We start from the raw sequence: 51,032 nt of genomic DNA, 5'->3' as shown, positions 1-51,032 counted from the left end.
CCCCGGTGGAGAGCCTCGGCTCTCCACCGGGGCGGCGGTCGTCCGGGCCCCGCTGCGGAGGTGGTGGGCCGCGCGGTTCCTCCCGACCGACGCGGACGTGGCGTACTCGATGTACTTTCCTGTCGGTGGCAAGCCCAAGGCACGTCCCGATGGAGGTACCGACATGACGGCCGTGCACTACGCCAGCTACACCGAGGCCCGCTCGCATCTCAAGGCGCTCCTGGACGCGGCGGAGAGGGGGCGTGTCGCCACGATACGCCGTGGGTCGGCGAGCCTCGCCCTTGTGGACGTCGGAAGATTGCGCCATCTCCTCGCGACGGTCGCTCCGTCGCGTGCGCAGGTGGTCCCCGAGGCCGAAGGGTGGTCCGTCTTCATTCCGGGCCTGCCCGTCGCCGCGGACGGAGCCTCGTTCGGGGAGGCCCTCACCGAAATGGTCGCCGCTCTGCGGGAGTACGCGGAGGACTGGCAGGACCACCTGCTGGACGCTCCCGACCACCGCGAGAACTGGGGGCTGGTCCAGTTGATCAGCCTGAGCGACGACGACCAACTGCGTGACTGGCTGGTGGGGAAGACGCGGTGACCCGGCCACGACCGGCACGGGGTGGTGTGTCGGGGGAGTGGGAATACCGAAAACCGGGAATGGCGTTACCACCGCTGGTAGCATCACCGAGGTGAAGGCCGATTTCATGGATACGGAAGCTGAACGCAGCATAGTGCGGGCGTACGAGCGGCTGTCCGCAAGAGTTTCGGGTTCACTGGGCTCGGGCAAGTCATATACGCTCGCCACGGCGCTCGTCCGCGCAGCCGAGCTATCCGCAGCTGCTTCCGAGCAGGGAGACGAAGCCTCTACCGAGCCTCGCGATGAGGAGCGTCCCGCCGCACGTGCCCGCAAGGTCAGTGTCTCCATGCCGGAGGACCTCACCGCCGCCGTGCAGGAGCGCGTGGGGCGCGGCGAGTTCAGCCGCTACGTCACCGAGGCCGTCGCGCGCCGCCTCGAACTCGACCTGCTCGCCGACCTGGCCGCCCTGCTCGAAGCCGAGCACGGACCGGTCTCCGAGGCGGCCCTAGCGGAGGCGGACGCGGCGTGGCCGGACGGCGACTGACCCCCGGCGGCGCCCTGGTCCTCGACAGTGAAGGGCTCGCCAAGCTCGCTGCGGGCGACGACCGCGCCCGCGCCCACCTGACCAGCGCCCTGCGCCGTGGCGCCCGGGTCGTCGTCAGTGCCGTGACCCTGACCGAGGTCCTGCGGGGCGGACCCCGCGACGCCGCCGTCCACCGCGTGCTCGCGCGGATCACCGTGGTGCCGGTCGACGCCGCCATCGCGCGTCGGGCGGGCGAACTCCTCGGCGCCACTGGGCTGACCGGGCACCGGTACGCGGTCGACGCCGTCGTCGCGGCCACCGCGCTCGCCCAGGCCCGCCCCTGCCTGGTGCTGACCAGCGACCCGGACGACCTGCACCGGCTCGTCGAGGAGCCGGAGCGGCCGAAGGCCGAGCGCTTGGTCGTCGTGCACGTCTGACTGGTTGCCGTGGGCGGCCGTGGTCGGCCATGTGGCGGCGGAATCCGTTGTGACATGGCCTGATATGGGAGGATGCGACCCACCCCCGACCACGTTCGCGGAACCCGTCGCGCCTCCGTCGCGTCGTATCCGCAGTTCCGCGATCAGCAAGGAGTCGATACCTATGTCCTTCGCGCAGACGGTGCGCGGGGCCGCCGATGCGATCGCCCAGGGCGGCGATCCACGGGATGCGGTCTCCAACGCGTTCGGCGAGGCGGCGGAGGGGGTCGGCCTGGATCCGGGCGACTTCCTGGCGGCCCGTGACCAGGGCGCCTCGGTGGGAACCCGCATCGAGCAGCAGACCACCTCCCTGAACAACGCCGGCGAGGCCCTGAACAGCAGCTCGTTCGACCGCGGCGCCGGCGGCAGCGTGCACGTCATCTGCCCGATGGTGATCCCCCGCGGCCGCACCTTCACCGCCATGCTCCCGGTGATCGTCCTCGCGATCGTCGGCGTCGTCGGCCAGTTCCTCACCTTCCCGGTCACCCTCGCCACCGGCATCCTGCTCAACCCGTTCTTCGGCCTCCACTACTGGATCGTGCTGATCGCGTTCGGCGCCTTCATGTGGTGGCGGCAGGGCATGGTGATGGTGCCCGACGGCTGCGCCGCGCTGATCACCAAGTTCGGCAAGCTGGAGCAGATCGTCGGCCCGGGCCGGGTCACCCTGTTCAACCCGTGGAAGCGGGTCTCCTACATCGTCAACACGCAGCGCGAGTACCCGTTCAACGCGCCCATCCGCGAGGCGCCGACCAAGAGCGGCGTGAAGGCGTCCATCGACCTGTTCGTGCAGTTCAAGATCGAGGACCCCGAGCAGTTCATCTTCGTCCTCGGCGCCGTCCAGGGCTTCCAGGAGAAGCTGAACAACGCGATCAGCGAGACCACGCGCAGCCTCATCTACGACCAGCAGGCGTCGGACATCTACGACATGGTGGGCGAGAACACCGCGCGGCTGCTGGAGCAGCTCAACCAGCAGTTCCTCCCGGCGGTGCGGCTGACCAACGCCAACATCACGCACGCCGAGCCGTCGAGCCAGGAGTACCGCATGGACCTGGCGGCGCCCGAGATGGTGCGCGTCGCCAAGGAGGCGTACACCTACGAGTACGAGCTCCAGCTCCGCAAGGAGCAGAACGAGGGCGACCTGAACAAGGAGCTCGCCTCCCTCAACGAGACCCTGTCGGCGATCCAGGCCGACATCGCCCAGTACCAGGCGCAGATGGACACCGCCCTGGAGCGCGAGACCAACCGGGCGCGGGCGCTGGCCCGGCAGCGGTTCGTCGAGGCCGAGAGCACCGCCAACGCCAACGCGGCGCTGCTGGAGGCCCAGGCCCTCGACATCCGCGCGGTGAGCGCGGCCGAGTCCCCGGAGATCCTCGACTACCGCTTCCAGCAGGACGTGCTGGACAAGCTGGAGTCGGTGGCCGACAGCCTGCCGCAGGTGCTGCACATCGGCGACGGCGACGCCGCGAGCGTCGACTTCCTGCGCATCGCGCAGGGCATCATCGGCGAGGCCGACAACACCCTGTTCTCCGACGAGGACATGGGCGAGATCCGCGGCCGCCTGCACGCGATCTCCGCCCGCATCGCCGAGCGCGAGGCCGAGATCCGGGAGCTGCTCGACACCGACGACGCGACGGTCGAGGCCCCCCGGCCCGGCGCGGGCGACGACGTCCCCGGCGCCGACCGGGTCGAGGAGATCCGCCAGTCCGTCGCCGACGAGGCCATCGAGGACCGCATCGCCGCCGCGCCCCCGGCGCCCGGCGCCCCGGCCGCCGGCGGCCCCGGCGAGCCGACGGACCCGACCGACCCGTACCAGGGAGGCCACCGATGAGCGCACCGGAACGGGGCCGCGGCGCCTCCAGCATCAAGGAGTCGCTCGCCTCCTGGAACGACATCGCCCGGCTGCTGCGCGGCGGCGACCAGGGCGTGCTCGTCCCCGTCGTGATCCCGCGCGACAGCCGCGGGCTGAAGTGGACCGGGCTCGTCTGGTTCGCGGTGTACGCGCTGGCCACCTCGCTCGTGCTCGGCCTGGTCGGCGACGCCGCCCTCCTCGGGTGGGCGATGCTCCCGGTCCTGCTGCTCTCCCTGGTCGCCCTCTTCGGCGGCCTGCTGTGGTGGTGGCGCTCCTCGATCGTGGAGATCGAGCAGGGCACCGTGGGCGTGCTGACCAAGTACGGCGCGGTCGTCGGCCAGCTCGACCCGGGCCGGCACTACCTGTGGCACCCGTGGTCGCGGGTCGACTTCGTGGTCGACATCTCCACCGAGATCCCCTACACCGCGCCGGTCCTGGCCTGCCCCACGCACGAGAACGTCCCGCTGAAGTCGATCGAGTTCTTCCTGAAGTTCCGCATCATCGACGCCGTCGCGTTCGTCCGCACCATCGGGGCGAGCAACTTCGACCTGGTGCTGTCCAACGCGGTGCAGGACGCCATCCGGCAGCGCAGCCGCCGGGTCCGCACCGAGAGCGCCTACGACCTGCGCGGCTCCGACGTGGCCGACATGCAGGACCTGCTCAACCGGCAGCTCAGCCGGTACGGCGTGCGGATCATGGGGTGCAACATCCCCGACGTCCAGCTGCCCAACCAGTACCAGCAGCACCTGGCCACCCGCGAGCGGGTCGCCAAGGAGCTGGTCGCCTACGAACAGGAGTGGGAGCTCACCCGCAAGCGGCGCATCGACACCCTGCTCATGGACATCGAGCGGTCCAAGAAGACCCGCGACGCCAAGATCGTCGAGGTCAACGCGGCGCTGAACAAGGCCCGCAAGGACGTCGCCCAGATGCTGGAGGAGCAGGAGACCGAGGCGCAGCGGGTCCGCTACGAGATCGAGACCCGCGGCCGCTCCGACCTGGTCGCCGCGCAGAACGAGGCGAAGGCGCAGCAGCGCCTCGCCACGTCCTACCGCGACAACCGGGCCGTGCTCCGCTACGAGCTGGCGCGCCGCCGGCTCGACGTGGGCGCCACGCTCGCCGAGCGCGCCCCGCAGCCGGTCGTGGTGCGCACCGACGGCGGCGGCGACTCCTCCGCGCTGTCGACGCTGCTGCTCGCCCAGCTCCTGCCCGGCCTGGGCAACGGGCGCGGCGGGGCGCAGCTGCCCGCCCGCGCGGAGCGGGCGGTCGAGGCCGCGGCCGGCGCCTTCCAGGAGGCGCAGGGCGCGGTCGCCTCGGCGGCCGGCCACCAGCAGCAGATGGCCGAGCGGTTCGCCCAGGAGCAGCAGGAGGCCCTGCGCGAGCAGGCGCCGAAGGGCGGGGGGCGCGGCCGGCGCCGCCGCTGACCCCGGCCGGGCCGTGCGCCCGCTCCGGTCCCCACGGGCCGTCCGCGCTCCGGCGCGGGCGGCCCGCCGCCGTTCCCGGGCCCGCGCGCGCACCCGCCGTCAGGCGGCGGGCCCCCGTGCGCGGCGCCCGGACCCGCCGACGCGCGGGGCCGCCGACGGGAACCCCGCCGGCGGCCCCGGAACGCGGAGGCGGACGCGCCGGATCAGTACTCGCTCCAGGAGTACCAGGGGCCGGAGATGTGCTCGAAGACCACGCCGCCCTGCCCCTCCAGGAACTCGTCGGTGGGCAGCGGGTCGGGGCTGTAGGCCAGCCCGGAGCCGTCGAGCAGGCCCGCCCCCCGCACCGTGTAGCGGGTGATCCCCTCGCTGACCGTGACGGACTCCAGCGGGTACAGGCCGGCCCACGTGCCGTCGAGCGGCACCGTGCCGAAGCTGTCGGCGGTGGCGCGGACGCCGAGCAGGGCGTCGGCGGAGGTGTCGACGCGCGTCTGCAGCGGGATGTCGGCGACCGACAACCCGATGGCGAGCAGCGCGATGATCGGCGCCGACACCCAGCGCAGCCAGTAGTAGCGGATCATCGGGCGGGCGATCGACAGCGCGATGCCGAGGCGCAGCGCCCCCATGGCGGCGAGGACGGCGCCGCCGCCCACCCCCAGGAGCAGGCTCGGCAGGTGGCCGCCGGGGACGCTGTCCTCGTACAGCAGGACGAGGCCGATCACCGTGCACGCCGGCAGGTAGAGGCGCCCCGGGGGCCGCGACGCCCAGGAGATCAGCCGCTGGCCGAACGTCGGGCGGTGCGCGATCGCGATGAGCTGCGCGACCGAATCGGACTCGGCGGCGGACATGCCGGCTTCTCCCCACTTCTCTGCGGTGCGGCGCCGGCGGGCAGCTCGGCGCGCACCAGGTTCGCGAAGGCCGGCGGAAGCGCGGCCCGCCCCTCAGGATAGGGGAGCCGCGGCGCCGCCTCAGGCCGTCCGGGCGTACCGCGCGGGGTTTCCGGTCCGTTTCGGTCACAGGTGGCGGGGGTCGGAGCCGCCGCCGGTCCGGCGGCGGGACCGGGCGACCCGCCGGGGCCGACCCGGCCCCGCGGCGGCCGCCCCGGCGCGCGGGTCGGCGGCGCCCGCCCCGCGGCGGCGCCGGGCGCCGGGCCGCCGCGCGGCGCCTCGCCGCCCGGCCGCCGCCGGTCCGGCCCGCGCACCGCCGCGCGGCGGCGGCCGGAAACCGCGATCCGGACGTCCGCATCCCGGCGCCGACGCCCGACCGGGGCCGCCCCCGGGCGGCCGACGCCCTAAGCTGGGGACGTGCCCGTCTCCTCCACCGTCCCCCTGCCGGGGTACACGATCGAACGCGAGCTGTCCGCGGGCGGCGCCGCCCTGGTCGCGGGCGTCGACGAGGTCGGCCGGGGCGCCTGGGCCGGACCCGTCGTCGTCTGCGCCGCCGTCACCGACGGCTCCCCGCCGCCCGAGGGCCTCACCGACTCCAAGCGGCTCACCCCCGCCCGGCGGACCGCCATGGAGGCCCTGCTCCGCCCCTGGGTGCGCGACCACGCCTTCGGCCGCGCCGAGCCGGCCGAGATCGACGAGGCCGGCATGACCGAGGCGCTGCGCCGCGCCGCCGACCGAGCGCTCGCCGGCCTGCGGCTCCGCCCCGACGCCGTCATCCTCGACGGCCGCCACGACTACCTCGGCCCGCCCTGGCGGGTGCGCACCCAGGTCAAGGCCGACCTCACCTGCGTTTCGGTCGCCGCCGCGTCCGTTCTGGCCAAGGTGCACCGCGACACCTACATGGCCGGGCTCGACCCCGACCACCCCGGCTACGGGTTCGCCACGGCCGTCGGCTACCCGTCGCCGGTGCACCGCGCCGCGCTCGCCGAGCACGGCCCCACCCCGCACCACCGCATGAGCTGGGCCTACTGGGACGACCTGCCGAAATGGCGGCACCTGCGCCGGCCCCGGCCCGGCACCGCCGAGCAGCCGACGCTGCTGTGACCCCCGCTCCGGCGGCGACACGCCGGATCGGGGCCCACCGGGCGCTTCTGCGCGGCGGTGGTCGGCGGCAGTATGGGAGCCACCGCGCCCCGACCCGCGCGGTGGCGGGTACAACAGGAACGGCGGGCGACCGCGCCGCGCCGCCGGCGGATCCGTCAGACACGGGACGACAGGAGGGGCGGGAATGCCGCGCGACGACCGGTCCCGGACCACGGACAGACCCGAGGGCCCCTCGGCCCTCGCGCGGCTGCGCACCGCCTACCGCGCCACCCCGCCGCGCACCCGGCTGATCGGCGGGGCCGCCGCGGTCACCGTCGCCGCCGCGGGCGCCTGGATCGCCGGGGTGCCGGTGCTCACCGCCATCGCGGTGACCGTCGCCGTGCTCGCCCTCGGCGCGGCGCTCATGCGCGGCTCCGACGCCGTCGCCACCACCCTCGTCGCCATCGGCTGGACCGTCCTGGCGTACCTGCTGTTCCACATCCCGCTGGAGACCGCCGACGCCTCGGTGCTGCTGCTCCTGCCGCTGCTGCCCCTGCTGGTGTCGCTGGCCGCCACCCGCATCACCGAGTTCCCGGTCTGGCACACCACGCTGCTCGCCCTGCTCTGCGGCCTCATCCTCGGCCTGGGCGTGGCCCTGGCGGGCATGCTGGTCGGATCGGCGCCGTCGGCCCTCGGCCTGCTCTGCGCGGCGGCCGGCGCCGCGGCGGCCCTGGCCTGGCGGTTCGCGGCCGCCTACCGGCTGCGGCGCAGCCTCCAGGAGATCGGCGCGCCCCCGCCCGACCGGCGCGGCCGCCCGCGCACCGAGCCCGCGGCGCGCCAGCGCGCCGCCGACGGCCGCACCCCCGCGGCGCCCGAGGGCGGCGGCGACGCGGTGCCGCCGGTGCCGGTCGACGAGGCGCTGGCCGAACTGGAGGCCATGATCGGCCTCGACCCGGTCAAGCAGCAGGTCCGCGCGATCGCCGCGTCCATCGAGGCCGCCCGGCTGCGCGCCGACGCCGGGTACGCGGTCGACAAGCCGCTGCGCCACCTGGTGTTCTCGGGCCCGCCCGGCACCGGAAAGACGTCGGTGGCGCGCACCCTGGCGACCATCTTCCACTCCTTCGGGCTGCTGCCCACCCCGCACGTGGTCGAGGCGCAGCGGGCCGACCTGGTGGGGGAGTACCTCGGCGCCACGGCCATCAAGACCAACGAGCTGGTCGACCGCGCGCTGGGCGGCGTGCTGTTCATCGACGAGGCGTACTCGCTGGTCAACGACGGCGACGGCCAGCCCGACCGGTTCGGCAACGAGGCCGTGCAGACCCTGCTCAAGCGGGCCGAGGACGACCGCGACCGGGTCGTGGTCATCCTGGCCGGCTACGACGCCGAGATGGACCGGTTCCTCGCGTCCAACCCCGGCCTGGCGTCCCGGTTCGCCACCCGGGTCACGTTCCCCAGCTACTCCGCCGGCGAACTCCAGGCCATCGCCGAGTCGCTGTTCGCGCAGCGGGGCGACCTGGTCGACGCCGCCGCGCGCCCGGCGCTGCGCCGCCGCTTCGAGCAGACCGTGCAGCGGGGCGTCATCGACGACCTCGGCAACGGGCGCTTCGTCCGCTCCCTGGTCGAGAAGGCCGCCGAGGCCCGCGACGTCCGCGTCGTCACCACCGGGGGCGCCGACCGCCCGCCGACCGCCGAGGACCTGGTCACGGTGCGCGAGTGCGACGTCGCCGGCGCCTACGACGCCCTGACCGCCCGGCTGCCCGGGTTCGGCGAGACCCCCGACATCGCCGAGGCGCTGGCCGAACTGGACGCCCTGATCGGCCTCGAACCCGTGAAGCGGCAGGTGCGGTCGATCGTCGCCCAGCTCCAGGCCGCCAAGCTCCGCGAGGAGCAGGGGCTGCGCAACCAGCCGCCGATGCGGCACTTCGTGTTCTCCGGCCCGCCCGGCACCGGCAAGACGTCGGTCGCGCGCATCCTCGGCCGGGTGTTCGCCGCCCTGGGGCTGCTCACCCGGGCCGAGGTGGTCGAGGCGCAGCGCTCCGATCTGGTGGGCGAGCACCTGGGCGCCACCGCCATCAAGACCGGCAAGCTGGTCGACCGGGCCCTGGGCGGGGTGCTGTTCGTCGACGAGGCCTACGCCCTGGCCAACCCCGGCTACAGCGGGGGCGACGCGTTCGGCGCCGAGGCCATCCAGACCCTGCTCAAGCGCGCCGAGGACGACCGGTCGCGGCTGGTCGTGGTGCTCGCCGGCTACCCCGCCGAGATGGACCGGTTCCTGGCCAGCAACGCGGGCCTGTCGTCGCGGTTCAACATCCGGGTCCGGTTCCCCAGCTACTCGCCCGCGGAGCTGACCGAGATCGCCGAGGTCCTCGCGGCCCGCACCGGCGACGCCTTCGACCCCACCGCCCGCGACGACCTCACCCGCATCTTCGGCTACGTGTGCGACGCCGGGTGGATCGACGAGCTCGGCAACGGCCGGTTCGCGCGCTCGCTGTTCGAGAAGTCCTGCTCCTACCGCGACCTGCGCGTCACCGAGGAGCTGGGCGACGCCGCCACGGCCGCCGAGCTGACCGTGGTCACCAGCGAGGACGTGCGCGCCGCCTACGCCGAGGTCACCCAGCGCTGAGGCGGCGCCCGGCGGCCCGGGGAACGGGCGCGGACCGGCGGGCGAAAAGCCCGCGAACCGCCCCGATCCCGGCACGCCCGCCCTGCTAGGGTCCGCTGCATGAGTGGAACCACCGCGCCCATCAGCCAGGCCGTGATCCTGGCCGGCGGCCAGGCGACCCGCCTGCGCCCCTACACCGACACCCGCCCCAAGGCCATGGTCGAGGTCGCCGGCCGGCCCATCGTCGACTACCAGCTCGAATGGCTCGCCGCGCACGGGGTCGAGCACGTGGTGGTCTCCTGCGGGTACAAGGCGGAGGTGCTGCGCGAGCACCTCGGGTCCCGCACCGAGGGCCCCGAGACCACCCTGCTGGTCGAGGACGAGCCCCTGGGCCGGGGCGGTGCGCTGCGCTACGCGGCGACGGGCCTGCGCGTCTCCGACCAGCCCTACTTCGCCCTCAACGGCGACATCCTCACCTGGTTCCCCCTGGACGAGTTCACCGCCTACCACCGCGCCAAGGGCGGCCTCGTCACGCTGGCCCTCGCCCGCTACCAGACCACCTGGGGCATCGTCGACGTCACCGACGACGGCGCCATCGAGGGCTTCACGCAGAGCCCGGTGCTCCCGTTCTGGATCAACGCCGGCGTCTACGTCTTCGAGCGGGCGGCCACCCCGATGCTGCCGGTCAAGGGCGACCACGAGTCGAGCACCTTCCCCGACCTCGCGGCCCAGGGCCGGCTCTTCGGCTACCGCATCGACGGCTTCTGGCGCGGGGTCGACACCGCCAAGGACGTCAAGGAGGCGGGCGAGCAGATCCCCGCGGTCCGCGGCGGCGCCCCCGCCCGCTGACCGCCCCGTACGGCGGGGGCGGCCCGGGGGCGGGCCGCCGCCCCCCGGGTATCGTCGCGGACGTGATGAACGACGACCCCCTCCTGTCCGGCGCCCCCAACTTCCGCGACCTCGGCGGGTACGCCACCGCCGGCGGGGAGCGGGTGCGGCGCGGCCTCCTCTACCGCGCCGACGCGCTCGCCCGCCTCGACGGCGCCGACGTCGCCGCGCTGCGCGGCCTCGGTCTGCGCCACATCATCGACCTGCGGACCGTGTTCGAGCGCGAGCACGGCCCCGACACCGTGCCCGAGGGCGTCGAGTACACCGTCCTCGACGTCCAGGGCCGGCACTCCACCGGCGCCGACCTCGCCGCGATCCTGTCCGACCCCGAGCGCGCGGCCGAACTGCTCGCCGACAACGGGGCCGAGCGCTTCATGCACGCGGTCAACCGGGCCCTGGTCTCCGGCGACGACGCCCGCGAGGCGTACCGCGAGCTGGTCCAGCAGGCGGCCGAGGGCCCCACCGCGATGGTGTTCCACTGCAGCGCGGGCAAGGACCGCACCGGCTGGGGCGCCGCCCTGCTGCTGGAGCTGCTGGGCGTGCCGCGCGAGACCGTCGTCGAGGACTACCTCGCCAGCAACGGGCGGCTCCGGCAGACGCGCGCCTGGATGGCCGGCAACGTGCGGGCGAACGGCATCGACCCCGAGCTGGTCACCCCCATGATCGACGTGCGCCGCGCCTACCTGGAGTCCGCCTACGCCGAGGTCGAGGAGGTGTACGGGTCCTTCGAGGGCTACGTCGCCGACGGCCTCAAGCTCCGCCCCGAGACCGTCGCCGCGCTGCGCGGGCGCATGCTGGAGTAGCCGCCCGCCCGGCCCGCGGTCAGAGGGCGTCGAGCCGCGCCGTCAGGTCGTCGCCGTCCTCGGCCGCGCCCGCCACCCGCATCAGCGTGCGCAGCACCTCGGGCCGGGTGTGCCCGCGGTCGAGCAGGCGCTCGGCGGCCGGCCACAGCGCCGCCGGCTCGCCGTTCCACAGCCGCTCGGCCAGGCGCTCGTGCGCGGCGAGCTGCTCCTCGGCGTCGGGGCCGTCCGCGCGGGCGGCCGGGGCCGGCCCGCCGCCGGCGGAGTGCTTGCCGCGGTGGGTCACCGGCGCGTCGTACTCGCCGAAGTGGTCGAGCCGCAGCAGCGCGCGCCGGCCCTCGCGGGTGGCCGGGTCGAACTCGGCGGCCGACTCCTCCAGCAGGTCGCTGGTGAGCAGCGGGAACGCGAACATCCGGCGGGGCAGCGCCGACAGGTCGCCGTCGGGCAGCAGCCGCCGGACCACCTCCTGGCGCAGCCCGAAGGAGGCCGCCAGGTCGAGGTAGGAGGTGCTGAACGCCGACGTGGCCTCCCACAGCGCGTCGAGCGTGGCGCCCACCGCGACCTCCGGCAGGCCGTGCCGCGGCCCCGCCCAGCGCACCCACGCCGCCAGCACGTGCGGCATCGCCTCCTGCTCCTCGGGCAGCAGCACCACCCGGCGCGGCAGCCACGTCAGCAGGAACGCCTCGACCTTGCGCGGGCTGACCCGCAGCGGGCGCCCGCCGTCGACGTCGCACCCGTAGCCGATGATGTGGTCCACGCACCGGCTCGCCGCGAAGGAGTCCGAAAGGCCGGCCGCCGCCTCCGAGGCCAGGAACCTGGCCGCCAGGGTGGCCCGCCGGTCGCGCCGCCACAGCGGGCGGGTCGGCGCCCGGCCGCCCCGCTGGGCGGCGGCGCGGGGCAGCGCCCGCACCCGGGCCCGCAGCAGCGCGTGGTGCGCGGCAAAGGACGGACCGGTCAGCCCGGCGGGCGCCGGGTGGTGCGCCGCCCGCCCGTCGGCCGCCCCGGCCGTGGCCCGGTCGGTGCGCAGCAGCGCCTCCTCCAGCAGCGCGCGGGCGCGCTCAGGGCGCAGGGAGGTGAACGTGGCCATGGGGTCGCCGCCGCCGGCCTCGCCCCGGCAGTGCTCCAGCAGCCGCTCGACCTTGGTGGTGACCCAGGCGTCGCGCAGGACGCCGCCGCTGTTGTGGTCGACCACGGCGATGACCGCGTGGGTGCCGCCGGGCGCGCCGGCCGGCACGCCGTCGTAGCGGAACACGCAGATGACGTCGTCGGTGTCGGCGAACCGGTTGCCGGAGACGTAGGCGGCCACCGGGCGGGCCCGGCCCAGCGCGTCGGCCCAGGCCGGGCGGCCGACCCCGGCGGAACCGAGGCCGTCGGCCGCCTTCGCGGCGAGGTCGCGCTGGCGCTGCGACGTGCCCAGGACCGCGATCCCGGCGAGCAGGGCCAGCCCGGCGGCGCTGCCCGAGGCGGCCGCGCGGTCGATCAGGCCGTCACCGAGGCGGCGCTCGACGTCGATGCCCGGCATCCGCCGGCCCCACCAGGACCCCAGCATCTCGCTGACCCCCAGCTCGGCGTCGAGCGGGTCGCGCGTGGCCAGCAGCGCGCGGGCGGCGCGGAGCATCTCGGTGAAGACGGCGTCCGGAAGGGAGGCGGGATCCGGGCGCCGGGAGAGGGGAGGTTCCGACACCCGACAGAGCCTATGGCACCCGCCCCCGGTGCAGGGAGGTATGCGGGTGGCGGGTGGGCGCCCCCGGCGGAGCGCCCCGGCCGTCGCGGTCCCGGGGCGCGCTCCCCGGCGGCTCGCGGGCCGGTGGGCGGCCCCCGATGGGCGGAGCCGCGCGGCGGTGCGCGGCGCGGACGCGGTGGCGGGCTCGGAGTGACCCGGTCGGCACGACTAGAGCGGGCGCCCGTACCCCGCGGGGCCCGGCGCGGAGGTCGGCGCGGAGGTCGGCGCGGATTTCACCATGGCGCGCAGGTGCTCGCGGGCGACCCCTTCGACCAGCCCCGGGGTGACCCGGATGCCGAGGTGCTCGGCGCATTTGAACGTGTCGTGGACGCACCGCTGGATGCAGCGGTGCGACAAATCGCTGAACTCGTCGTGCAGTCGGGTGGCGATCTGCTGGAGATCGCCGACGTAGGTCTGGAGCATTTGGCGCTCACGCCCCTCGTGGCCGGCTGTGGTCCGGACGGTGACCACCATCCATTTCACCCGCCCGCAGCGGGGTGTCAACCCCCGCACGGCGGCCCCTTACCCAGGCTTTGCGGACCGGTGGAACGGTCGCGGGGCGCCGCCGCCCGGGGTGACCGGGGCGTTCGCCCGGCCGCCGCCGCGCGCCCGCCGCGCGGCGGCGGGACCGCGCGGCGTCCCGGTCCGCCGAATGTCACCGGCGCGACCGCGGCGGTTTCGGACACGGCCCTGAGCAGGGACAAGCGCCGGAACTCCGCTGTTTCGGCGGATCGGTCGGAGGAAATGCGGGAAAAGGGCGGCCGAAAACAACGGGATCGCGCGGCCCGGGGGAGGGAAGACGTAGTATTTACCTTCCGCTATGGCCGCTGACTTTCCGCCGCGACGCGTTCGGCGTGACCGAACGGTTGTGGCCTATGCTGATGCGGTGGCGGCGGTCGACCCCGTCGCCGCACCGGTCCTCCGCCGGCACCGATCGCGTCCGGCGGACGCATCGCGGGCACGAGGGAGACGAGTGGTGCGAACGCCGACGGTGGCCCGGGGACGTGGACGACCCCGTTCCCGATCCCACCCGGCCCATGTTGGTTAGGCTTCTGGCGCTCGCCGCGGCGAGCCCCCTCGATCGGGGGAAAGGACCCCGGAGGTGTCATTGTTGAGCACCGAGACGTCCGTCCCGCTCCCTCGCATGTCCGGACTCGGCCCCGTGGACTCCGCGCTGCTGGAGGCGCTGCTGCGGGAGGCCCCCATCGGGTTCGCGTTCTTCGACTCCGCGGCGCGGCTGCGGCGGGTCAACCCGGCCCTGGCCGCGCTGCTCGGCCGCTCCGCCGAGGACTGCCGCGGCCGGGTCCCGGCCGACCTGCTGGACGCCGCCAACGCCGCGGCCTACGACACCGCCATCGCCGCCGTCCTCGCGGGCGAGCCCGCGGTGCGCGGCGACCACGTCCTCGGCGGCGACCGGCCGGCGTGGGCGACCACCTGGTTCGCCGCGCGCGACGACGACGGCACCGACGGGGCGGCGCTCATCGCGGTCGACCCCGGCGACGGACACAACGCGGAGGTGGCGTTGCGGCGCAGTGAAGAGCGCTACCGGTCCCTGCTGGCGGCCACCAACCAGATCGTGTGGGCCGCCCGGGCCGACGGCGACGTCTCCGAGGACTGCCCCGAGTGGCGCGCCATCACCGGCCAGACCGCCGAGCAGTACCTCGGCCGCGGCTGGCTCGAGGCCGCCCACCCCGACGACCAGGGCCGGGTGGCCCGCGCCTGGGCCGACGCCGTCGCCGATCAGACGGCGTTCGACCAGGTGTTCCGGGTGCGCACCCAGTCCGGCGACTTCCGCCACTACCGGTCGCGGGCCGTGCCCATCATGCGCGGCGACGAACTCGTCGAGTGGGTCGGCGCCCACACCGACGTCACCACCCAGCGCGAGGCCGACGACATGCGCACCCGCCTCACCCAGCAACTGGGCGAGGCCGCGCTGCGCACCGTGCGGCTGCAGAAGGCCACCTCCGACCTCGCCGAGGCGCTCACCGTGCACGAGGTCGTCCACGCCATGGGCGAGATCGGCCAGTCCGCCGTCGGCGCCGACCGCACCACGCTCGGCGAACTCGACAGCGAGTTCCGGCTGCACCTGCTCGGCGACGCCCCGCCCGCCGGCACGCCCGGCGCCCAGCCCGCCGAGTCCGGGCTCGACTTCCCCAGCGCCATGTCCATGGCGGTGCGCGAGCGCAAGCCGTTCATCGCGGGCAGCCCGTTCGAGCTGCGGGCGCTGCTCGACGACGACCCCGCGGTCGTCACCTTCCTCAAGCACACCGACGAGCGCGCGTGGGTGGCGCTGCCGCTGCTCAGCGCCGGCCTGCCCATCGGCGCGCTGAAGTTCGCCTTCGCCGCCCCGCGCGACATCTCCGACGAGGAGAAGGTCTTCCTGGAGGCCCTGGCCGGCCAGTGCGCGCTCGCGCTGGAGCGCGCCAAGCTCTTCGAGCGCGAGCACAGCATGGCCGAGTCCCTGCAGAAGAGCCTGCTCCCCGAGGACCTGCCCGAGGTCAAGGGCATCCGCATGCGCGCCATCTACCGCTCGGGCACCCAGCACGTGCAGGTCGGCGGCGACTGGTACGACGCGTTCCCGCTGCCCGACGGCCGGGTCGCCGGGGTCCTCGGCGACGTCATGGGCAAGGGCATCAAGGCCGCCACCGGCATGAGCCGGGTGCGCAACGCGCTGCGCGCCCTGGCGTTCAGCATGCCCGAACCCGCCGACGTGCTCACCGGCCTCGACCGGATGTTCGACGCCACCGAGGGCGTCGACCAGGTCACCACGCTGGTGTACTTCGTGCTCGACCCCGAGACCGGGCAGATCGACCTCAGCAACGCCGGGCACCTGCCGCCGCTGGTCGTCCCGGACCACGCGGCCCCGTGGCTGCTGGAGACCGAGCCCGACACCCCGCTGGGCGTCCGCTCCGAGCGGGGCCACCACAAATTTTTCGTGCAACCCGGTAACACCGTGGTGCTCTACTCCGATGGACTTGTTGAGAACCGGAAGCGCGCGGTCGCGTCCGGGCTCGAGGAACTGGTCACCGTAGCGTCACAGGCGCCGCCGGAGGTGGTGGGCGATCCACAGCACATGCTCAAGTACCTTGTTGAGGGCATGCTCAAGGGGTACGAGCAGGACGACGACGTGACTCTGCTCGCCGTCCATCTTCCGGTGACCGAGGCCGCGCCGGAGACGTAGTCCGTACGAAGAAGTCCGACACTTTGCCTAAGGTGGAGGAACCATCAACCCCGCTCAGGCGGGGGGTGGGTTCGAGGACCCGACGGTGGGGTTCGATCCGCGCGGCCCGCGGGGAAAATCCTACTGGGCGGATGTGCCCAAACGCTAGAGAGGGCGCATACGCTGAAGAAAAACCGGTGTCTCCGTCCAGGCGGGGATGATCCCGGGTACGACCGGGGTGGGAGCGGTGCTCCTCCTCGTGGCTCTCTTCGGGCCGCCGGGTCCAGTAATCTCGCCACACGTCCGTTCGAGAGGTGTTTGTGTCACCTGCCAGTTCGACCCGCTCCAAGCAGCCCGAGTCGCTGCATGAGCCTGTCATCCAGCAGCTGATCGAGCGTGGGCGGTCCCAGGGGTACCTTGAGCCCGAGGACGTGCGCCGTGCCTTCGAAGAGGCCGACATCCCGATGTCGCAGGCCCAGGCCGTGCTCCGCAGCCTGACCAAGGAGGGTGTCACCCTCGTCGTCGGCGCCGAGGAGTCCGCACCCGCGCGGCGCAAGTCCGCGCGGCGCAAGTCGGCGGCCCCCAAGGCCGCCCCGGCCCGGGTCAAGCGCGCCGCCGCGGCGCAGGAGCAGCCCGACACCGTCACGGCGGTCGTCGACTCCTCCCGCTCCACGGCCCCGGCGTCCGCCGCGAAGAAGCGGGCCGCCGCGCCCGCGCGCGGCGACGACACCGCCGCCGAACCCGCCCGGAAACCGGCCCGCAAGACCGCCGCCAAGCCCGCCCCGGCCCGCAAGAAGGCCGGCAAGGCCACCGACAAGACCGCCAAGGACGAGGTCGTCCTGGAGGCCGTGGAGGACACCGACGACCTCGACCTGGTCGAGGCGCCCGACGACCTGGAGGACCCGGGCGTCGAGCTGGAGCTGGTCGAGGACCCCGACGACAAGGCCTCGCTGCCCGAGGGCCCGGTGGCCGGTTCGGGCGTCAAGCCCGAGGTCGTCGGCATCCCCGAGAAGGCGGCCGCCAACACCTCCGAGGACGAGGCGTTCGTCCTCTACGACGATGACGACGACGCCCCCGCCGCGCAGGTGGTGGCCGCCGGCGCCACCGCCGACCCGGTCAAGGACTACCTGAAGCAGATCGGCAACGTCGCGCTGCTCAACGCCGAGCAGGAGGTCGAGCTCGCCAAGCGGATCGAGGCCGGCCTGTTCGCCGAGGAGAAGCTCGCCGAGGAGGGCGACGCCCTCACCGCCGAGTTCCGCGACGAGCTCACCTGGATCGCCGAGGACGGCGGGCGCGCCAAGAAGCACCTGCTGGAGGCGAACCTGCGGCTCGTGGTGTCGCTGGCCAAGCGCTACACCGGTCGCGGCATGCTCTTCCTGGACCTGATCCAGGAGGGCAACCTCGGTCTGATCCGCGCGGTCGAGAAGTTCGACTACACCAAGGGCTTCAAGTTCTCCACCTACGCCACCTGGTGGATCCGGCAGGCCATCACCCGCGCCATGGCCGACCAGGCGCGCACCATCCGCATCCCGGTGCACATGGTCGAGGTCATCAACAAGCTCGCCCGCGTGCAGCGGCAGATGCTCCAGGACCTCGGCCGCGAGCCCACCCCGGAGGAGCTGGCCCGCGAACTCGACATGACCCCCGAGAAGGTCGTCGAGGTGCAGAAGTACGGCCGCGAGCCGATCTCCCTGCACACCCCGCTGGGCGAGGACGGCGACAGCGAGTTCGGCGACCTCATCGAGGACTCCGAGGCCATCCAGCCGGGCGAGGCCGTGAGCTTCACCCTGCTCCAGGAGCAGCTGCACTCGGTCCTCGACACCCTGTCGGAGCGCGAGGCCGGCGTGGTCTCGATGCGGTTCGGGCTCACCGACGGCCAGCCCAAGACCCTCGACGAGATCGGCAAGGTGTACGGGGTCACCCGCGAACGCATCCGCCAGATAGAGAGCAAGACGATGTCGAAACTCCGGCATCCGTCGCGCTCCCAGGTGCTCCGCGACTACCTGGACTGACCGCGGCCGCATGCCGCCGCGGCGTCTGACGCCGCTTCCGGGCCGGTCCCCGCACTGTGTGCGGGACCGGCCCGGAGCGTGTCCGCGAAGGGTGCCGCCACGGCGGTCCCCCGGGGTGTGGCGAGGCCCGCGGGGCGCCGAGGCGGCGGTGGGTATCCGTACTCTCTTCATCCGACACCCGCATCATGCCGCGTGCCGTGTATGGCCGAGATAAAGCGCTGATATGCGTTCGTTACCCGGTTTGGCGGCCGGTCCGCCGCGGGCCGTTCCGGGCGGGGGAGCGTTCCATGGCGCGGGTCCCCGACCGTCCGGTCAGTCGCGGGTGACCACGTCGAGGGTGTGCGGGACGCCGCGGCGCGCCGGTGCGCGCAGCTCGGCGGCGTGCCCGAGGTCGTTCAGCGCCGCCGCCAGTTCGGCGGGGGTGCGCGGGTCGGCCCCGCCGGCCAGGAGGGCGTGCGCGATCGCGCCCCGGGTGGCCTTGGCCATGTGGCTGACGACCGTGCGCCGCACGGTGCCGTCGACCGTTGTCTCGCGCAGCACCCGAACGGCGACGGTGCGCCCGGCGGCGGCCCCGGCCGGGCGGAACGCCGCGGCGTAGGTCGCCGACCGGCAGTCGACCACCAGTTCGCCGTCGGCGCGCTTGGTCAGCAGGTCGGTCAGGTGGCCCCGCCAGAACGCGCCCAGCGGCCCCAGGGGCGGCAGGCGGACCCCCATGGACAGCCGGTAGGGGGGCAGCGGGTCCTCGGGGCCGACCGCGCCCCACAGCCCCGAGAACACCAGCACCGACGCGCGGGTGGCGGCCGCCGCCGGCCCGGCCAGCAGTTCGGGCAGCCGCAGGTGGTCGTAGAGGACCCCGGTGTAGAGGTCGGCGGAGCGCAGGGTGGGAGCGGTGCGCAGGGCGCGGTCGCGCTCCAGCGCGTCGCGCCGTCCCCGGGGGAGGCCGAGGACGGCCAGCGCGGCGTCCTCGGGGCCGGCGCACAGCGCCTCCAACGCGTCGAGCACGGCCTCGCGGGCGGCGGTGGTCTCGGGCAGGGAGAGCCGGCCGAGGTCCAGGGGGGCGCCGGCGCCGTCCGCGGCCTTGCCCTCCGACGGCGGCAGCAGGATGAGCATGGACCCTCTCTCGTGTTCGCGGCGACCCGTCCCGACCAGCGCTTCCGCGCCGCCCCCGATGCTAGCCGAGCCCCGCCGCGGCGGGCACCGCGTGCGGCGGTGCGGCGGCGGTGCGGCGCGCGGCCGCACGCGGGGACCGCACACACATCGGCGGCGGCCCCCCGGTTGGGGGACCGCCGCCGGACGTCCTTCTTGCTAGATGACCTAACGCTCGTCTTCGGACGACGCCGTGGCCGGGGTCGACTTGAGACGGTCCGTCTCGTCCTGGATGTCGGACGCCACCTTCCGGAGGGAGTCGTCGTGCTTCCGCATGTGGTGAGCGCAGAACAGCAGCTCGCCGCCGGAGTTCAGGACCACTCGGACGTACGCCTGCGCACCGCAACGGTCGCAACGGTCTGCAGCCGTGAGCGGCTGGGTGGGGGCAAGGGTTCCAGTCACTTCGCCTTCCTCAATGCTCGGCGTTAGTCACTCAGCACAACATCTAACCGGACGAGGAGCTTCCCAACCAGCTCCTCTGTACGCCGACAGCGGAATCAGCGCTTTTGTGACGCGGGTCTCCCGGGCGGGTGGGTTCCGGTCGCTGCCGATCGGACGAAAAGGGGGTCCGAAGGGAGTCATACCCGGTGACACGCCGGGCTACCGGCCCGGCGGGGACGCGCCGGGCGGGCCGGGGCGGAGGTGGTAGTGTCGCGCGTGGTGCGTACGATGGCTCGAACCGCACGCGCCCGCAGATGCGAGCGGCCGCCCCGCTGCGGCCGGCCGAGCCGCGCGCGGCCCGCCGGCACCCCCTCGGCGCGGCGCCGCGGGACCCCGGCCGCCCGGCGCAGGGAGGAATTCCTGTCACACCCGTGAGCCAGAGTAGCCAGCGCCGTGCCCGCCCCTGTCCGTCCCCGCGCCCCGCGCCCGCTCCGCCATGGGGCCCGCGGGCGCCCGGTACCCCGAAGCAGGAGAACCCCACGTGACCGCCCTCACCGCCGCCGTCAACGAGCCCGAGGAATACTCCGCGCGGCATCTCTCGGTCCTCGAAGGGCTGGAGGCGGTCCGCAAGCGTCCCGGCATGTACATCGGGTCGACCGACAGCCGCGGGCTCACCCACTGCATGTGGGAGATCATCGACAACTCGGTGGACGAGGCGCTGGCCGGCTTCTGCACCCGCATCGACGTCGTGCTGTACGCCGACGGCTCGGTCGAGGTCCGCGACAACGGGCGCGGCATCCCGGTCGACGTCGAGCCGAAGTCGGGGCTGTCGGGCGTCGAGCTGGTCATGACCAAGCTGCACGCCGGCGGCAAGTTCGGCACCGGCTCCTACACCGCCTCGGGCGGCCTGCACGGCGTGGGCGCGTCCGTGGTCAACGCGCTGTCGGCGCGCCTGGACGTCGAGGTCGACCGGCAGGGCCGCACGCACGCGGCCAGCTTCAAGCGCGGCATCCCCGGCCGGTTCGCCGGCGCCGGGCCCGACGCCGACTTCACCCCGCGCACCGGTCTCGACGAGGTCCGCCGGGTCGCCAAGAAGGTCACGGGCGCGCGCGTCCGGTTCTGGCCCGACCGGCAGATCTTCCTCAAGGACGCCGACATCACCCGGGCGTCGCTGCTCGACCGCGCCCGCCAGACCGCGTTCCTGATCCCCGGCCTGACGATCTCCGTGCGCGACGAGCGCCCCGAGGGCGAACCCCCCTACGAGGAGGAGTTCCGCTTCGACGGCGGCATCGGCGAGTTCTGCTCCTACCTGGCGCCCGACGCCCCGCTCAACGAGGTCCTGCGCATCCAGGGCACCGGCCACTTCACCGAGACCGTCCCGGTGCTCGACGAGCAGGGGCACATGACCCCCACCGACGTCGAGCGCCGGCTGGAGGTCGACGTCGCGCTGCGCTGGGGCTCCGGCTACGACACCACGGTGCGGTCGTTCGTGAACGTCATCGCCACCCCCAAGGGCGGCACCCACCTCGCCGGGTTCGAGCGCGCCCTGGTGCGGGTGGTCAACGACCAGCTCCGCACCACCAAGCTGCTCAAGGCCAGCGACGACCCGGTGACCAAGGAGGACGTCCTCGAAGGGCTCACCGCCGTGGTCACGGTCCGGCTGCCCGAGCCGCAGTTCGAGGGGCAGACCAAGGAGATCCTCGGCACCTCGGCGGCCTCGCGCATCGTGTCGCAGGTGGTCGGCAAGGAGCTGCGGACGTTCCTCACCTCCACCAAGCGGGCCGAGAAGCAGACGGCCCGCGGCGTCCTGGAGAAGATCGCCAACGCCGCCAAGGCGCGCCTGGCCGCCCGCCAGCAGCGCGAGACCCAGCGCCGCAAGAACGCGCTGGAGAGCTCGGCGCTGCCCGCGAAGCTGGTCGACTGCCGCAGCGAGGGGCTGGAGCGCAGCGAGCTGTTCATCGTCGAGGGCGACTCCGCCCTGGGCACCGCCAAGCTCGCCCGCGACTCCGAGTTCCAGGCGCTGCTGCCCATCCGCGGCAAGATCCTCAACGTGCAGAAGTCGTCGGTCGCCGACATGCTGAAGAACGCCGAGTGCGCGGCGATCCTCCAGGTCATCGGCGCCGGGTCGGGCCGCACGTTCGACATCGACGCCGCCCGCTACGGCCGGGTCATCCTCATGGCCGACGCCGACGTGGACGGCGCGCACATCCGCTGCCTGCTGCTCACGCTGTTCTACCGGTACATGCGCCCGATGCTGGAGGCCGGCCGGGTCTACGCCGCGGTGCCGCCGCTGCACCGCATCGAGCTGACCAACGTCCGCCGCAAGCGCGGCGCCAAGCCCGAGGACCGCTACGTCTACACGTACAGCGACGCGGAGCTGCGGCGGAAGCTGCTGGAGCTGGAGAAGAAGGGTCTGAGCTGGAAGGAGCCGGTCCAGCGGTACAAGGGCCTGGGCGAGATGGACGCCGACCAGCTGGCCGAGACCACCATGGACCCCCGCTTCCGCACGCTGCGCCGCATCCGGGTCGAACACGCCGAGGAGGCCGCGAAGGTGTTCGACCTGCTCATGGGCAACGAGGTCGCGCCGCGCCGCGAGTTCATCGCGCAGGGCGCCCAGGAGCTGGACCTCGCCCGCATCGACACCTGACGGGCGCGCCCGCCGCGGGGGTCACCCCCGCGGCGGCTCCCAGCGGCCCGTGGCCAGGAACCGCTCGATCGCGGCGGTGTAGGGCGCCGGGTCGAGCCCGCGCGCGGCCACCCAGGCGTCGTCGTAGTAGCTGTGCCGGTAGCGCTCGCCGCCGTCGCAGATGAGGGTGACCACGCTGCCCCGGCGGCCCTCCGCCAGCAACCGCGCGACGAGCTGCCACACCCCCCACAGGTTGGTGCCGGTGGAGCCGCCCGCGCAGCGCCCGGTGACGGCGTCGAGGTGGCGCATCGCGGCGATGCTGGCGGCGTCGGGCACCGGGATCATCAGGTCGATGACCGACGGCACGAAGCTGGGCTCCATGCGCGGCCGCCCGATGCCCTCGATGCGCGACGGCATGCCGGTGGCGTAGTCGGGGGCGCCGGTGACCCAGCCGGGGAAGAACGCGGAGTTCTCCGGGTCGACCACCGCCAGCCGGGTGTGGTGCCGGCGGTAGCGGATGTAGCGGCCGATGGTGGCCGAGGTGCCCCCGGTGCCGGCGCCCACCACGATCCACTCGGGCACGGGGTGGCGCTCCATGGCGAGCTGCTCGAACACCGACTCGGCGATGTTGTTGTTCCCCCGCCAGTCCGTGGCGCGCTCGGCGTAGGTGAACTGGTCCATGTAGTGGCCGCCGGTCTCGGCCGCGAGCCGCTCCGCCTCGGTGTACATCTCGGCCGGGACGTCGACGTAGTGGCAGCTCCCGCCGTAGCGCTCGATCAGCGCGATCTTCTCGGGGCTGGTGGAGCGGGGCACCACGGTGACGAAGTCCAGCCCGATCAGCCGGGCGAAGTACGCCTCGGAGACGGCGGTCGACCCCGAGCTGGCCTCCACGATGGTGGTGCCCTCGGTGATCCACCCGTTGGCCAGGGCGTAGAGGAACAGCGACCGCGCCAGCCGGTGCTTCAGGCTGCCCGTGGGGTGGACCGACTCGTCCTTGAGGTAGAGGTCGATGCCCCACTCCGGCGGCAGCGGGAACGCGTGCAGGTGGGTGTCGGCCGACCGGTTGGCGTCGGCGACGACCCTGCGCACGGCCTCGTCGGCCCAGGCGCGGGTGCGGGCGCAGGAGCGGTCGACGCCCGCGCCGGGGCGGGCGGGGTCGGGCGCGGGGGACGGGTCGCGCGGAACGGTCATGACCGGCAGCGTATACGCCGACGGGCCCGCCCCCGGTGGGGCGGGCCCGTCGCACGGCGCGGGGAGGCGCTCCGTCAGTCGAGGGAGCCGCCCGACATGGCGGCGTGCATGCGCCGGTGCGGGGCGGCCTCGTCATCGCGGCTCTGCCGTTCGAGGGAGCGGGCGAGCGCGATGTGCGCCCAGCTGTCGCAGGGGTCGAGCTCGATGATCCGGCGGAAGGTGTCCTCGGCCTTGCCGAGCTGCGCGGAGTGGAAGTAGGCGCGGCCCAGCAGTTCCAGGACCGACCGGCTCTCGGGCTGCTCGTCGGCGAGCGGCGCCAGGATGCGGGCGGCGCCTATGGGGTCGCCGAGGTCGAAGTACATGCGGCCGCGGGCGTAGGTCTCGTAGGTCGTCTCCTTCACGGGCACTCCCTTCGTCGGGCATGTCAACCGCGACCGGGGGCGCCGTATTCCCACCGCACGGCGGCGGCGGACGCCGTGCGGGGCGGTGCGGCCGGGTGCCGCACCGCCCCGCACGGGCGGCCTCAGGCGGACCCGGGCGGGGCGATACCGCTGTCGGTGCGCCCGCTGCCGACGATGGTGATGGCGCGCGGCAGCGGCTCGCCGGACCCGTCGCGGCGCTGGTCGAGGTCGGGCAGCCGCACCGGCTTGCCGTCGGCCCGGTTGGCGCGGGCCGGCGCCCGGCCGATCCAGGCGAGCTGGAGCGCGTCCTCGCCCTTGAGGAAGCGGTGGCAGCGGACGCCGCCGGTGGCCCGCCCCTTGGCGGGGTAGACCTCGAACGGGGTGACCTTGGCGGAGCCGCCCCCGGTGCCGGGCAGCGCCGACGTGGCCGCCGCGACCGTGACCACCACGGAGTCCTCGGGCAGCGGCACCGCGCCGAACCAGAGCACGCGCGCCCCCTCGGGCAGCCGCACCCCGGCCACGCCGCCGGCGGGCCGGCCCTGCGGGCGGACAGCGGAGGCCGGGAACCGCAGCAGCTGCGCCTCGGAGGTGATGAAGACGAGGTCCTCCTCGCCGGTGGACAGCTGGGCGGCGCCCACGACCCGGTCGCCGTCCTTGAGGTTGATGATCTCGAAGTCGTCCTTGTTGGGCGGGGCGTCGGAGCCCACGCGCTTGACCACGCCCTGCGCCGTGCCGACGGCGATGCCCGGGCCGTCGTTGTCGAGGGCGGCCACCGACACCACCCGCTCGTCGCCGTCCAGTTCCACGAACTCGGTGATCGGCAGCCCCGCGCTCATCGGCGGGGTGTCCTCGCTGTCGTCGGGCAGTTCGGGCAGCTCCACCACCGGCACCCGGATGACCCGGCCGAGGTCGGTGATCAGGCCGATGTCGGACCGCGAGCTGGCGGGGACGGACACCGCGACGGCGTCGTGCTGGGTGCGCAGGCCCTCGTACATGCGCGGCACCGCGGCGCCGGTGCTGCGGCCGAGCAGGCCGCTGGAGCTGAGCAGGACGTGGCAGGGGGCGTCCTGCATCTCCAGCGGGATGACGGCGTTGCGGGTGGCGCCGCCGGCCTCGCGCAGCACGGTGCGGCGCGGGGTGGCGTACTCCTTGGACACGGCGGCCAGTTCGCTGGAGACCAGCCGGCGCAGCTTGGTGTCGGACTCCAGGATGGCGGTGAGCTCGGCGACCTCCGCGGTGAGCCGGTCGCGCTCGGTCTCCAGCTCCAGGCGGTCGAACTTGGTGAGCCGCCGCAGCGGGGTGTCCAGGATGTAGCGGGCCTGGGTGTCGGACAGCTCGAACGTCGCCATCAGCCGCTCGCGCGCCTGCGCGGTGTCCTCGGACTCGCGGATGAGCGCGATGACCTGGTCGATGTTGAGCAGCGCCACCAGCAGGCCGGCGACCAGGTGCAGCCGCTCCTCGCGCTTGGTGCGGCGGAACTCGCTGCGGCGCCGCACGACGTCCAGCCGGTGGTCCACGAAGACCCGCAGCAGCTCGCGCAGGCCCAGCGTCTGCGGCTGGCCGTCGACGAGGGCCACGTTGTTGATGCCGAAGGTCTCCTCCATCGGCGTCAGGCGGTACAGCTCCTCCAGCACCGCCTCGGGGTTGAACCCGTTCTTCAGCTCGATGACCAGCCGCAGGCCCTGGGTGCGGTCGGTGAGGTCCTTCAGGTCGGAGATGCCCTGGAGCTTCTTGGCCTGGACCAGCTCCTTGATGCGGGCGATGACCTTCTCGGGGCCGACGCTGTAGGGCAGCTCGGTGACGACCAGCCCGGTGCGGCGCGGCGAGATGCGCTCGATCGCCACGGTGGCGCGGGTGCGGAAGGTCCCGCGGCCGCGGGTGTAGGCGTCGCGGATGCCGTCGAGGCCGGCGATGGTGCCGCCCGTGGGCAGGTCGGGGCCCGGGACGAACTCCATCAGGTCGTCCAGCGTGGCGTCGGGGTGCGCGATCAGGTGCCGCGCCGCCGCGATGACCTCGCCCAGGTTGTGCGGGGCCATGTTGGTGGCCATGCCGACCGCGATGCCGGACGCCCCGTTGACCAGCAGGTTGGGGAACGCCGCCGGCAGGACCTCGGGCTCGGTCTCCTGGCCGTCGTAGTTGGGCCGGAAGTTCACGACGTCCTCGTCGATGGACTCCACCAGCAGCTGCGCGGCGCGGTCGAGGCGGGCCTCGGTGTAGCGCATGGCGGCCGGGGCGTCGTCGCCGCCCAGCGAGCCGAAGTTGCCGTGCCCGTCGACCAGCGGCACCCGCATGGCGAAGGACTGGCTCATGCGCACCAGGGCGTCGTAGATGGCCGTGTCGCCGTGCGGGTGCAGCTTGCCCATCACCTCGCCCACGACGCGGGCGCACTTGACGTGCCCGCGGTCGGGCCGCAGGCCCATCTCGTTCATCTGGTACAGGATGCGCCGCTGCACCGGCTTCATCCCGTCGCGGGCGTCCGGCAGGGCGCGCTGGTAGATCACCGAGTAGGCGTACTCCAGGAAGCTGCCGCGCATCTCCTCGGAGACATCGATGTCGATGATCTTCTCGGCGAGGTCCTCGGGAGGCGGTGGGGACGTAGTACGGGCCATGGCGGTAATTCTGGCCCGACCCGGTGACCATCGCGAACCGGACGCGGCGCGCGGCGCCGGGGCGCGGCGTGAAGAAGGGCGTTAAGATCCCGTCAAAATGGTCGTAACGCCCTGCGGGGCGGGCGGATCGCGCGATTCAGCCACAGGTCGGCGCCTACGGTGGGTGACCACGGGGCGGAGCGCCCCGGCGCGTCCCCGATCGGGGCGCGGCGGGGGCGGCGGAGGTCGGCCGCCGCGTTCGGTGAGATCAAACACGGCGATATCGGGAATGCCGCGGGTCGGGAGACCGCCGTCCGCCGCGTCGTTCCTGGTGGCGAAGGGGGAACACGGAGAGTGAAGGGCGCCGGAGGGCCGAAGGAAAGCGGGCATGGTACACCCGTTCGCGTCGCAGTCAAGGCGAGGGTCGTTCCGCCCGATAGCCTTGTGGTGCCCCGTCCGCCCGTCCCTGTCCGAGCCCGCCCCCAAGCCGCCCGGCGGTGACCCCTCCGCGCCCGCGGCCCGATCGCCGATAACGACGTGTCTATGCTGCTGCCTCTCGTCCTCGCGCTGCACGCCGCCGTCGCCGTGCTCCTGCCGCCCCTGGTGCGCCTGCTCGGCGCGCGCGCGTTCCTCGTGGCCGCGCTGCCGCCCGCCGTGTCCGCGGTGTGGGTCCTCGTCCAGTCCCCCTCGATCGTCTCCGGCGCCCCCGCGGTCTCCTCCGTGGCGTGGGTGCCCGCCCTCGGCATCACCTTCGACTTCCGCGTCGACGCGCTCTCGCTGGCCATGGTGCTCCTGGTCAGCGGGGTCGGCGCCGCCATCTTCTGCTACAGCGCCGGCTACTTCCACGCGGGCGAACGGGGGCTGGGCCGGCTCGCCGCCGTCCTGGTGCTGTTCTCCGGCGCGATGCTCGGCGTGGTCACCACCGACAACCTGTTCGCGCTCTACGTGTTCTGGGAGCTGACCTCGGTCACCTCCTTCCTGCTGGTCGGCCACGACGACCGCAAGGAGCACGCGCGGCGGGCGGCCACCCAGGCGCTGGTCACCACGGCCGGCTTCGGCCTGCTCATGCTCATCGGGTTCGTGCTGCTCGGCGCGATCGGCGGCACCTACCGCATCTCCGAACTGGTGGCCGACCCGCCGGTCGACAGCCCGTGGCTGCCGCTGGCGCTCGTGCTCGTGCTGGCCGGGGCCTTCGCCAAGTCCGCGCAGGCGCCCCTGCACTTCTGGCTGCCCGGGGCGATGGTGGCGCCGACCCCGGTCAGCGCCTACCTGCACGCGGCCGCCATGGTCAAGGGCGGCGTCTACCTCGTCGCCCGGCTCGCCCCGGGGTTCGCCGACGTCGACCCCTGGCGGGCGCTGGTCCTCGGGTTCGGCGTCGCCACGATGATCGTCGGCGGCTGGCGGGCGCTGCGACAGGACGACCTCAAGCTGCTGCTCGCCTACGGCACGGTCAGCCAGCTCGGGTTCCTCATCGTCCTGGGCGGGGCCGGCACCCACGTGGCGGCGATCGCCCTGATCGGCGTCCTGCTGGGGCACGGGTTCTTCAAGTCCACCCTGTTCCTCACGGTCGGCGTCATCGACCACCAGACCGGCACCCGCAGCATCAGCGGCCTGTCGGGGATCGGCCGGCGCATGCCCGTCCTCGCCGTCGCCGCCACCCTGGCGGCCGCGTCGATGGCCGGGCTGCCCCCGCTGCTCGGGTTCGTCGGCAAGGAGGCCGGGCTGGAGGCGTTCGTGCCCGGCCACGCCGGCGACCTGCCGCCGGCCGTAGCCCTGGCGGTGCTCGCCGGCCTGGTCGTCGGCTCGGTCCTCACCTTCGCCTACAGCGCCCGGTTCGTGTGGGGCGCTTTCGCCGACAAGGCCACGGTCTCGGAGCGGCGGTTCAAGCGGCCGTCGCCCGCGTTCACCGCCGCCCCCGTCGCCCTCGGGGCGCTGAGCCTGGCGCTGGGCCTGCTGCCGTTCGCGGTCGACCCCGTCGCCCAGTCCTACGCGGCGCCGTTCCCCGCCGAGAAGCCCTACCACCTGGCGCTGTGGCACGGGTTCACCCCCGCCCTGGGGCTGACCGTGCTGGTCGTCGCCGCGGGCGCCGCGATGTTCCTCCGCCGCCGCTCCGTGGCCCGCCTGCAGAACGCGATGCCCCGCTGGCCCGACGCCGAGGTCGGCTACCACCTGTTCGTGCACGCCGTCTACGGCACCGCCCTCAGCGTCACCCGGCGCACGCAGAGCGGTTCGCTGCCGGTCTACCTCGGCATCATCCTCGCCACCCTGCTCGCCCTGCCCGGCGTGCGCCTGGCCGCCGCCCTGGTGAGCGGGGAGACCCCGCTGCCCGGCGGCGCCGACTTCCGGTTCTGGGACAGCCCGCTGGAGGCGGTCGTCGCCGTCATCGTGGTGGTGACCGCCGTCGGCACCGTCCGCGAGCACCGGCGGTTCGCCGCGCTCATCCTCATCAGCGCGCTCGGGTTCGGCATCGCCGGCCTGTTCGTGCTGCACGGCGCGCCCGACCTCGCGCTCACCCTGGTGCTGGTCGAGACCCTGACCACGATCATCCTGGTGTTCGTGCTGCGCCGGCTGCCCGCCACGTTCAGCGTCCGGCCCAACGGCTGGGCCAAGCGCATGACCGTGCTGCTGTGCTCGGCCGCCGGGACGTTCATCGCCGTGTCGCTGTGGCTGATGACCGCGGCCCGCACCGAGGAGCCGATCTCGACCGGGTTCACCGACCTCGCCGAGGAGACCGGCGGGCGCAACCTCGTCAACATCATCCTCGCCGACTTCCGCGCCCTCGACACCTTCGGCGAGATCGTCGTCCTCGCGACCGCCGCGGTCGCCGTCGCCTCCCTGGTGCTGCTCAACCGGCGCGACCGGGTCGTCGACGAGCCCACCGAGGAGGACGCCGAGGAGGAGGCCGAAGCGGAGGCCGAGGGGGCGGCGGCCGCCGCCCCCGGCGCCGGGCCCGCGCCGGCCGGCGGCGCACCCGCCGACGGCGCCGCACCGACCGACACCCGTGGAGGGGAGCGACCGTGAGCATCGAACCCGGCCGCGACACCGGCGTCCGCCCCGAGGACGGCGGGCCCCCGGAGAACTGGGAGGCCCCGCGCGAGCGGTGGCTGAGCACCGCCGTCCGGCCCGCCTTCGGCCCCCGCTCGGTCCTGCTGGAGGTGGTGGCGCGGCTGCTGATCCCCGCCATCCTCACCTTCTCGGTGTTCCTCCTCGTCTCCGGGCACGACCGGCCCGGCGGCGGCTTCGCCGGCGGGCTCGTCGCCAGCATGGCCTACGTCCTGCGCTACATCGCCGGCGGCCGCCACGAGCTGGCCGCGGGCATCCCCATGCGCCCCAACGGCCTGCTCGCCCTCGGCCTGCTGCTGGCCTGCGGATCGGCGGCGGCGCCGCTGCTGTTCGGCGGGCCCATCCTGGAGGTCTTCACGGCCACCGCCACCCTGCCGGTGTTCGGCAAGGTCAAGTTCGCCAGCTACCTCGTCTTCGAATCGGGGGTGTTCCTCATCGTCGTCGGACTCGTCCTGTCCGTCGTGGCCGCACTCGGCGCCCGCATGGAGGCGGAGGAGGAGGAGGCCAAGGCCGAGCGCCTGCGCTCGCGCGCCCGCCGCCCCCGCCCCCGTCCCGCTGAAGGAGGGAACCCGTGAACGCGCCCGGATTCCTCCTCGTCGTCACCGTCGCCGTGCTCTACTCCAGCGGGTTCTACCTGCTGCTCCAGCGGTCGCTGATGCGCGTGGTCTTCGGCATCCTCATCCTCGGCCACGCCGCCAACCTGTCGCTGATGCTGACGGACACCGCGATCACCCTGCCGCCGCTGCTCACCGGGCAGGACGGGCAGATCTCCGACCCGCTGCCGCAGGCCATGGCGCTGACCGCCATCGTCATCACCTTCGGGGTGACGACGTTCCTGCTCGCGCTCGCCTACCGGGTCTGGCTCGGCGACGACAACGACGAGGTCCCCGCCGACCTGGAGGACCGCCGGATCGGGCGGCTGACCGAGCCGGAGGACTCCTCGTGAACACCCTGCTCGCGGTCCCGTTCCTGGTGCCGCTGCTGGGCGCGGCCACCGCCCTGGTGCTGCGCCGGTTCCCGCGCGCCCAGCAGATCGTCAGCGTCCTCACCCTGGCGGTGGTGGTCGCCGACGCGGCCGTGCTGCTGCGCCGCACCGCCGACGGCACCGTCCTGACCAGCCAGGCCGGCGCCTGGCAGGCCCCGCTCGGCATCACCATCGTCGCCGACCCGCTGGCCGCCCTGCTGCTGGTGGTCTCGTCGGTGGTGCTGCTGGTCGTGCTGCTCTACGCCATCGGCCAGGACATCGGCGGCCTCAGCCGCGCCATGCCGCAGGTCTTCCACCCCATCTACCTGGTGCTGACCGCCGGGGTCTGCCTGAGCTTCCTGGCCGGCGACCTGTTCAACCTGTTCGTCGGCTTCGAGATCATGCTGACCGCCAGCTACGCGCTCATCACCCAGGCGCCCACCCGGGCCCGGGTGCGCGCCAGCATGATCTACACGGTCGTCAGCCTGACCTCCTCGATCCTGTTCCTCACCGGCATCGCCCTGGTCTACGCGCTCACCGGCACCGTCAACCTCGCCGACATCGCCGCCAAGCTCGGCGCCGCGCCCGAACCGCTGCGCATGGTCCTCGCGCTGATGTTCCTCGTGGTGTTCGGCATCAAGGCCGCCATCGTGCCGATGCACTTCTGGCTGCCCGACAGCTACCCGGTGGCCATCACCCGCATCTCCGCGATCTTCGCCGCCCTGCTCACCAAGGTCGCGGTGTACGCCATCATCCGCACCCAGACCCTGCTCTTCGGCGGCGACGACATCTCCGCGGTGCTGCTGTGGATCGCCATCGCCACCATGGTGGTCGGCATCCTCGGCGCGCTGGTGCAGGACGACATCAACCGGGTCATGTCGTTCGCCCTGGTCAGCCACATCGGGTTCATGATCTTCGGGCTGGGGGTGGGCTCGGTCGCGGGCGTCGCCGGGGTGGTGGTCTACCTGGTCCACCACATCGTCGTGCAGGCCACCCTGTTCCTCGTCAACGGGCTGATCCGGCAGTACGTCGGGCACACCTCGCTGCGCGCGGTCCGCGGCCTGACGACAGTCTCGCCGACCCTCGCCCTGTTCTTCTTCCTGCCCGCCATGAGCCTGGCCGGCCTGCCCCCGATGTCCGGTTTCATCGCCAAGGTCGCGCTGTTCCAGGCGGGCGTCGAGGCCGGCGGGTGGCTCGTCCACCTCGGCATCGCCGCGGGCGTGCTGACCAGCCTGCTCACCCTCATCGCGATCTTCCGCATCTGGGTGCGCGGCTTCTGGGGCACCCCGATGCCCGACATGGTCGAGGCCCGCGCCCAGCTCCGCAGCGGCGCCAACCGCGGCGCGCTGCGGTTCATGACCGCCATGACCGGGGTCATGGTCGCCGTGGGCGTCGCGGTGGCCGTCGCCGCCGGGCCGCTCACCGACATCGCGTTCACCGCGGCCGACGACCTGCTCGACGGCACCGCCTACGTCGAGGCGGTCCTGGGGCACGGGGGAGCGTCGTGACCGCGCCGGCGCCGCGGGGCGCCCGGCCGGGCCGAGGGGAGGCCGCATGACCGAGGGCATGGACACCAGCAGCGCGGGCGCCAGCACCAGCGCGGTCACCACCCGCAGCGCCGGGATGCGCCTGCTCGGCCGGCTGCCGACGGTGCTGTGGCTGACCCTGATGTGGGTGGTGCTGTGGGGCGACCCCAGCCCCGGCACCGTCATCGCGGGGGCCGTCGTGGGGTCGCTGTGCTACACCGTCGCCAAGCTGCCGCACATCCCGGTGCGGCTCGGGTTCCGCCCGTGGCACGCGCTGCGGCTCGTCGGCGTCATCGGCTACGACCTGTTCCGGTCGAGCGTGCACGTCGCCTTCCACGTGCTGTGGCGGCCGGCCGAGGTGCGCGGCGCCATCGTGGCGGTGCCCATGCGCACCGACTCCGACTTCCTGCTGGCGATGGTCAGCGGGGGGCTCTCGCTGGTCACCGGCAGCCTGGTGATCGAGCTCAACCGCGACCAGGGGGTGATCTACGTGCACGGCATCCCGATCGAGTCCGACGGCGCCGTCGACCGGCTCCGCCGCCAGGTGCGGCGCACCGAGGAACTGTTCGTGCGCGCGTTCGGCACGGCCGAGGACGTGGCCGAGTTCGAGCGCGGGGACCTCGGCGCCCAGGGGGAGGACCGGTGAACCTGCTCGACCACGCCTTCACGGCCGCGTTCGCCATGCTCGCGGCGGCCGTGCTGTTCGTCCTGTACCGGCTGGTCCGCGGGCCGTCGGTGCTGGACCGGATCATCTGCCTGAACGCGCTGTCGGTGCTGGTGGTGAGCTTCATCGCGCTGGAGGCCGGGCTGCGCGGCGACACCGCCTACATCGGGCTGATGGTCGCCATCGGGCTGCTCGGGTTCGTCGGCACGCTCACCGCCACCCGCTTCGCCGAGAGGAGGGCCCATGACCGCGACTGACGTCGTCACCGCCGTCCTCGTCCCGCTGGGCGCCCTGTTCACCCTCATCGGCACGATCGGCCTGGTGCGGTTCCCCACCCTGCTCAACCGGATGCACGCCGCCACCAAGCCCGACACGGTCGGGCTGCTGCTGATCATCACCGGGGCCGCGTTCCAGCTGCCCGACGTGCGCTCGGCCGCGCCGATGTTCCTCGCCGCGATGTTCCAGTTCGTCACGGTGCCGGTGCTCGCCCAGACCGTGGGCCGGGTGTCCTACAGCCGCGGCATGGTCGACTCCGAGCGGCTGGTCGTCGACGAGCTGGAGGAGGCCGTGCGCACCACCCGCGACGACGACTGACAGTGATGATGTACGTGGTGGCGCTGCGGGCGGCGGCCCCGCGCCCCCCGGACTCTGGTACCAAGGGGGCATGGCCACTCCCGCCCCGTCCGACACCACCGCCCCCGCCGACCTGCGCGACGCCGCCGAACGCCACCTGCGGGCGCTCGCCGGCGACTCCGCCCGGCTGCGCGACGACCAGTGGACCGCCATCCACGCCCTGGTCGCCGAGCGCCGCCGGGCGCTGGTCGTCCAGCGCACCGGCTGGGGCAAGTCGGCGGTGTACTTCGTCGCCACCGCGCTGCGCCGGGCCGAGGGCGCCGGGCCAACGGTGATCATCTCCCCGCTGCTGGCCCTCATGCGCAACCAGATCGCCGCCGCCGAGCGGGCGGGCATCCGCGCCCGCACCATCAACAGCGCCAACCCGGCCGACTGGGAGCGCACCTACACCGACATCGCCGAGGGCGCGGTCGACGTGCTGCTGGTCAGCCCCGAACGCCTCAACAACCCCGACTTCCGCGACCGCGTCCTGCCCGAACTCGCGGGCGGCGCCGGGCTGGTCGTCGTCGACGAGGCCCACTGCGTCTCCGACTGGGGCCACGACTTCCGCCCCGACTACCGGCGCATCCGCACCCTGCTCGACGGCCTCCCGCGCTCGGTACCGGTGCTGGCCACCACCGCCACCGCCAACGAGCGCGTCACCCGCGACGTCGCCGAGCAGCTCGCCATCGGCGACGACTCCGCCACCCTGGTGCTGCGCGGCCCGCTCGACCGCGAGAGCCTGCGGCTGTCGGTGGTCGACCTCCCCGACAGCCCGGCCCGGTGGAGCTGGCTCGCCCAGCACCTGCCCGACCTGCCGGGGTCCGGCATCATCTACGCGCTCACCGTGGCCGCCGCCACCGAGACCGCCGAGTTCCTCGCCGCCCGCGGCTACGCCGTGGCCGCCTACACCGGCCAGACCGACCCCGAGGACCGCCACCGGGCAGAGGACGACCTGCTGCACAACCGCGTCAAGGCGCTCGTGGCCACCAGCGCCCTGGGCATGGGGTTCGACAAGCCCGACCTCGGCTTCGTCGTGCACCTGGGCGCCCCCCAGTCGCCCATCTCCTACTACCAGCAGGTGGGCCGCGCCGGGCGCGGCGTCGAACGCGCCGAGGTGGTGCTGCTGCCCGGCCGCGAGGACCGCGAGATCTGGGAGTACTTCGCCCGGGTCGCCTTCCCGCCCGAGGACGTCGTCCGCCGCACCCTCGACACCCTGGCCGCCGCCGACGGCCCCCTGTCGCTGCCGCGCCTGGAGACCCGGGTCGACCTCGGCCGGTCCCGGCTGGAGCAGATGCTGAAGGTCCTCGACGTCGACGGCGCGGTGCGGCGGGTGCGCGGCGGCTGGACCGCCACCGGTCAGCCCTGGCACTACGACGCCGAGCGCTACGCCGCCGTGGCCGCCGCCCGCGAACGCGAGCAGCGCGCCATGCTCGACTACATCGCCGCCGACACCTGCCGCATGGAGTTCCTCCGCCGCCAGCTGGACGACCCCGACGCCGCCCCCTGCGGCCGCTGCGACGTGTGCACCGGCCGCACCTGGCCCACCGACATCGACCCCGGCCGCCGGGCCGAGGCCGAACGCCACCTCGACCGGCCGGGGACCGCCGTCGCGCCGCGCCGGCAGTGGCCCACCGGGATGGCCGACCTCGGGGTCGAGCTGTCCGGCAACATCCGGGCCGACCTGCGCGCCGAGGAGGGCCGGGCGCTCGCCCGGCTGACCGACGTCGGCTGGGGCACCACCCTGCGCGCGCTGCTCGCCGAGGACGCCCCCGACGCCCCGGTGCCGGACCGCGTGTTCCAGGGCGTCGTGGAGGTCCTCGCGGCCTGGCCGTGGGAGCGCCGCCCGGTGGGGGTGGTGGCCATGCCGTCGCGCACCCGGCCGGTGCTCATCGGCGACCTCGCCGACCGGCTGGCCCGCGTGGGCCGGCTGGCGCCCCTGGGGGCGCTCGGCTACACCGGGCCCGACGGCGCGGGACCGCGGCGGCACAACAGCGCGCAGCGGCTCGCGTCGGTGTGGCGGGCGCTGGAGGCGGGGCCGGAGCTGCGGGAGCGGCTGGCCGGGGTCGACGGCCCGGTGCTCCTGGTGGACGACCACACCGACTCCGGGTGGACCCTCACGGTCGCGGCGCGGCTGCTGCGCGAGGCCGGCGCCCCGGCGGTGCTGCCGCTGGTGCTGGCCACGCGCGGCTGAGCGCCGCGCCCCCTCGGGGGTGCGGCGCCGGACGGGTGCGGGTCAGGAGTCGCCGAGGTCGGGGCGGGCCCCGGGCTGGTGCAGGGCGCGCGCCGCGAGGCGGTGCGCCGCCACCAGGCTGTCCTTGGGGTGCTTGCCCGCCAGCCACGGCGGCAGGAACCCGGCGATGAACGCGTCGCCGGCGCCGATCGAGCCGGGCGAGGGCTCCACGGGTTCGGCGGGCACCACGACGAGGTCGTCGCGGGTCTTGGACGCCCACAGCGCGCCGGCGTCGGCGAGCTTGATCACCACGTTCGGGTACCAGGCGGTGAGCACCTTGGCGGCGGCCTCGGCCTCGTCGCGGCCGGTGAGCACCGACGCCTGGTCGACGTTGGCGAACAGCAGGCGGGCGCCGTTGGTCCAGTCGAGGAAGTTCTCGGCGCCGGCGCGCTCCAGCGGGGCGTGCGAGCCGCCGTCGACCGAGATCGACATGCCGGTCTCGCGGGCCATGCGCAGGGCCACCCGGGCGGCGCGGCGGGAGCTCTCGTTGATGAGGGTGTAGCCCGACACGTGCAGGTGGCCGTCGGGGCCGAACACGTCGCGCGGCAGGTCCTCGGGCTGGAGGCGGGCGTTGGCGCCGGGGTCGCTGAGCATGGTGCGGTCGCCCCGGTGGGTGATCATCACCACGCAGGTGCCGGTGGGGCGCTCGGGGTCCATGACGACGCGGGAGTCCATGCCGTAGCCCATGAGCTCCATCTCACGGGTGCGGCCGGTGATGTCGGAGCCGCGGCGGCCGACGAACGTGGTGTCGACGCCCTCGATGGCCAGCCACGCGGCGACGTTCGCGCCGGACCCGCCGCCGTAGGTGATGACCGAGGCCGGGGTGTCGCTGCCCCGCGCCAGGGGGTGGTACGCCCGCGCGACGGCGTCGGTCATGAGATCGCCGATCACGACCACACGTGCCATTATCTCACCCACCACCTTGCCGCCCCGCCGACCGGGGGAACCGCCCGCGCACCTGAAAGCCTGTGTCGACAGACGTTAACAGGTTCCGGGAGGACGGCGGGTAACGAAGTGGCAGACCTGCGTGATCCCCGCGGCGACGGGAACCGGCCGTACGGCGGGTTCCCGGCACCGCGCTGAGCAGGGTGGCGTCCGCCACGCCGCCGCCGATCTCGTTTACCCTCAAAACCGTGCACTCTTACCCGAACCACTGGGAAGCCGACGTCGTGCTCACCGACGGCGGCACCGCGCACCTGAGGCCCATCGTCCCCGAGGACGCCGACCTGCTCCGGGAGTTCCACTCCCGGCTGTCGCCGGAGACGATCTACTACCGCTTCTTCGCGCCCTACCCCAAGCTGTCCTCGCGCGACGTCCAGCGGTTCACCACCGTGGACTACGAGGACCGGGTGGCGCTCATCGCCACGATCTCCGGGGTGATGGTCGCGGTCGTGCGCTACGACAAGGTCACCCCCGAGGAGGCCGAGGTCGCGTTCGTCGTCGAGGACGCCCACCAGGGGCGCGGCCTGGCGTCGGTGCTGCTGGAGCACATCGGGGCGGCGGCCCGGGAGCGCGGGGTGCGCCGCTTCATCGCCGACGTGCTCCCCGAGAACCGGCGGATGATCAACGTCTTCCGCGAGGCCGGGTACACCGCGCAGCAGACCTTCGACGAGGGCGTCATCCGCCTCACTCTGGACCTCGCCCCCACCGACAGCTCCCAGGAGGTCATGCGCGCCCGGGAGCAGCGCGCCGAGTCGCGCTCCATCGCCCGGCTGCTGTTCCCCGAGTCCGTGGCCGTCATCGGCGCCAGCCGCACCGCCCACACCATCGGCCAGACGGCGCTGCGCAACCTCCTCGCCGGCGACTTCCAGGGCCCCGTCTACCCGGTGCACCCCGAGGCCAAGGCGGTGGCCGGCGTCCGCGCCTACCGCAGCGTGCTCGACATCCCCGACCCCGTCGACCTCGCCGTCGTGGCGGTCCGCGCCGACATGGTCGGCGACGTCGTGGGGGAGTGCGCGCAGAAGGGCGTGCACGGCCTGGTCGTCGTCAGCTCCGGGTTCGGCGAGTCCGGGCCCGAGGGGCGCGCCCGCCAGGAGGAGCTGGTGCGCACCGCGCGCGCCGCCGGCATGCGCGTCGTCGGCCCCAACTGCCTCGGCATCGCCAACACCGACCCCGCCGTGTCGCTCAACGCCACCCTGTCGCCGCACGTGCCCCCGCGCGGGCCCATCGGGTTCTTCTCCCAGTCGGGCGCCCTCGGCCGCGCCATCCTGCAGCGGGTCGCCGAACGCGGCATGGGCCTGTCGACGTTCGTCTCGGCCGGCAACCGGGCCGACGTCTCCGGCAACGACCTCATCCAGTACTGGCAGGAGGACCCCGCCACCGAGGTCGTGCTCCAGTACCTGGAGTCGCTGGGCAACCCGCGCAAGTTCACCCGGCTGGCCCGCCGCCTCGCCCAGCACAAGCCCGTGGTGGCGGTGCGCAGCGGCGGCTCCACCCAGGGCGTGCCCACCGGGCACGCCGCCGGGGCGCTGGACCTGCCCGACTACGCGGTGACCTCGCTGTTCCAGCAGGCCGGGGTGGTGCGGGTCGACGACATCACGCAGCTCTTCGACGTCGCCCAGCTGTTCGCCTACCAGCCGCTGCCCGCCGGGCCCAGCGTCGGCATCCTCGGCAACTCCGACTCCCTGGGCCTGCTCGTCAAGGACGCCTGCGTGCGCTCCGGGCTGCGCCCGCACGACCCCGTCGACCTCGGCCCCACCGCCACGGCCGCCGACTTCGACGCCGCCCTCACCGCCGCGCTCGCCGACGACTCCGTCCACTCCGTCGTCGTGGTGTTCATCCCCGCGCTGACCCCCATCTCCGACGACGTCGCCGAGGTGCTGCGCGCCAAGGCCGCCACCTCGGCCAAGCCCATCGTCACGACCTACCTGGGCTACCAGGGGCTGCCCGAGGAGCTGCGCCGGACCGGCGAGAACGGGGAGGCCGTCCGCGGCTCCATCCCGTCCTACCCCGCGCCCGAGGACGCCGTCCGCGCCCTCGCCCACGCCACCCGGTACACCCTGTGGCGGCGCCGCGACCCCGGCCGCCACCCCGAACTGCCCGACATCGAGGGCGCCCGCGCCCGCGAGATCATCGACCGCAGCCTCGCCGACGGCGGCGGCGCCGGGGACGTGCACGGCGTCTGGTTCACCAGCGAGCCCGTGCACAAGGAGGAGACCGCCGTCGACCCCGCCACCGCCCGCGACCTGCTCGCCTGCTACGGCATCGACGTGTGGCCCGACATCGCGGTGGCCTCGGCCGACGAAGCGGTCGCCGCCGCCGAGGAGCTGGGATACCCGGTCGTGGTCAAGGCCAACGCCCCGGACCTGCGGCTGCGCGCCGGCGGCAGCGGCATCCGCGCCGACCTGCGCACCGCCAGCGACGTGCACGGCGCCTTCACCGCGCTGCACGACCGGCTGGGCGACGAGGCCATGCTCGTCGTGCAGCGCATGGTGGTGCCGGGGGTGCCCACGGTGGTCCGCGCGGGGGAGAACCCGTCCTTCGGGTCGGTCGTCGGGTTCGGGCTGGGCGACGTCACCGCCGAACTCCTCGACGACCGGGCGTTCCGGCTCGCCCCGCTCACCGACGCCGACGCCGCCGACCTCGTGCACGCCGTGCGCGCCGCCCCGCTGCTGTTCGGGCTGCCCGCGGGCGCCACCTCACTGGCCGAGCAGCCCGACGTCGAGGCGCTGCAGGTCCTGCTCATCCGGCTGTCGCGGATGGTCGACGCGTTCCCCGAGGTGGCGCACGTCGACCTCGACCCGGTCATGGTCAACGCCGAGGGCGCCCACGTCCTCGGCGCCCGGGTGTGGCTGCGCCCGGCGGCCGAGCCGCGCCCCGACTCCGGGCCGCGCCGCCTGCGCGGCGTGACCTTCTAGCGGAGCCGGGGCGCGCGCCGGTCAGGCGGGCTCGGGTTCGGGCTCCGGCTCCGGCGGCAGCGGGCCCGGCGTGCGGCCCGGCCCCGGGCCGGGGTCGGGCAGCGGCTCCGGCGGCACCGGGATCGGGTCGGGCGGCAACGGCCGCGCCGGATCGGGCATCGGCGGCCCCGTCGGATCGGGGGGCACCGGGACGGGCGGAAGGGTTGCGTCGCGTGCCTCATTCATGCGTTCGCCCTACCCCTGTCGCGCCCCGTTACCCGTGTCCGCACCCGTCTGCGCGGGGTGGACGGGGCGGCCGCGCGTGCGATCCGCCGCCGGGAGGGGGCAGGATGGGGGCATGAGGAAAACGCGTGCCGTGTCCACCGACTGGCGCTCGGAGATCGAGCGCAGCGGGTACTACCCCGGCCTCGTGATCGACGCCGTCGCCACCGCGCTCGGCGCCGAGAGCCCCGACGCCTTCGTCGTCCACCACGAGGCCACCTTCGACCCGGCCATGGAGATGCGGCGGCACATCACCGTCCTGCTGCTCACGGCCACCCGGTTGATCGTCTGCCACACCGACGAGCACCCGCCGGCCGAGGACGCCGACCGCCCGCACGCGTCCACCACCACCGACGCCATCCAGATCGGCAACATCCAGTCGGTCGCGCTGACCCGCGTCGTCGCCGACCCCGCCAACTACGTGGCCGGCACCATGCCCAGCGAGGCCGTGCTCAGCATCAGCCTCAACGTCAACTGGGGCGCCATCGCGCACATCGACCTCGAACCCGCCTCATGCGCCGACGAGTCCTGCGACCTCGACCACGGCTACACCGGTGCCATCACCGCCGAACCGCTCACCCTGCGGGTGAGCCAGACCGCCGACGGGCCCGAGCCCGTCGCCGCGCTGATCAACTTCGCCAACGTCCTGTCCGAGGCCACCACCCGCTGACCCGGCCGGCGCCCGCCCGGGAGGCCCGGCGGCGACCGCGTGGTGCGGTCGCCGGTGCCGGTGCCGGGTCCGCCGGCCGTCTCCGTCCGTCCGGGAGGTTCCCGTGGTGACCGAACCCGCCGCCGACGGCCTGGAGGTCCCCGCCTACGGCCGGGGCTCGCTGGCCGACCTCGTCCCCTCGGTGCTGGCGTCGCTCGGCGTCCCGGGCGAGCCGGACGTCCTCGGCCTGCCCCCGGCCCGCCGCGCCTGCGTGCTGCTGGTCGACGGCATGGGCTGGGAGCCGCTGACCGCCCACCGGCACCTCGCCCCGTTCCTGGGCTCCCTGATCGACGCCGCCGCCCCGATCACCGCGGGCTTCCCGACCACCACCGCCACCAGCCTGACCAGCGTGGGCACCGGCCTGCCTCCGGGCGCCCACGGCGTGCTCGGCGCCCGGGTCGCCGACCCCGACCGCGACCGCGCCGTCGACCACCTGCGCTGGCCCGCCGACCTCGACCCCGAGCGGTGGCAGCCCCGCGCCACCGCCTACCAGCGGGCCCGGCGCGCCGGGGTCGACGCCGCCTACGTCGCCTCGGGCGCCTACGAGGGCACCGGGCTGAACCGGGCGTCCGCACGCGGCGGCCGCTACGTCGCCGCCGAGGGCGCCGACGCCGTGGCCGCCGCCACCGTCGCCGCGCTCGCCGGCGCCGACCGGGCGTTCGTCTTCGCCTACCACAGCGAACTCGACTCACTCGGCCACCGGCACGGCGTCGACTCCGCCGCCTGGCGCGCCCAGCTGGGACGCGTCGACCGGTTCGCCGCGCGGATCGCCGACACGCTCCCGCCCGGCACCGCCCTCTACGTCACCGCCGACCACGGCATGGTCGACACCGCGCCCGAGACCCGCGTCGACGTCGAGGGCGCCCCCGACCTCGCGGCGGGGGTGCGGCTGCTCGCGGGGGAGGCCCGCGCCCGCCAGGTGTACGCCCGGCCCGGTGCGGCCGCCGACGTCCTCGCCGCCTGGCGCGACCGGCTCACCGGGCGCGCGGCCGTCCTCTCCCGCGACGAGGCGATCGACCGCGGCCTGTTCGGGCCGGTGGCACCCCACCTGCGGGCGCGGATCGGCGACGTCCTCGCCCTCGCCCTGGGCCGGACGGCCCTCGTCGCCCCGGCCGCCGACCCCGCCGAGGCCGCCTTGATCGGCCACCACGGCTCCCTCACCCCGGCCGAACTGCGGGTGCCCCTTCTTCGCGCCGGTACAGCGGCCTGACCCGGCGCCCGGCGCCGCGCACCGCTCCGGCGGGTGCCGCCGGCCCCCGCACGGGGTCCGCCCGCCGACGGCCCGGCCACCCGCCCCGGCCCCCGCGCCCCGGGCTAGCCTGGCGGCATGGACATCGGAGAACTCGCCCCCGACTTCGACCTGCCCGACCAGAACGGCGCGCGGCACACCCTCAGCGGGCTGCTCGCCGCCGGGCCCGTGGTGCTGTTCTTCTACCCCGCCGCGCTGACCTCCGGCTGCACCGCCGAGAGCTGCCACTTCCGCGACCTCGCCGCCGAGTTCGCCGAGGTGGGCGCCCAGCGGGTCGGCATCAGCGCCGACCCGCCCGACCGGCAGCGCGAGTTCTCCCGCGTGAACGGCTTCGACTACCCGCTGCTGAGCGACACCGACGGTGAGGTCGCCCGCGCGTTCGGCGTCCGGCGCGGCGGCCTCCTCGCCGGGCTCGCCCCCACGCGGCGCCGCACGTTCGTCATCGGCACCGACCGGCGCGTCCGGCACGTCGTCGCCGACGAGGTCCGCATGCGCGCCCACGCCGACGGTGCGCTCCGCCACCTGCGCGGAGCCTCCTGACCCCGACCCGCGCGCCCCGTTCCGGGCCCCTCTGCGGCAGGATCGTGTCCGACGTCACCCGACCAGGAAGGGGGCGGCCGACGATGGCCGACGCCACGGGACCGCTGGTACGCCGCGACACCGAACGGGGCATCACGACCCTGACCCTCGACTCCCCGGCCAACCGCAACGCCCTGTCGGCGCGGCTGCGGACCGACCTCGCCGACGGCCTCGCCGCCGCCATGGCCGACGACGCGGTGCGCGCGGTCGTCCTCACCGGCGCCGGGCCCGCGTTCTGCGCCGGCGCCGACCTCAAGGAGGTCGCCGCCGAACGCGCCGGCCGGGCACCCGACCCGTCCGCGCCCGGCATGGCCGACCTCTTCGCCGCCATCATGGCCGCCCCCAAACCGGTGGTCGCCAAGCTCAACGGGCCCGCCCGCGCGGGCGGCATCGGCCTCGTCGCGGCCGCCGACCTGGCGTTCGCCCCGGACGGCACCACGTTCGCGTTCACCGAGGTCCGCATCGGGGTCGTGCCGGCCATCATCTCCGTCCCGGTCGCCGCCCGCATGCACGACCGCCACCTCGCCCGCTACTTCCTCACCGGCGAGGCGTTCGACGCCGCGGCCGCCGCCGAGGCGGGCCTGCTCACCGCGGCGGTCCCGGCCGACCGGATGGACGCGGAGGTCGGCGCCGTCCTCGACGGGCTGCGCGCCGCCGCGCCCACCGCGCTCGCCCGCACCAAGGAGGTCCTCGCCACCGCCCGCGGGGTGCGCCCCGCCGACCGCGGCGCCGCGCTGCGGGAGATGGCCGAGACGTCCCGCGCGTTCTTCGCGAGCGACGACGCGGCCGAGGGCCGCGCCGCGTTCTTCGAGAAGCGGCCGCCCAGGTGGGTGCTGTAATGGGGGACGTGACGTACTCGGGAGACACGCGGGTCGGCGGACCCGCCGACACACGCGAACTGGCCGACCTCACCATCGCCAAGCTCGCCGTGGGGCCGATGGACAACAACGCCTACCTGCTGCGCTGCCGCCGCACGGGCGAGGCCGTCCTCATCGACGCCGCGGACGAGGCCGACCGCATCCTCGAACTCGTGGGCGACACCGGGCTCGCGCGCGTGGTGACCACCCACCGCCACCAGGACCACTGGCGGGCCCTGGCCGAGGTGGTCGGCACCACCGGCGCGCGCACCGTCGCCCATCCCGCCGACGGCGGGGAGCTGCCGGTGTCGGTCGACGAACCCGTCGAGCACGGCGACCGGGTGCGGGTGGGCGCGTGCGACCTCGCGGTCATCCACCTGCGCGGGCACACGCCGGGCTCCATCGCGCTGCGCTACGACGACCCCGGCGGGCACACCCACCTGTTCACCGGGGACAGCCTGTTCCCGGGCGGGGTGGGGCGCACGCGCTCGCCGGAGGACTTCCGGTCGCTGATCACCGACGTCGAGGAGCGGGTCTTCGCCGCGATGGACGACGCCACCTGGGTCTACCCGGGGCACGGCGCGGACACCACCCTGGGCGCCGAGCGCCCGCACCTGCCGGAGTGGCACGCGCGGGGCTGGTGACCCGCGGCCGACGGGGCGGGCCGGCGTGGCCGGTGATCGGGTCCGCGCGGCCGGTGGTCGGGGGCGGTGCGGCCGGTGACCCGGGCCCGCGTGGCCACGCCCCGGGTCCGCGCGGCGGACCGTCCCGCTGCGCCGGACCGGCGCGGGCGCCCTGCGTCGGCGGCCGTGCCCGGCCCCCCTCCGCGCACCGGCCCGCCCGCGCCCCGGGGCGCGGACGGGCCGGCGGCGGCGAGCGGGTCAGGGGAGGTCGGGGTCCTCGTCCTCCTCGTAGACGGCGCGCTCCTCGGCGCCGGTCCCGCGCGGGTCGTCGAACTTGTCCTCGGGGTAGCGCTGCGCCTCCTCCTCCTCGGACTGCGGGGCGTCGGCGGTCACGTCGATGTCGGGGCGCTCCCGGGCCAGGGCGTCGTCCAGCGGCTCGCCGGCCTCCTTGTCGGTGCCCGTCGAGCCGAACTCGCCCATCGCGATCGGGTGGTCGGCCGGCAGCGGCTGATCCTCCGTCGCGTCCTCCTGCTCCGGCAGACCGGCCTCGTCCCAGTCGTGGGCGTCGGCGTTGATCGGGTCCTCGGGCTGTTCGGGCTGAATCTCGCTCATGCCCGTTCACTAACCGCTCGTCGGCGCTCTATTCCCGCGCCGGCGGCCACCGCCCGGCCCCACCGGCCCCGTCGGCCCCACGGCCCGCGCCCGGAGGCCGGGCGCGCGCTCATTCCGGCGGCAGGGGGCGGCGGCCGGCGAAGCCCAGCTCGGTGCGGTGGTACCAGCCCAGCTCCGGCTCGCCCTCCAGCCAGCACAGCCGCACGGACCGCCCGTCGAGGACGGCCGGGAAGTCCACGAGCAGCGGCGCCAGGCTCTTCACCTCGATGCCCTGCCCGGTGAACCACGTGTGCAGGTCGGCAAGGCGGGCCTCCAGCGCCTTCAGCTCGGCGCGGCCGCCGAGTTCCGACGGCCCGCCGGTCCGCAGGTCGGCCGCGAGTTCGGCGAGGTCGGCGCGGGCCGCCGTGAACGCGTCGGCGCGGCGGACGACCTCCGGCATCAGGGCGCGCGCCGCGTCGAGGGTGAAGACCGCCGACCCGTCGGGGCCGTCCGCCGGATCGGGCGGGAACACGTCGTCGTCCATCCCCGCACGCTACCCCCACCGCCCCGAGCCCCTGGCCCGCCCGAAGGCCGCCGCGTGCGGGGTTTGGTGGGGAGGCGGGGGCGGCGCGGCCGCCGCGCCCCTGGTAGGGGCGCGGCGGCGTGGTCGCGGCGGGACCGGGGTGCGGTGCTCAGCCCGCGCCGAAGCAGACGAACCCGGCGGGGGCGAGATGGTCGGCCACGGCGCGGGCGGGGCCGGCCCCGGCGGCGAGCGCGGCGTGGAAGCGCGCCATCGCCCCCGCCACCGCGCCGTCGTCCACCGGCAGCACGCCCGCGACCACCGCCGCGCCGCCCAGCGCCAGAAGGGCCGCCCCGAAGCCGAGGACGATCCCCGATGCGGTCGGCGCCGCCCCGCCGACCCAGCACGACGACAGCACCGTCAGGTCGGGGACCCGGGGCAGCAGCTCCAGGTCGTAGCCGAACACCGCTCCGTCGGCGAGCAGCAGCCCCGACAGCATCGGGACGTCGGTCGAGACCGCGCCGTGCGCCGCCAGGTGCGCCAGGTCGGCCCGGCCGAGGTCCGCCAGCACGTCCGCGACCGCGGCGGCGCGGCCCACCCGCACCACGGCGCCCGGCCGGGCGGCGCCCACCCCCCGCGCCTCTGCCCCGGCGGACGCCAGGTCGGGCCCCGCCGCGACGAGGAACCGGCGGGGCCGGTGCGCGGCCCGGCGCGCCCGCCCCTCGCGGGCCAGCCACGCCCCGGCGGACGGGGCGACGCTCACCTCGCGCCCGCGCAGTGAGGGCAGCAGGCCCCACGGCAGCCCGTGCGCGTACGACGCGGGCGACAGCACCAGCGGGCGGTCGCCGATCTCCGCGCGCACCGGGGCGATCAGCAGCCGGTCGACCTCGGCGGCCGACCGCGCCGCCCCGGCCGCCCCGCTGCCGGGCGCCAGCACGCCCATGCGCGCCGCGTAGCGCAGGCGCGCGGCCGCGTCCCCCGCCGCGGCCGCGCCGTCGAGCCGGTGCACGGCGATCCGGCCGCCGGCCACGGTGACGGCGGCGTGGACGCCGTCGGCGTCGATGTGGCAGAGGAACGCCCGGTCACCGAGGCGGTCGGCCAGCCCCGCCGCGACCGCGCCGGGGACCGCGCCGGGGCCGTCGGAGACCACGCAGCCGGAGTGCCACTGCGCCGCCGCGAGCCCGGCGGTGAGCCGGCCCAGCTCGGCGCGGGCGGCGCCGTCACCGACGCGGGCCGCAGCGTGCGCGGCCCGGCAGCGCTCCAGCAGCCGCGCCCAGGCGGCGTCCCGGCAGGGGCCGGCCGCCGGGCGCAGGGCCCGGCCGTACTCGGCCCACTCCAGCGCCGTCGCCCCGGACCCGTGCCGCAGGGCCAGCCCGGCGCCGACCGCCGCCACCTCCCTCTGGTGCGCGCCCGCGTGCGCGAGGAGATCGAGGTGGCGCACCGGGGCGGCGACCGGGGCGGGCCCGCGCCGCAGCACGTGGCGGGCCGCCGCGTGGTCGCCGTCGGCCAGGGCCCGCAGCGCCGCCGTGTGCCGGGGGGAGGGCACCGCGAGCGACAGCGGACCCAGCGGGGCGCTCGGCACACACCGCGCGACGGCCCGCGCCGTACCGCCGGACACCGGTCCGAGGACCGCGCCCGGGGACTCGGTGGTGCCGCGCGAGGGGCGTCGCGGCCGCACCGGTCGGATCGGGCGCGGGCGCGGCTCGGTGATGTGCCGGGCGGACCACTCGACCAGCCGGGCCAGCTCCGACCAGAGCGAGTCGGCGGCGAAGTCCGCGCGCACCCGGCGGGCCTCGCCGCAGGCGGCCCGCCGCTCGCCCCGGCTCAGGTGGATCTTGGCGCGCAGCAGCCGCGCGGTGGCGTCCTCGGCCGCGGTACCGCCGTCGCCGCCCGCGAGACCGTCGACCAGCCGGGCCGCGTCGCGGACCATGCCCGCGGAGAGCAGGGCGTCGGCGTGGTCCAGACGGAGCGCCGAGCGGCGGCTGTCGGGGACGAGCCGGGCGGCCGAGGTGAACCGGGCGACCGCGGTGGGCAGGTCCCCCCGGCGCACCGCCAGGCACCCGAGGTTCTGCAGGGCGACGCCGCGCAGGTAGTCGAGGGCGTGCGCCTCGGCGGCGGCCAGGGCGCGATCGAGGTCGTCGGCCGCCTCCGCGAACCGCCCGCAGTACATCAGGGCCAGGCCGCGGTTGCTCAGCACGCCGGGCAGCAGCCGGGCGCGGGTCAACGCGTCGGCCCCGGCCAGGGCGGCGTCGAACCCGCCGACGGCGGCGGAGAAGTCGCCCCGCTGCGCCGCCGCGATGCCGTGGTGGGCGTGCAGCAGCGCCCGCGCCGACGGTGCCGCGGCGGCCATCCGGGACAGGGTGGTGCCCGACACCCCGCCGCCGCCGCGCAGGGCGAGCGCGCCCAGCCGCGACGCGCGGGCGTGGGCGGCCGACTCCGTCAGCCCGGCGCGGGCGGCGACGGCGGCGGCCTGCCGCAGCGCCCGGATGGAGCCCCGGCCGTCCCCGCACTCGCGCAGCGCGAGGCCGAGCAGGCGGAGGGCGATCGAGCGGGGGCCGGGCTCGTGGTGGGTGTCGAGCAGCAGCTCGGCCTGGGCGCGGGCGGAGTGGGGGTCGCGGGCGATGATCGTCAGGGGGTCGTGCACGTCGTTCAGCAGCGGTGCCGTCATGGCGGCGCCCTTCCGTGATCGGTGCCGGGGGGAGGCGTCCGCACACGATACGTGCGCGAGCAGCCACGAAAAGTGATACACCCGTGGGCTTCCTCCTCGGGAGGGGCCGCGATGATCTTTCTCCATCACCGGCCCCGCGTACCGCCGTGAACACGGACAGAGCCGCCCCGGGCGCACCGTCCGAAACCAGTACAGGGGACGACCCCAATCCGTCGACGCGGCAGGTGACCGTCGGACACGGCGCGGTCGGCGCCCCTCACCGCGTGGCCCCGCCCCGCGTCCGGGCGCCCGACGGCGCGGCGGGTCGGCGCCGCCCCTGGAGTTGCGCGCGCGTCCCCCGTCATCCCGGCGGGTCCGTCGGCGTCCGCTCCGTCCGGCCTCCCGGAGCCGGCGCGGTGTGCGCCACCGGGACGACCGGGGGTGGAGGCGACCGGGAATCCCCCGCCCCGGACGGGGGGAACCGATCAGGGCGCTGTTCACGTCGTGGCGCCGCACCGCCGACCAGGGTGCACGGTATTCCTCGCCGGCTCACCCCTTGGGTGCTGATCAGCGAGTTATTCAGGCGTTCCGGCGCTTCCCGCCGAGGTCGTCCCGACTGGGCTGGTGGACCCGGTGAACGACGTGGCGATGGTGCACGGATCACGTACTCAAGGAGTGCGGAAGACGGCTGTGCGGATTGCGCGCGGACCGACCGAACGGCGTGTTCCCGGCGCCGAATCCGGCACCGGAATGGGAATCACGGGGCATCCCCGCGCGACGGCCTCTCGACGCGCGGAACATCCGCGCGGCCGGAAACGGGGAAGGGCGGTTCGCGAACCGAGCGCGGAACACGATGGTGGCCGATGGGGGATCACAGGGACAGCCAGGGGGTGGCGGTGGGGGTGGCGTCGGGGGTGGTGAACACCAGGCTGACCGGGCCCCGGGGGACGCCGTGGGCGAGGAAGCCGCCGTCCGGGTCGACCGGGTGCCGGGTCGAGCGGCGCGGGGAGCGGACCTCGACCTCGGTCGCCCCCGCAGGGGCGACCCGGCCGACGAGTTCGCGGCGGTCGCCGTCGGCCGTGACCTCGACGTCCACCTCGACGGCCGGGCCCGTGAACCGGACGTATCTGGGCGCCCCCGCGAGAGTGTCCATGCCCCGCAGCCCCGCGCGCAGCGGGACGTCGACGGAGTCGGCGGCGACCTCGGTGAGGACGGTGTCGGGGCGCCGCCGGAGGTAGGCGGCGCGGGCCGCCGCCCGGACGGCGCGCGGCATGGGCTCGTCCGGCGGCATGGCGGCGCCCAGCTCGGCCAGGAAGCGGTCGCCGGTGTCGGGCGGGTCGGCTTCGGGGCCGAGGCCGGGCCCGTGCTCGCCGTCGGAGTCGGGATCGAGGCCGGGCCCGGCGTCGGCCGGCGCGTCGTCGGCCGTGCCGGGGGCGGCGGCGCGGCCGCCCGGACCGGCGGCGGGGGCCGGATCGCCGTCGGGCATGGGTCCGCTCCTCACTGCCGGACCTCGGCGGTCGGGCCGGCGTACCGGATCTCGTCGTTGTACAGGCGCCGCAGCCGGCGGCGGACGCGGCGGCGCACCGCGGGGACCTCCGAGGGGTGCAGCCCGGTGAACTCCGCCACCTCCCACGTGGGGATGCGGGGCGCGTTCAGCACCAGCAGCGCCACCGTGCGGTCGGGTTCGCGCAGCAGGGCCACCGCCCGCCGCACGCGCCCGGCGGTGTCGGCCGCCAGCTGCCAGGACTCGGGGGTGCGGTGGTCGGCGCCGTCGAGCAGCGCGGGGTCGCGCGGCGCGGTGCGCCGGGCCAGGCGCACCTGGCGGCGGCACTCGTTGTGGGTGGTGGCGGCCAGCCACGCGCCGACCGATTCGGGGGCGCGGACGCGGTCCAGGTGGTCGGCCAGCCGGCACCACACGGTCTGCGCGGCGTCCTGGGCGTCGTACTGCGAGAGCCCATAGGCCCACACGATCGCGCGGACCTTTGGCCAGAACCGGTCGAGCAGGGCCTCCCACGCTGAGGGGTCGTCGGCCAGCGCACGCCGCACCAGCTCCGCGGTCGCGGCCTCGTCGCAGGGCTGGTCACCCACGCGCACCCCCAGTAGACTCTCAGCTCCCGCCTCGCGCGCAGCACCAACGCTAGCGGCCCGCCCGGGGGGACACAGGCAGTTCACAGGATTCGGCCAAGGGAGACCTGGTGCCGATGGTGCCCTTGGGGCACAATGACTGAGGAAACACCAGGGGCGGACAGCTCCTCTGCGGGTACGAGGGCGTCGGGGAAGCGCACTCGTTCGTAACAGGAGGTTCGGTGTCCGCACGTGGCGTCTTGTACGTCCACTCCGCGCCCGCGGCGCTGTGCCCACACGTCGAGTGGGCGGTCGCGGGTGTAGTTGGCGTGCCTGTGAAACTCGATTGGGGTGCCCAGCCGGCCGCCCCAGGAACCCATCGCGCCGAGCTGAACTGGCAGGGGGCGCCCGGCACCTCCGGTGCCATGGCCTCCGCGCTCAACGGCTGGCAGCGCCTGCGCTTCGAGGTGACCGAGGAGGCCACCCCGGGCTGCGACGGCGTGCGCTACAGCTACACGCCCACCCTCGGCATCTTCACGGCCGTCACCAGCGCCTCCGGTGAGGTCCTCGTGCCCGAGGCCCGGCTGCGCAACGCCATGGACCGGGCCGCCGCCCAGGACGCCGACCTCGCCGAGGAGCTCGACCGGCTCACCGGCCGGGTCTGGGACGAGGAACTCGAACCGTTCCGCTACGCGGGCGACGGCGCCCCCGTGCGCTGGCTGCACGCCGCCGGATAGCGGCGGGCCGCCCGGGGCGCCGTGTCGACGGCCGCCCCCAGGTCGGCGCGCGCCCCGCACCTCAGCCGCTGTCGCGGCCGCCGTCGCGGTGCCGGCGGCGCGGCGGGTCGGGTGGGGCGCCGAGCGCCCCGGCAAGCGTGAACAGGAACATGAACCCGATCGGGATCATCGGCCAGAACGGCAGCGGCGTGTGCGCGATGACGCTGGTCACGCCCCAGATGCCGACGAGGATCACGGACACCGACATCAGCCCGCGCCAGGGTTCGAGGCGGTCGTGCCACTCGGGCGGCGCGCCGTCATCGCGGGACTGCGGGGGGACGGGCGGTACCGGTACGGCGGGCGGGGCCGGGAGGTCGCCGGTGAGGGGGGCGAGGTCGCCCATGGTCTTGGCCCGCATGGCGAGGGTGAGCCGGTCGTGGTATTCGGCGAGGTCGAGCCGGCCCTCTTGGAGGGCGATGGCGAGGCGCTCGGCGCAGGCGTCGCGGTCGGCGTCCGAGGCGCGCATCGCCTCCGGCGGTACCTGGTGCTCGTCCATGCGCGTCAGTCCCTCCGGAGGTGGCGGGCGACGGTCATCTGCGCGAGCCGGAGTTCTCGTCCGGCCAGATGGCGGCGGCGACCAGGATGGCGGCCCAGATCCCCAGCGGCACCAGTGGCCAGAACGGCAGCAGCCCTTCGCTCATGACGCTGGTGACGCCCCAGATACCGGTCATGATGACGGCTCCGCCGAGCCACCATCGCCATTCGTCTACCCAGTCCTTCCACGGCGACACCAGGGTGCCGCGGCCGGCCGCCGTGAGGGCGGATTCGGGGGGATCGGCGACGGCGGGCGGCGGTGGCGGGGGGAGGTCGGCGGTGAGGGACCGGAGGTCGCCCAGGACGACGGCGCGCATGGCGGTGTCGAGGCGGCGCTCGTATTCGGCGAGGTCGAGCCGGCCCTCTTGGAGGGCGATGGCGAGGCGCTCG

At 74.9% G+C, this 51,032-nt stretch carries 43 protein-coding genes; 27 read left to right on the top strand and 16 right to left on the bottom strand.

Annotation, left to right across the window (positions count from 1 at the left end; genetic code table 11):
- The 5 genes from NT8_RS06635 to NT8_RS06615 all read left to right on the top strand — a co-directional run.
- The coding region (locus NT8_RS06635; protein ID WP_245646059.1) for a hypothetical protein at positions 1-580 on the top strand (580 nt) is incomplete at its 5' end.
- A 325-nt stretch (positions 581-905) separates the two neighbouring features.
- The gene (locus NT8_RS06630) at positions 906-1,103 is read left to right on the top strand and encodes a CopG family transcriptional regulator (protein ID WP_217999099.1); all 198 of its coding nucleotides are present in this window, start codon (positions 906-908) and stop codon (positions 1,101-1,103) included.
- Entirely contained in the window at positions 1,085-1,519 is a 435-nt protein-coding gene (locus NT8_RS06625) for a type II toxin-antitoxin system VapC family toxin (protein ID WP_067965328.1), read from the top strand. The genes NT8_RS06630 and NT8_RS06625 overlap by 19 nt, the downstream gene beginning before the upstream one ends.
- A gap of 163 nt (positions 1,520-1,682) precedes the next feature.
- Positions 1,683-3,386, top strand: a complete 1,704-nt coding sequence (locus NT8_RS06620) for an SPFH domain-containing protein (RefSeq protein WP_067965326.1) — start codon at positions 1,683-1,685, stop codon at positions 3,384-3,386.
- Positions 3,383-4,828, top strand: a complete 1,446-nt coding sequence (locus NT8_RS06615) for an SPFH domain-containing protein (RefSeq protein WP_067965325.1) — start codon at positions 3,383-3,385, stop codon at positions 4,826-4,828. Before NT8_RS06620 ends, NT8_RS06615 begins: the two co-directional genes overlap by 4 nt.
- 203 nt (positions 4,829-5,031) lie before the next feature.
- Here NT8_RS06615 and NT8_RS06610 read toward each other — a convergent pair whose 3' ends face one another.
- Entirely contained in the window at positions 5,032-5,673 is a 642-nt protein-coding gene (locus NT8_RS06610; protein ID WP_067965324.1) for a hypothetical protein, read from the bottom strand.
- Between the two features lie 456 nt (positions 5,674-6,129).
- Between NT8_RS06610 and NT8_RS06605 the strand changes: the two genes are divergently transcribed.
- From NT8_RS06605 to NT8_RS06590, 4 genes are all read left to right on the top strand, one after another.
- The gene (locus NT8_RS06605) at positions 6,130-6,816 is read left to right on the top strand and encodes a ribonuclease HII (RefSeq protein ID WP_067965323.1); all 687 of its coding nucleotides are present in this window, start codon (positions 6,130-6,132) and stop codon (positions 6,814-6,816) included.
- Between the two features lie 184 nt (positions 6,817-7,000).
- Positions 7,001-9,418 carry an AAA family ATPase gene (locus NT8_RS06600; RefSeq protein ID WP_067965322.1) on the top strand — a complete coding sequence of 806 codons (2,418 nt, stop codon included), beginning with the start codon at positions 7,001-7,003 and terminating at the stop codon, positions 9,416-9,418.
- 99 nt (positions 9,419-9,517) lie between these two features.
- Positions 9,518-10,246 carry a nucleotidyltransferase family protein gene (locus NT8_RS06595; protein WP_067965321.1) on the top strand — a complete coding sequence of 243 codons (729 nt, stop codon included), beginning with the start codon at positions 9,518-9,520 and terminating at the stop codon, positions 10,244-10,246.
- A gap of 65 nt (positions 10,247-10,311) precedes the next feature.
- Positions 10,312-11,088 carry a tyrosine-protein phosphatase gene (locus NT8_RS06590; protein WP_067965320.1) on the top strand — a complete coding sequence of 259 codons (777 nt, stop codon included), beginning with the start codon at positions 10,312-10,314 and terminating at the stop codon, positions 11,086-11,088.
- A gap of 19 nt (positions 11,089-11,107) precedes the next feature.
- Here NT8_RS06590 and NT8_RS06585 read toward each other — a convergent pair whose 3' ends face one another.
- Complete coding sequence (locus tag NT8_RS06585) at positions 11,108-12,703, bottom strand: hypothetical protein (RefSeq protein WP_067965318.1); 1,596 nt, start codon at positions 12,701-12,703, stop codon at positions 11,108-11,110.
- A 273-nt stretch (positions 12,704-12,976) separates the two neighbouring features.
- The gene (locus NT8_RS06580; RefSeq protein WP_067965342.1) at positions 12,977-13,231 is read right to left on the bottom strand and encodes a hypothetical protein; all 255 of its coding nucleotides are present in this window, start codon (positions 13,229-13,231) and stop codon (positions 12,977-12,979) included.
- 721 nt (positions 13,232-13,952) lie between these two features.
- Between NT8_RS06580 and NT8_RS06575 the strand changes: the two genes are divergently transcribed.
- Together NT8_RS06575 and NT8_RS06570 are read left to right on the top strand one after the other, a co-directional pair.
- Positions 13,953-15,989 (top strand): SpoIIE family protein phosphatase, encoded by a 2,037-nt coding sequence (locus NT8_RS06575; RefSeq protein ID WP_169805191.1) that lies wholly within the window; start codon positions 13,953-13,955, stop codon positions 15,987-15,989.
- A 410-nt stretch (positions 15,990-16,399) separates the two neighbouring features.
- Positions 16,400-17,980 carry an RNA polymerase sigma factor gene (locus NT8_RS06570; RefSeq protein ID WP_067965315.1) on the top strand — a complete coding sequence of 527 codons (1,581 nt, stop codon included), beginning with the start codon at positions 16,400-16,402 and terminating at the stop codon, positions 17,978-17,980.
- Positions 17,981-18,292: 312 nt separating this feature from the next.
- Here NT8_RS06570 and yaaA read toward each other — a convergent pair whose 3' ends face one another.
- Both yaaA and NT8_RS30690 read right to left on the bottom strand, forming a co-directional pair.
- Positions 18,293-19,090: a peroxide stress protein YaaA gene (gene yaaA, locus NT8_RS06565; RefSeq protein ID WP_067965311.1), complete on the bottom strand. Its 798-nt coding sequence runs from the start codon at positions 19,088-19,090 to the stop codon at positions 18,293-18,295.
- A gap of 204 nt (positions 19,091-19,294) precedes the next feature.
- Entirely contained in the window at positions 19,295-19,528 is a 234-nt protein-coding gene (locus tag NT8_RS30690; RefSeq protein WP_067965309.1) for a DUF7455 domain-containing protein, read from the bottom strand.
- Between the two features lie 520 nt (positions 19,529-20,048).
- Here NT8_RS30690 and NT8_RS06555 point away from each other — a divergent pair.
- Positions 20,049-22,154, top strand: coding sequence for a DNA gyrase/topoisomerase IV subunit B (locus tag NT8_RS06555; RefSeq protein ID WP_067965307.1), 2,106 nt, complete (start codon positions 20,049-20,051; stop codon positions 22,152-22,154).
- 21 nt (positions 22,155-22,175) lie between these two features.
- On the opposite strand, the gene NT8_RS06550 is transcribed toward NT8_RS06555, so the two are convergent.
- From NT8_RS06550 to NT8_RS06540, 3 genes are all read right to left on the bottom strand, one after another.
- Positions 22,176-23,324, bottom strand: coding sequence for an L-cysteine desulfhydrase Cds1 (locus NT8_RS06550; RefSeq protein WP_067965305.1), 1,149 nt, complete (start codon positions 23,322-23,324; stop codon positions 22,176-22,178).
- 74 nt (positions 23,325-23,398) lie between these two features.
- The gene (locus NT8_RS06545; RefSeq protein ID WP_067965340.1) at positions 23,399-23,725 is read right to left on the bottom strand and encodes a tetratricopeptide repeat protein; all 327 of its coding nucleotides are present in this window, start codon (positions 23,723-23,725) and stop codon (positions 23,399-23,401) included.
- Between the two features lie 122 nt (positions 23,726-23,847).
- On the bottom strand, positions 23,848-26,334 hold the full coding sequence (locus NT8_RS06540; protein ID WP_067965303.1) for a DNA gyrase/topoisomerase IV subunit A: 2,487 nt from the start codon (positions 26,332-26,334) through the stop codon (positions 23,848-23,850).
- 522 nt (positions 26,335-26,856) lie between these two features.
- Here NT8_RS06540 and mbhE point away from each other — a divergent pair.
- From mbhE to NT8_RS06500, 8 genes are all read left to right on the top strand, one after another.
- Entirely contained in the window at positions 26,857-29,334 is a 2,478-nt protein-coding gene (gene mbhE, locus NT8_RS06535; protein ID WP_084468693.1) for a hydrogen gas-evolving membrane-bound hydrogenase subunit E, read from the top strand.
- Positions 29,331-29,951: an MnhB domain-containing protein gene (locus NT8_RS06530; RefSeq protein WP_245646058.1), complete on the top strand. Its 621-nt coding sequence runs from the start codon at positions 29,331-29,333 to the stop codon at positions 29,949-29,951. Before mbhE ends, NT8_RS06530 begins: the two co-directional genes overlap by 4 nt.
- A complete protein-coding gene (locus NT8_RS06525) occupies positions 29,948-30,322 on the top strand; it encodes a sodium:proton antiporter (protein WP_067965301.1) in 375 nt (124 codons plus the stop codon). Before NT8_RS06530 ends, NT8_RS06525 begins: the two co-directional genes overlap by 4 nt.
- A complete protein-coding gene (locus NT8_RS06520) occupies positions 30,319-31,848 on the top strand; it encodes a Na+/H+ antiporter subunit D (protein WP_067965299.1) in 1,530 nt (509 codons plus the stop codon). Before NT8_RS06525 ends, NT8_RS06520 begins: the two co-directional genes overlap by 4 nt.
- A 46-nt stretch (positions 31,849-31,894) precedes the next feature.
- Entirely contained in the window at positions 31,895-32,512 is a 618-nt protein-coding gene (locus tag NT8_RS06515; RefSeq protein WP_245646057.1) for a Na+/H+ antiporter subunit E, read from the top strand.
- A complete protein-coding gene (locus NT8_RS06510) occupies positions 32,509-32,787 on the top strand; it encodes a monovalent cation/H+ antiporter complex subunit F (RefSeq protein WP_067965296.1) in 279 nt (92 codons plus the stop codon). Before NT8_RS06515 ends, NT8_RS06510 begins: the two co-directional genes overlap by 4 nt.
- Positions 32,774-33,124: a monovalent cation/H(+) antiporter subunit G gene (gene mnhG, locus NT8_RS06505; RefSeq protein WP_067965294.1), complete on the top strand. Its 351-nt coding sequence runs from the start codon at positions 32,774-32,776 to the stop codon at positions 33,122-33,124. Before NT8_RS06510 ends, mnhG begins: the two co-directional genes overlap by 14 nt.
- A gap of 70 nt (positions 33,125-33,194) precedes the next feature.
- The gene (locus NT8_RS06500) at positions 33,195-35,336 is read left to right on the top strand and encodes a RecQ family ATP-dependent DNA helicase (protein ID WP_067965291.1); all 2,142 of its coding nucleotides are present in this window, start codon (positions 33,195-33,197) and stop codon (positions 35,334-35,336) included.
- 42 nt (positions 35,337-35,378) lie between these two features.
- Here the strand turns inward: NT8_RS06500 and NT8_RS06495 are convergent, their stop codons facing one another.
- Positions 35,379-36,272, bottom strand: a complete 894-nt coding sequence (locus NT8_RS06495) for a sugar kinase (protein WP_067965289.1) — start codon at positions 36,270-36,272, stop codon at positions 35,379-35,381.
- 236 nt (positions 36,273-36,508) lie between these two features.
- Between NT8_RS06495 and NT8_RS06490 the strand changes: the two genes are divergently transcribed.
- The 6 genes from NT8_RS06490 to NT8_RS06465 all read left to right on the top strand — a co-directional run bounded on the left by NT8_RS06490 (position 36,509) and on the right by NT8_RS06465 (position 43,531).
- Complete coding sequence (locus tag NT8_RS06490; RefSeq protein WP_067965288.1) at positions 36,509-39,232, top strand: bifunctional acetate--CoA ligase family protein/GNAT family N-acetyltransferase; 2,724 nt, start codon at positions 36,509-36,511, stop codon at positions 39,230-39,232.
- A 337-nt stretch (positions 39,233-39,569) separates the two neighbouring features.
- Positions 39,570-40,163: a DUF5998 family protein gene (locus NT8_RS06485; RefSeq protein ID WP_245646056.1), complete on the top strand. Its 594-nt coding sequence runs from the start codon at positions 39,570-39,572 to the stop codon at positions 40,161-40,163.
- Between the two features lie 103 nt (positions 40,164-40,266).
- Positions 40,267-41,412 (top strand): alkaline phosphatase family protein, encoded by a 1,146-nt coding sequence (locus NT8_RS06480; RefSeq protein WP_157515565.1) that lies wholly within the window; start codon positions 40,267-40,269, stop codon positions 41,410-41,412.
- Between the two features lie 117 nt (positions 41,413-41,529).
- Complete coding sequence (locus NT8_RS06475; RefSeq protein WP_067965282.1) at positions 41,530-41,991, top strand: peroxiredoxin; 462 nt, start codon at positions 41,530-41,532, stop codon at positions 41,989-41,991.
- Positions 41,992-42,074: 83 nt separating this feature from the next.
- Positions 42,075-42,869 carry an enoyl-CoA hydratase-related protein gene (locus NT8_RS06470; RefSeq protein ID WP_067965280.1) on the top strand — a complete coding sequence of 265 codons (795 nt, stop codon included), beginning with the start codon at positions 42,075-42,077 and terminating at the stop codon, positions 42,867-42,869.
- A gap of 8 nt (positions 42,870-42,877) precedes the next feature.
- Positions 42,878-43,531 carry an MBL fold metallo-hydrolase gene (locus NT8_RS06465; RefSeq protein WP_067965334.1) on the top strand — a complete coding sequence of 218 codons (654 nt, stop codon included), beginning with the start codon at positions 42,878-42,880 and terminating at the stop codon, positions 43,529-43,531.
- Between the two features lie 237 nt (positions 43,532-43,768).
- Here the strand turns inward: NT8_RS06465 and NT8_RS06460 are convergent, their stop codons facing one another.
- From NT8_RS06460 to NT8_RS06440, 5 genes are all read right to left on the bottom strand, one after another.
- Complete coding sequence (locus tag NT8_RS06460) at positions 43,769-44,122, bottom strand: hypothetical protein (RefSeq protein WP_067965278.1); 354 nt, start codon at positions 44,120-44,122, stop codon at positions 43,769-43,771.
- A 109-nt stretch (positions 44,123-44,231) separates the two neighbouring features.
- Positions 44,232-44,645: a DUF2203 domain-containing protein gene (locus tag NT8_RS06455; RefSeq protein ID WP_067965276.1), complete on the bottom strand. Its 414-nt coding sequence runs from the start codon at positions 44,643-44,645 to the stop codon at positions 44,232-44,234.
- A 148-nt stretch (positions 44,646-44,793) separates the two neighbouring features.
- Complete coding sequence (locus tag NT8_RS06450; RefSeq protein ID WP_067965274.1) at positions 44,794-47,289, bottom strand: CHAT domain-containing protein; 2,496 nt, start codon at positions 47,287-47,289, stop codon at positions 44,794-44,796.
- Positions 47,290-48,139: 850 nt separating this feature from the next.
- Entirely contained in the window at positions 48,140-48,754 is a 615-nt protein-coding gene (locus NT8_RS06445; RefSeq protein WP_067965273.1) for a hypothetical protein, read from the bottom strand.
- Positions 48,755-48,765: 11 nt separating this feature from the next.
- Complete coding sequence (locus NT8_RS06440) at positions 48,766-49,356, bottom strand: RNA polymerase sigma factor (RefSeq protein WP_067965332.1); 591 nt, start codon at positions 49,354-49,356, stop codon at positions 48,766-48,768.
- A 218-nt stretch (positions 49,357-49,574) separates the two neighbouring features.
- On the opposite strand from NT8_RS06440, the gene NT8_RS06435 reads away from it, so the two are divergent.
- Entirely contained in the window at positions 49,575-50,069 is a 495-nt protein-coding gene (locus tag NT8_RS06435; RefSeq protein WP_067965271.1) for a DUF3145 domain-containing protein, read from the top strand.
- Positions 50,070-50,130: 61 nt separating this feature from the next.
- On the opposite strand, the gene NT8_RS06430 is transcribed toward NT8_RS06435, so the two are convergent.
- Positions 50,131-50,604 carry a DUF1707 SHOCT-like domain-containing protein gene (locus NT8_RS06430; protein WP_067965269.1) on the bottom strand — a complete coding sequence of 158 codons (474 nt, stop codon included), beginning with the start codon at positions 50,602-50,604 and terminating at the stop codon, positions 50,131-50,133.
- Between the two features lie 34 nt (positions 50,605-50,638).
- The coding region (locus NT8_RS06425; RefSeq protein ID WP_157515563.1) for a DUF1707 SHOCT-like domain-containing protein at positions 50,639-51,032 on the bottom strand (394 nt) is incomplete at its 5' end.

The organism is Nocardiopsis trehalosi NBRC 14201 (genome assembly GCF_001552555.1).
In the GTDB taxonomy this organism is placed as follows: Bacteria; Actinomycetota; Actinomycetes; order Streptosporangiales; family Streptosporangiaceae; genus Nocardiopsis_B; species Nocardiopsis_B trehalosi.
Note: the sequence above shows the minus strand (reverse complement) of the source record. Positions and strands in the feature narration are given on the sequence as shown.

Coding starts and splice junctions, on each gene's coding strand:
- NT8_RS06630 (WP_217999099.1), top strand. CDS start 906: ATGCCGGAGGACCTCACCGCCGCCGTGCAGGAGCGCGTGGGGCGCGGC.
- NT8_RS06620 (WP_067965326.1), top strand. CDS start 1,683: ATGTCCTTCGCGCAGACGGTGCGCGGGGCCGCCGATGCGATCGCCCAG.
- NT8_RS06615 (WP_067965325.1), top strand. CDS start 3,383: ATGAGCGCACCGGAACGGGGCCGCGGCGCCTCCAGCATCAAGGAGTCG.
- NT8_RS06610 (WP_067965324.1), bottom strand. CDS start 5,673: ATGTCCGCCGCCGAGTCCGATTCGGTCGCGCAGCTCATCGCGATCGCG.
- NT8_RS06600 (WP_067965322.1), top strand. CDS start 7,001: ATGCCGCGCGACGACCGGTCCCGGACCACGGACAGACCCGAGGGCCCC.
- NT8_RS06595 (WP_067965321.1), top strand. CDS start 9,518: ATGAGTGGAACCACCGCGCCCATCAGCCAGGCCGTGATCCTGGCCGGC.
- NT8_RS06590 (WP_067965320.1), top strand. CDS start 10,312: ATGAACGACGACCCCCTCCTGTCCGGCGCCCCCAACTTCCGCGACCTC.
- NT8_RS06585 (WP_067965318.1), bottom strand. CDS start 12,703: ATGCTCCGCGCCGCCCGCGCGCTGCTGGCCACGCGCGACCCGCTCGAC.
- NT8_RS06580 (WP_067965342.1), bottom strand. CDS start 13,231: ATGCTCCAGACCTACGTCGGCGATCTCCAGCAGATCGCCACCCGACTG.
- NT8_RS06575 (WP_169805191.1), top strand. CDS start 13,953: ATGTCCGGACTCGGCCCCGTGGACTCCGCGCTGCTGGAGGCGCTGCTG.
- yaaA (WP_067965311.1), bottom strand. CDS start 19,090: ATGCTCATCCTGCTGCCGCCGTCGGAGGGCAAGGCCGCGGACGGCGCC.
- NT8_RS06550 (WP_067965305.1), bottom strand. CDS start 23,324: ATGACCGTTCCGCGCGACCCGTCCCCCGCGCCCGACCCCGCCCGCCCC.
- NT8_RS06540 (WP_067965303.1), bottom strand. CDS start 26,334: ATGGCCCGTACTACGTCCCCACCGCCTCCCGAGGACCTCGCCGAGAAG.
- mbhE (WP_084468693.1), top strand. CDS start 26,857: ATGCTGCTGCCTCTCGTCCTCGCGCTGCACGCCGCCGTCGCCGTGCTC.
- NT8_RS06515 (WP_245646057.1), top strand. CDS start 31,895: ATGACCGAGGGCATGGACACCAGCAGCGCGGGCGCCAGCACCAGCGCG.
- mnhG (WP_067965294.1), top strand. CDS start 32,774: ATGACCGCGACTGACGTCGTCACCGCCGTCCTCGTCCCGCTGGGCGCC.
- NT8_RS06500 (WP_067965291.1), top strand. CDS start 33,195: ATGGCCACTCCCGCCCCGTCCGACACCACCGCCCCCGCCGACCTGCGC.
- NT8_RS06485 (WP_245646056.1), top strand. CDS start 39,570: ATGAGGAAAACGCGTGCCGTGTCCACCGACTGGCGCTCGGAGATCGAG.
- NT8_RS06475 (WP_067965282.1), top strand. CDS start 41,530: ATGGACATCGGAGAACTCGCCCCCGACTTCGACCTGCCCGACCAGAAC.
- NT8_RS06470 (WP_067965280.1), top strand. CDS start 42,075: ATGGCCGACGCCACGGGACCGCTGGTACGCCGCGACACCGAACGGGGC.
- NT8_RS06460 (WP_067965278.1), bottom strand. CDS start 44,122: ATGAGCGAGATTCAGCCCGAACAGCCCGAGGACCCGATCAACGCCGAC.
- NT8_RS06455 (WP_067965276.1), bottom strand. CDS start 44,645: ATGGACGACGACGTGTTCCCGCCCGATCCGGCGGACGGCCCCGACGGG.
- NT8_RS06450 (WP_067965274.1), bottom strand. CDS start 47,289: ATGACGGCACCGCTGCTGAACGACGTGCACGACCCCCTGACGATCATC.
- NT8_RS06445 (WP_067965273.1), bottom strand. CDS start 48,754: ATGCCCGACGGCGATCCGGCCCCCGCCGCCGGTCCGGGCGGCCGCGCC.
- NT8_RS06430 (WP_067965269.1), bottom strand. CDS start 50,604: ATGGACGAGCACCAGGTACCGCCGGAGGCGATGCGCGCCTCGGACGCC.